At 66.0% G+C, this 55,518-nt stretch carries 56 protein-coding genes (2 of these 56 only partly in view); 28 read left to right on the forward strand and 28 right to left on the reverse strand.

The window, feature by feature from the left end; all coding sequences use genetic code 11:
• Positions 1-220, reverse strand: partial view of an AMP-binding enzyme gene (locus IFT60_RS05645; protein WP_192050368.1) — the beginning only. Its footprint begins 1,001 nt before the window's first position; the window shows 220 of its 1,221 coding nt (coding positions 1-220); it begins with the start codon at positions 218-220; its stop codon lies beyond the left edge, outside the window.
• A gap of 175 nt (positions 221-395) precedes the next feature.
• Between IFT60_RS05645 and IFT60_RS05650 the strand changes: the two genes are divergently transcribed.
• From IFT60_RS05650 to IFT60_RS05675, 6 genes are all read left to right on the forward strand, one after another.
• Complete coding sequence (locus IFT60_RS05650) at positions 396-782, forward strand: phosphonate transporter (RefSeq protein ID WP_192050370.1); 387 nt, start codon at positions 396-398, stop codon at positions 780-782.
• Positions 779-2,146: a sensor domain-containing diguanylate cyclase gene (locus tag IFT60_RS05655; protein WP_374000546.1), complete on the forward strand. Its 1,368-nt coding sequence runs from the start codon at positions 779-781 to the stop codon at positions 2,144-2,146. The genes IFT60_RS05650 and IFT60_RS05655 overlap by 4 nt, the downstream gene beginning before the upstream one ends.
• Complete coding sequence (locus IFT60_RS05660) at positions 2,109-3,920, forward strand: putative bifunctional diguanylate cyclase/phosphodiesterase (protein ID WP_229510705.1); 1,812 nt, start codon at positions 2,109-2,111, stop codon at positions 3,918-3,920. Before IFT60_RS05655 ends, IFT60_RS05660 begins: the two co-directional genes overlap by 38 nt.
• A 571-nt stretch (positions 3,921-4,491) precedes the next feature.
• Entirely contained in the window at positions 4,492-4,749 is a 258-nt protein-coding gene (locus IFT60_RS05665) for a hypothetical protein (protein WP_192050372.1), read from the forward strand.
• 135 nt (positions 4,750-4,884) lie between these two features.
• Positions 4,885-5,187 carry a hypothetical protein gene (locus tag IFT60_RS05670; protein WP_192050374.1) on the forward strand — a complete coding sequence of 101 codons (303 nt, stop codon included), beginning with the start codon at positions 4,885-4,887 and terminating at the stop codon, positions 5,185-5,187.
• 127 nt (positions 5,188-5,314) lie between these two features.
• Positions 5,315-6,331 carry an HDOD domain-containing protein gene (locus IFT60_RS05675; protein ID WP_192050376.1) on the forward strand — a complete coding sequence of 339 codons (1,017 nt, stop codon included), beginning with the start codon at positions 5,315-5,317 and terminating at the stop codon, positions 6,329-6,331.
• Positions 6,332-6,353: 22 nt separating this feature from the next.
• Here IFT60_RS05675 and IFT60_RS05680 read toward each other — a convergent pair whose 3' ends face one another.
• Positions 6,354-6,740 carry a hypothetical protein gene (locus IFT60_RS05680; protein ID WP_192050378.1) on the reverse strand — a complete coding sequence of 129 codons (387 nt, stop codon included), beginning with the start codon at positions 6,738-6,740 and terminating at the stop codon, positions 6,354-6,356.
• Positions 6,741-6,964: 224 nt separating this feature from the next.
• On the opposite strand from IFT60_RS05680, the gene IFT60_RS05685 reads away from it, so the two are divergent.
• On the forward strand, positions 6,965-8,374 hold the full coding sequence (locus IFT60_RS05685) for a PQQ-dependent sugar dehydrogenase (protein WP_192050380.1): 1,410 nt from the start codon (positions 6,965-6,967) through the stop codon (positions 8,372-8,374).
• Positions 8,375-8,377: 3 nt separating this feature from the next.
• Here the strand turns inward: IFT60_RS05685 and IFT60_RS05690 are convergent, their stop codons facing one another.
• Entirely contained in the window at positions 8,378-9,334 is a 957-nt protein-coding gene (locus IFT60_RS05690) for a GGDEF domain-containing protein (RefSeq protein ID WP_192050382.1), read from the reverse strand.
• Between the two features lie 175 nt (positions 9,335-9,509).
• Here IFT60_RS05690 and IFT60_RS05695 point away from each other — a divergent pair, with 175 nt between their 5' ends.
• Positions 9,510-10,241 carry a DNA-binding protein gene (locus IFT60_RS05695; RefSeq protein WP_192050384.1) on the forward strand — a complete coding sequence of 244 codons (732 nt, stop codon included), beginning with the start codon at positions 9,510-9,512 and terminating at the stop codon, positions 10,239-10,241.
• A 329-nt stretch (positions 10,242-10,570) separates the two neighbouring features.
• Here IFT60_RS05695 and IFT60_RS05700 read toward each other — a convergent pair whose 3' ends face one another.
• On the reverse strand, positions 10,571-11,038 hold the full coding sequence (locus IFT60_RS05700; RefSeq protein ID WP_192050386.1) for an Lrp/AsnC family transcriptional regulator: 468 nt from the start codon (positions 11,036-11,038) through the stop codon (positions 10,571-10,573).
• A 299-nt stretch (positions 11,039-11,337) separates the two neighbouring features.
• On the opposite strand from IFT60_RS05700, the gene IFT60_RS05705 reads away from it, so the two are divergent.
• From IFT60_RS05705 to IFT60_RS05760, 12 genes are all read left to right on the forward strand, one after another.
• Entirely contained in the window at positions 11,338-12,204 is an 867-nt protein-coding gene (locus tag IFT60_RS05705) for a DMT family transporter (RefSeq protein ID WP_192050388.1), read from the forward strand.
• Between the two features lie 85 nt (positions 12,205-12,289).
• The gene (mfd, locus tag IFT60_RS05710; protein WP_192050390.1) at positions 12,290-15,748 is read left to right on the forward strand and encodes a transcription-repair coupling factor; all 3,459 of its coding nucleotides are present in this window, start codon (positions 12,290-12,292) and stop codon (positions 15,746-15,748) included.
• A 10-nt stretch (positions 15,749-15,758) separates the two neighbouring features.
• A complete protein-coding gene (gene serB, locus IFT60_RS05715; protein ID WP_192050537.1) occupies positions 15,759-16,607 on the forward strand; it encodes a phosphoserine phosphatase SerB in 849 nt (282 codons plus the stop codon).
• A gap of 345 nt (positions 16,608-16,952) precedes the next feature.
• Positions 16,953-18,251, forward strand: a complete 1,299-nt coding sequence (locus IFT60_RS05720) for an SGNH/GDSL hydrolase family protein (RefSeq protein ID WP_229510706.1) — start codon at positions 16,953-16,955, stop codon at positions 18,249-18,251.
• Between the two features lie 107 nt (positions 18,252-18,358).
• Positions 18,359-18,781, forward strand: coding sequence for a hypothetical protein (locus IFT60_RS05725; RefSeq protein WP_192050394.1), 423 nt, complete (start codon positions 18,359-18,361; stop codon positions 18,779-18,781).
• Positions 18,782-19,050: 269 nt separating this feature from the next.
• On the forward strand, positions 19,051-20,208 hold the full coding sequence (locus IFT60_RS05730; RefSeq protein ID WP_192050396.1) for an ABC transporter substrate-binding protein: 1,158 nt from the start codon (positions 19,051-19,053) through the stop codon (positions 20,206-20,208).
• 119 nt (positions 20,209-20,327) lie between these two features.
• Positions 20,328-21,218 (forward strand): branched-chain amino acid ABC transporter permease, encoded by an 891-nt coding sequence (locus IFT60_RS05735; RefSeq protein ID WP_192050398.1) that lies wholly within the window; start codon positions 20,328-20,330, stop codon positions 21,216-21,218.
• A gap of 2 nt (positions 21,219-21,220) precedes the next feature.
• On the forward strand, positions 21,221-23,167 hold the full coding sequence (locus IFT60_RS05740; RefSeq protein ID WP_192050400.1) for a branched-chain amino acid ABC transporter ATP-binding protein/permease: 1,947 nt from the start codon (positions 21,221-21,223) through the stop codon (positions 23,165-23,167).
• 9 nt (positions 23,168-23,176) lie between these two features.
• A complete protein-coding gene (locus IFT60_RS05745; RefSeq protein ID WP_192050402.1) occupies positions 23,177-23,905 on the forward strand; it encodes an ABC transporter ATP-binding protein in 729 nt (242 codons plus the stop codon).
• A gap of 1 nt (position 23,906) precedes the next feature.
• Entirely contained in the window at positions 23,907-24,818 is a 912-nt protein-coding gene (locus IFT60_RS05750; RefSeq protein ID WP_192050404.1) for an EamA family transporter, read from the forward strand.
• Positions 24,819-24,843: 25 nt separating this feature from the next.
• Positions 24,844-25,164, forward strand: a complete 321-nt coding sequence (locus tag IFT60_RS05755; RefSeq protein ID WP_192050406.1) for a hypothetical protein — start codon at positions 24,844-24,846, stop codon at positions 25,162-25,164.
• Positions 25,165-25,425: 261 nt separating this feature from the next.
• On the forward strand, positions 25,426-26,409 hold the full coding sequence (locus IFT60_RS05760; RefSeq protein ID WP_192050408.1) for a PEP-CTERM sorting domain-containing protein: 984 nt from the start codon (positions 25,426-25,428) through the stop codon (positions 26,407-26,409).
• A 142-nt stretch (positions 26,410-26,551) separates the two neighbouring features.
• On the opposite strand, the gene IFT60_RS05765 is transcribed toward IFT60_RS05760, so the two are convergent.
• Genes IFT60_RS05765 through IFT60_RS05775 form a run of 3 tightly spaced genes read right to left on the reverse strand, consistent with a single transcriptional unit; the run spans position 26,552 to position 28,465 of the window.
• A complete protein-coding gene (locus tag IFT60_RS05765) occupies positions 26,552-26,965 on the reverse strand; it encodes a hypothetical protein (protein WP_374000556.1) in 414 nt (137 codons plus the stop codon).
• A complete protein-coding gene (locus IFT60_RS05770; RefSeq protein WP_192050411.1) occupies positions 26,962-27,702 on the reverse strand; it encodes a Mut7-C RNAse domain-containing protein in 741 nt (246 codons plus the stop codon). Before IFT60_RS05770 ends, IFT60_RS05765 begins: the two co-directional genes overlap by 4 nt.
• 10 nt (positions 27,703-27,712) lie before the next feature.
• Complete coding sequence (locus IFT60_RS05775; protein WP_192050413.1) at positions 27,713-28,465, reverse strand: DUF72 domain-containing protein; 753 nt, start codon at positions 28,463-28,465, stop codon at positions 27,713-27,715.
• Positions 28,466-28,612: 147 nt separating this feature from the next.
• Here IFT60_RS05775 and trxC point away from each other — a divergent pair, with 147 nt between their 5' ends.
• The 3 genes from trxC (at position 28,613) to IFT60_RS05790 (ending at position 30,545) form a co-directional block, all read left to right on the forward strand.
• The gene (gene trxC, locus IFT60_RS05780) at positions 28,613-29,047 is read left to right on the forward strand and encodes a thioredoxin TrxC (RefSeq protein ID WP_192050415.1); all 435 of its coding nucleotides are present in this window, start codon (positions 28,613-28,615) and stop codon (positions 29,045-29,047) included.
• Between the two features lie 87 nt (positions 29,048-29,134).
• Positions 29,135-29,497 (forward strand): DUF4870 family protein, encoded by a 363-nt coding sequence (locus IFT60_RS05785; RefSeq protein ID WP_192050417.1) that lies wholly within the window; start codon positions 29,135-29,137, stop codon positions 29,495-29,497.
• Between the two features lie 88 nt (positions 29,498-29,585).
• Complete coding sequence (locus IFT60_RS05790) at positions 29,586-30,545, forward strand: chemotaxis protein (RefSeq protein ID WP_192050419.1); 960 nt, start codon at positions 29,586-29,588, stop codon at positions 30,543-30,545.
• A 215-nt stretch (positions 30,546-30,760) separates the two neighbouring features.
• On the opposite strand, the gene IFT60_RS05795 is transcribed toward IFT60_RS05790, so the two are convergent.
• The 5 genes from IFT60_RS05795 to phaC form a co-directional block, all read right to left on the reverse strand.
• Positions 30,761-31,924: a cystathionine beta-lyase gene (locus tag IFT60_RS05795; RefSeq protein WP_192050420.1), complete on the reverse strand. Its 1,164-nt coding sequence runs from the start codon at positions 31,922-31,924 to the stop codon at positions 30,761-30,763.
• A gap of 76 nt (positions 31,925-32,000) precedes the next feature.
• Positions 32,001-33,416: a 30S ribosomal protein S12 methylthiotransferase RimO gene (gene rimO, locus IFT60_RS05800; protein ID WP_229510707.1), complete on the reverse strand. Its 1,416-nt coding sequence runs from the start codon at positions 33,414-33,416 to the stop codon at positions 32,001-32,003.
• A gap of 381 nt (positions 33,417-33,797) precedes the next feature.
• The gene (gene phaR / locus IFT60_RS05805; RefSeq protein ID WP_192050422.1) at positions 33,798-34,358 is read right to left on the reverse strand and encodes a polyhydroxyalkanoate synthesis repressor PhaR; all 561 of its coding nucleotides are present in this window, start codon (positions 34,356-34,358) and stop codon (positions 33,798-33,800) included.
• Between the two features lies 1 nt (position 34,359).
• The gene (locus tag IFT60_RS05810) at positions 34,360-34,515 is read right to left on the reverse strand and encodes a hypothetical protein (protein ID WP_192050424.1); all 156 of its coding nucleotides are present in this window, start codon (positions 34,513-34,515) and stop codon (positions 34,360-34,362) included.
• 83 nt (positions 34,516-34,598) lie between these two features.
• Positions 34,599-36,356: a class I poly(R)-hydroxyalkanoic acid synthase gene (gene phaC, locus IFT60_RS05815; RefSeq protein WP_192050426.1), complete on the reverse strand. Its 1,758-nt coding sequence runs from the start codon at positions 36,354-36,356 to the stop codon at positions 34,599-34,601.
• A gap of 56 nt (positions 36,357-36,412) precedes the next feature.
• Here phaC and IFT60_RS05820 point away from each other — a divergent pair, with 56 nt between their 5' ends.
• A complete protein-coding gene (locus IFT60_RS05820; RefSeq protein WP_192050428.1) occupies positions 36,413-36,691 on the forward strand; it encodes a hypothetical protein in 279 nt (92 codons plus the stop codon).
• A gap of 15 nt (positions 36,692-36,706) precedes the next feature.
• Here IFT60_RS05820 and pgeF read toward each other — a convergent pair whose 3' ends face one another.
• Both pgeF and IFT60_RS05830 read right to left on the reverse strand, forming a co-directional pair.
• Positions 36,707-37,483: a peptidoglycan editing factor PgeF gene (gene pgeF / locus IFT60_RS05825; protein WP_192050430.1), complete on the reverse strand. Its 777-nt coding sequence runs from the start codon at positions 37,481-37,483 to the stop codon at positions 36,707-36,709.
• Positions 37,483-38,526: an RluA family pseudouridine synthase gene (locus IFT60_RS05830; protein ID WP_192050432.1), complete on the reverse strand. Its 1,044-nt coding sequence runs from the start codon at positions 38,524-38,526 to the stop codon at positions 37,483-37,485. The genes pgeF and IFT60_RS05830 overlap by 1 nt, the downstream gene beginning before the upstream one ends.
• A 64-nt stretch (positions 38,527-38,590) precedes the next feature.
• On the opposite strand from IFT60_RS05830, the gene bamD reads away from it, so the two are divergent.
• Entirely contained in the window at positions 38,591-39,427 is an 837-nt protein-coding gene (bamD, locus tag IFT60_RS05835; RefSeq protein WP_192050434.1) for an outer membrane protein assembly factor BamD, read from the forward strand.
• 119 nt (positions 39,428-39,546) lie between these two features.
• Here the strand turns inward: bamD and yaaA are convergent, their stop codons facing one another.
• Entirely contained in the window at positions 39,547-40,317 is a 771-nt protein-coding gene (gene yaaA, locus IFT60_RS05840) for a peroxide stress protein YaaA (RefSeq protein WP_192050436.1), read from the reverse strand.
• A 29-nt stretch (positions 40,318-40,346) separates the two neighbouring features.
• Here yaaA and IFT60_RS05845 point away from each other — a divergent pair, with 29 nt between their 5' ends.
• Together IFT60_RS05845 and IFT60_RS05850 are read left to right on the forward strand one after the other, a co-directional pair.
• Positions 40,347-40,802, forward strand: coding sequence for a putative toxin-antitoxin system toxin component, PIN family (locus IFT60_RS05845; RefSeq protein WP_192050437.1), 456 nt, complete (start codon positions 40,347-40,349; stop codon positions 40,800-40,802).
• Positions 40,803-40,827: 25 nt separating this feature from the next.
• Positions 40,828-41,985, forward strand: a complete 1,158-nt coding sequence (locus IFT60_RS05850) for a pyridoxal phosphate-dependent aminotransferase (RefSeq protein ID WP_192050439.1) — start codon at positions 40,828-40,830, stop codon at positions 41,983-41,985.
• A gap of 334 nt (positions 41,986-42,319) precedes the next feature.
• On the opposite strand, the gene IFT60_RS05855 is transcribed toward IFT60_RS05850, so the two are convergent.
• Complete coding sequence (locus tag IFT60_RS05855; RefSeq protein WP_192050441.1) at positions 42,320-42,637, reverse strand: H-NS histone family protein; 318 nt, start codon at positions 42,635-42,637, stop codon at positions 42,320-42,322.
• A 245-nt stretch (positions 42,638-42,882) separates the two neighbouring features.
• Between IFT60_RS05855 and IFT60_RS05860 the strand changes: the two genes are divergently transcribed.
• A complete protein-coding gene (locus IFT60_RS05860; RefSeq protein WP_192050443.1) occupies positions 42,883-43,083 on the forward strand; it encodes a hypothetical protein in 201 nt (66 codons plus the stop codon).
• 7 nt (positions 43,084-43,090) lie between these two features.
• On the opposite strand, the gene IFT60_RS05865 is transcribed toward IFT60_RS05860, so the two are convergent.
• The 12 genes from IFT60_RS05865 to IFT60_RS05920 all read right to left on the reverse strand — a co-directional run.
• Positions 43,091-44,431, reverse strand: coding sequence for a tetratricopeptide repeat protein (locus IFT60_RS05865; protein ID WP_192050445.1), 1,341 nt, complete (start codon positions 44,429-44,431; stop codon positions 43,091-43,093).
• Positions 44,428-45,318, reverse strand: a complete 891-nt coding sequence (locus tag IFT60_RS05870; protein ID WP_192050447.1) for an ExeA family protein — start codon at positions 45,316-45,318, stop codon at positions 44,428-44,430. The genes IFT60_RS05865 and IFT60_RS05870 overlap by 4 nt, the downstream gene beginning before the upstream one ends.
• A complete protein-coding gene (mshL, locus tag IFT60_RS05875; RefSeq protein ID WP_192050449.1) occupies positions 45,318-47,108 on the reverse strand; it encodes a pilus (MSHA type) biogenesis protein MshL in 1,791 nt (596 codons plus the stop codon). Before mshL ends, IFT60_RS05870 begins: the two co-directional genes overlap by 1 nt.
• A gap of 14 nt (positions 47,109-47,122) precedes the next feature.
• Positions 47,123-47,512: a hypothetical protein gene (locus IFT60_RS05880; RefSeq protein ID WP_192050451.1), complete on the reverse strand. Its 390-nt coding sequence runs from the start codon at positions 47,510-47,512 to the stop codon at positions 47,123-47,125.
• Positions 47,497-48,192: a hypothetical protein gene (locus tag IFT60_RS05885; protein WP_192050453.1), complete on the reverse strand. Its 696-nt coding sequence runs from the start codon at positions 48,190-48,192 to the stop codon at positions 47,497-47,499. The genes IFT60_RS05880 and IFT60_RS05885 overlap by 16 nt, the downstream gene beginning before the upstream one ends.
• Complete coding sequence (locus IFT60_RS05890) at positions 48,189-48,836, reverse strand: PilN domain-containing protein (protein WP_192050455.1); 648 nt, start codon at positions 48,834-48,836, stop codon at positions 48,189-48,191. The genes IFT60_RS05885 and IFT60_RS05890 overlap by 4 nt, the downstream gene beginning before the upstream one ends.
• Positions 48,833-49,774, reverse strand: a complete 942-nt coding sequence (locus tag IFT60_RS05895) for a type IV pilus biogenesis protein PilM (protein ID WP_192050457.1) — start codon at positions 49,772-49,774, stop codon at positions 48,833-48,835. The genes IFT60_RS05890 and IFT60_RS05895 overlap by 4 nt, the downstream gene beginning before the upstream one ends.
• 137 nt (positions 49,775-49,911) lie before the next feature.
• Complete coding sequence (locus IFT60_RS05900) at positions 49,912-53,013, reverse strand: DUF6701 domain-containing protein (RefSeq protein ID WP_192050459.1); 3,102 nt, start codon at positions 53,011-53,013, stop codon at positions 49,912-49,914.
• Positions 53,010-53,477: an agglutinin biogenesis protein MshP gene (locus tag IFT60_RS05905; protein WP_192050461.1), complete on the reverse strand. Its 468-nt coding sequence runs from the start codon at positions 53,475-53,477 to the stop codon at positions 53,010-53,012. The genes IFT60_RS05900 and IFT60_RS05905 overlap by 4 nt, the downstream gene beginning before the upstream one ends.
• Positions 53,474-54,373, reverse strand: coding sequence for a prepilin-type N-terminal cleavage/methylation domain-containing protein (locus IFT60_RS05910; protein WP_192050463.1), 900 nt, complete (start codon positions 54,371-54,373; stop codon positions 53,474-53,476). The genes IFT60_RS05905 and IFT60_RS05910 overlap by 4 nt, the downstream gene beginning before the upstream one ends.
• On the reverse strand, positions 54,370-54,960 hold the full coding sequence (locus IFT60_RS05915; RefSeq protein WP_192050465.1) for a type II secretion system protein: 591 nt from the start codon (positions 54,958-54,960) through the stop codon (positions 54,370-54,372). Before IFT60_RS05915 ends, IFT60_RS05910 begins: the two co-directional genes overlap by 4 nt.
• Positions 54,950-55,518, reverse strand: the 3' portion of a protein-coding gene (locus IFT60_RS05920; protein ID WP_374011014.1) for a prepilin-type N-terminal cleavage/methylation domain-containing protein. It continues 10 nt past the right edge of the window; the window shows 569 of its 579 coding nt (coding positions 11-579); its start codon lies beyond the right edge, outside the window; it ends in the stop codon at positions 54,950-54,952. The genes IFT60_RS05915 and IFT60_RS05920 overlap by 11 nt, the downstream gene beginning before the upstream one ends.

Consider the following 55,518-nt stretch of genomic DNA (forward strand, 5'->3'; position numbering starts at 1 on the left):
GGTCGAAGCCGAGCAGGTCGGCCAGGCTGGTGGCGGCGCCCATCAGGTCGAGCGAGTCGGCGCCGAGGTCGGCGGCGAGGTCGATGCCGGGGGCCCAGGGGGCCGCCGGCAGTTGGCGGCCGGGGCGCGCCGCCGCCAGTTCGGCGGCCACCAGGTCGCGCACCACGCGTTCCAGGGCCGGGGCATGTTGCCACCACTGCACAGGCTTGAGCTGGTCCATTGTTTTCATTTCGCTAAATAAAGGCTGGCGATGGTGCAGCCGGCGCTTTATTCTGTCAACAATGTGCGTATTTGTGACCATCGGTCATCTACACGATTGACACTTGCGCTGGCTCATGCCAACATTTGTTTCCGTAAACCAATCATCTGACGACCGACAAGGCGGAGAACCCCGAATGACCAACGACACCATGACTTTCGACACCCGTGGCCTGGGCGATATCCTCGACGCCAGCGACCAGGAGCAGCTCGACAGGCTCGACTTCGGCGTGATCGGCTTCGATGCCGATTCCAACGTGCAGCGCTACAACGTCTTCGAATCGCAGGCCGCCGGCCTGTCGCCGCAGCGCGTGATCGGCGAGCCGCTGTTCACCAACGTGGCGCCTTGCCTGAACAACTTCCTGGTAGCCCAGCGTTTCGAAGACGCGGCGGAAGACGGCAGCGAACTCGACGACACGATCGACTACGTGCTGACCCTGCGCATGCGTCCGATCAAGGTCAAGCTGCGCCTGCTGGCGAGCGCCAACAGCGCTACCCGCTACGTGCTGGTGCAACGCCGGTGAATCCAGTCGACGACAGCGTGGAAAGCCTGCGCGCCGAGCACGAAGCCCTGATGCAGTTCCTGTACCTGGCGCCGGTTGGCCTGGTGCAGGCGGGTATCGATGGCGAGATCGTGATGATCAACCCGATTTCGGCCCAGCTCCTGATGCCCCTGTCGCCGGACGGCTGCCTGACGAACCTGTTTACCGCACTGGAAAGCGTGGCGCCCGACCTGCGCCTCCAGTGCGAGCAATACCCACGCAGTAACGGCATGGTCTTCGAAGGCCTGCACATCCACCTGCGCGCCGAGGGCCGCACCCGCGGCACGCCGCAGATCCTCTCGCTCACCCTCCTGAAACTCGACGGCGCGCGCGTGATGGCCGTGATCCAGGACGTGACGGCCGAAGTGCGGCGCGAACGCCAGCTGCGCCAGAGCGACGCCTGGCTCAACGCCATCCTCACGCGCATCAGCGATTACGCGCTGGTCGCGATCGACCGCGACGGGCGCCTGTGCGACTGGAACGAGAGCATCGCGCGCGTGACCGGTTTCGGCGAACACATCGTCGGTTCGCCCTATTCGATTTTCTATCCGCCCGATGCGATGACCGCCGAGCACCTGCTCGACCGCCTGCGCGAAGCCGAGCATAACGGCTGGAGCATGGACGAAGGCTTGCGCCTGCGCGCCGACGGCAGCCAGTTCTGGGGCAGCGCCCTGATCGCGCCGCTGCCGGACCGCGAAGCCTTCGGCGACGAACCGGACGCGCCGGCCTACTGCCTGATCCTGCGCGACATCAGCGACAAGCGCGCCGCCACCGAGAAGCGGCGCCAGGCGGCGTTCTGCGACCACCTGACGGCGCTGTCCAACCGGCGCGCGTTCTTCGAGGCCGCCGAACTCGAAATCGAGCGCGCCACCCACACGCCGCGCCAGCTGGCCTTGATCGTGTTCGACGCCGATAATTTCAAACTCGTCAACGACCGCCATGGCCACCCGGCCGGCGACCGCGTGCTGTGCGACCTGGCCAATGCGCTGCGCGACACCTTCCGCGCGGTCGACACGGTGGCGCGCCTGGGCGGCGAGGAATTCGCGGTGCTGCTGCCCTCGACCGGTATCGAACAGGCGCTGCTTGTGGCCGAGCGCCTGCGCGCGCAGGTGGCAACGCGCCTGGTGGCGGCCGATGGGGCAGAAATCGCCTACACGGTCAGCGCCGGCGTTGCCGTCCTCGACGCCCAGTCGGACGGCAAGATCGTCAGCATCGACGCGCTGATCAAGCGCGCCGACCAGGCGTTGTACACCGCCAAGGCGCAAGGACGCAACCGCGTCTTCCCATGGACCCCGGAGCTTTCCACGCATGAAAACACTCCACAGCGAAGCCGCGATGCAGGTTGAGCAAATCGACGCCTACGAGGCCCTGGTCCAGTTCCTGTACCGGGCCCCGATCGGCCTCGTGCAAACGAGCCTGGACGGTGCGGTCGAGATGCTCAATCCGATGGCGTCGAACCTGCTGATGCCGCTCGCGCGCGACGGCGGGCTGGATAACCTGTTCACGGTGCTGGAAGACGTCGCACCCCAGGTCAGGACGCTGGCGGATGCGTTCACGGAACCGACCGGCGTGGTCTGCGACGCGCTGCGCGTGCCGCTCGGCGCCGGCCGCGGCGCGCCGGCTTCGCCGCAAGTGCTGTCGATCAGCCTGATGAAGCTCGACGCCGAGCGCTGGATGGCGGCCATCAGCGATGCCACGCTCGACATCCAGCGCGAGCAGGACAACCTGCGCCGGCGCCTGCGCAGCGCGGCGCGCACCGACACCCTCACCCGCCTGCCGAACCGCTCGGCGGCGGTCGAGCAGCTGCAAATCCTGCTCGACCGCCGCGTGGCGCACCAGGCCGGTGATGCACGCTTCACGCTGCTGGTGCTCAATTGCGACCGCTTCCGCCAGATCAACGACACCATCGGCCAGAGCGCCGGCGACCGCCTGCTGGTCGCGGTCGGCGACAGCCTGCTGGCGGCGCTGGCCGACCGCATGCGCGCCGGCGGCTTGCCGGCCAACAGCCGGGTCGACCCGGCCGCCGGCGGCGCCGGCCTGGTGGCGCGCATCGGCGGCGACGAATTCGCGGTGCTGCTCGATGGCCTGCAGCATCCAGACGAAGCCGAGCGCCTGGCCTTGCGCCTGCTCGACACGCTGGCGCGGCCGCACCACATCGACGGCCATGAAGTGGCGTGCCGCGCCAGCATCGGCGTGTTCTGGGACGACGGCCAGGGGGGCGACGCCGACGCCGCCATGCGCGACGCCAGCATCGCCATGGTCGAGGCCAAGCGCGCCGGCGGCGCGCGCCACGTCGTGTTCGAGCCGGCCATGCGCGAACGCGCCGCGCACCGCGCCGACATCGAAGCCCAGTTGCGCACGGCGCTGCTGGAAGAACAGCTGTTCGTGGTCTACCAGCCGGTGGTCGGCCTCGTCCCCGATGGCGGCATCGACCATGCAGCCGGCGTCGAGGCGCTGGTGCGCTGGCAGCACCCGACGCGCGGCCTGGTGCCGCCCTTCGACTTCATCGGCATCGCCGAGGAATGCGGCCTGATCGACCAGATCGGCGACTTCGTGCTCGAGCGTTCCTGCCGCGACTTCATGCGCTGGCGCGCCGAACTCGGCGACGGCGCGCCGCGCCTGATCGCGGTCAACCTGTCGCGCGCCCAGCTGGCCCAGCCCGACTGGGCGGCCAAGGTGGCGGACATCCTCACGCGCACCGGCATGCCGGCCCGCAGCCTGCAGCTGGAAGTGACGGAAAGCCTGGCGGCCCAGGACGAACAGATCCAGGTGCGCCTGCACGAACTCAAGGCGCTCGGCATCAAGCTGGCGCTGGACGATTTCGGCACCGGCTATTCCTCGCTGTCGAGCCTGCACCTGCTGCCGGTCGACACGGTGAAGATCGACCGCAGTTTCGTGTGCAAGGCCGACACCAGCCATCACCACCGCGTGCTGATCGAAGCCACCGTGAAGGTGGCGCAAAGCCTGGGCATGAACACGGTCGCCGAAGGCATCGAAACCCCCGCCCAGCTCGACGCCGTGCGCGCCCAGTCCTGCGCCAAGGGCCAGGGCTACCTGTTCAGCCGCCCACTGGTGTCGAGCGCGCTGGTCGACTGGGTGCGTACGCAGCAGGCCGTTTAACGTCGGGCGGGCATGCCCGCCTTGCGGGCGCCTCCGACATACGCGAGGCCGGTGAAAGCATACGCACGTCGGCGGGCATGCCCGCCCTACGTTACGCCGCCGCTGGTCGACTGGGTACGCACGCGGAAGGCCGTTCAAACGTAGGGCGGGCATGCCCGCGTTACGGGCGTCTCCGACATACGCGAGGCCGATGAAAGGATACGCACGTCGGCGGGCATGCCCGCCCTACGTTACGCCGCCGCTGGTTGAGTGGGTGCGCACGCAACGAGCCGTTCAAACGTAGGGCGGGCATGCCCGCGTTACGGGCGTTTGCGACATGCGTGACGCCGACAAATGGATACGCAACTACGCGGGCATGCCCGCCCTACGCTACGCCACCGCTGGTGGAGTGGGTACGTACCCAGCAGGCCGTTTAACGTAAGGCGGGCAGCAGGGGAAAATCTTGCCGGCAAATCGGACCGACGTGCAGATCTGTCCGGCCTGTCCTACACGCAGCGCAGTGCGTTTCCTATGGCGCACCCCCTTCTCACGCCGCATCATGGACACCTGCACTCATCACAGGAGAACAACCATGAAGCACCTCACCACCGCCATGCTGTTCGCCGCCGGCTTGGCCCTGGCCGGCTGCAGCAGCACCGGCACTTCCAATGCGATGGATTCCAGCGTTTCGGGCGGCAGCAGCGGCTCGATGACCTCCGGCAGCACCGGCACCGCGGGCGCGACCAGCACCTCGGGTACGACCGGCGGCGTAGATGCGGCGAATGCCGACGTCAAGGGTTCGACCAGCGCCACCGGCGCCACGCCGGCCAATACCCCTGAACGGCGCTGAACGCTATTGAGCGGCGGTCGGCGTCCGTCATCGACTGTCTGGCATCTCCTACATGCGCTGGCGCTCTCTTCCTATAGCGCTTGGGAAGAAGCGCTCGCATGATGAAGTTCTCAAACATACACGGAGGATAAGAATATGAAACGAACCACCTTGAGTATGATCTTCGCCGCCACCATGGGCCTTGGCCTGGCTGGCTGCCAGTCGACCAGCAGTACCGGCAGCATGGACAGCACGTCGGGCACGAGCACCTCTGGCTCCTCGATGAGCGGTTCCGGCATGACCGAACGCGGCACCCCGACCACGGGCGTCACCGGTAGCACGCCAACCACGACGACGTCCGGCACCGCCGCGGGCACCGCGGACATGAACGGCACCACCGGCACGAGCGGCACCACCAGCACCGGCACGGCCACCGCACCGCCGCCCATCAGCCGCTAGGCGTTTCACACGGCATGTCGTCCCTGCATGCCGTAGGGCCGGCCACACGGCCGGCCCGCCCTCTTCGCTCTTCCGCAAAGCTTGTCAGGTAGAATCGAACTTTTTCCAAGGCCGAGGCTCCCCGACAATGAAAAACTGGTTCGCGCGCTGGTTCGGCGCCGCCGCACGGCCTGACACGCTTGTCCAACCCGCGCCGCCTGCCGAGATAGCATCTGCCGCTCCGGCTGTCCTGTCCGCTTCTCCCAACGCTGCTTCCGGCGCCAACGCCGAGCTCGATGCTGCCTTTTACGGCTGGCTGGCGGACAGCGCCGCCGGCGATGCACCAGAAGCAACCGAACGCCTGATCCTCGACGAACTGGGCCGCCTGGCCAACGACCCGGCGCGCGCCGCCGAACTGGTGCCGCGCGTGCCGGCCGTGATTCCCGCATTGCTGCGCAGCCTGCGCGACGACAGCGTGTCGAACGCCGACCTGTCGCGCATGGTGGCGCAGGACGTGGTGCTGGTGGCCGAAGTCGTGCGCGAAGCGAACAGCCCCTATTACCGGCCGCCGACGCCGGTGAAGAACATCGAGGGCGCCGTCATGCTGCTGGGCCAGAATGGTTTACGCATGCTGCTGGCGCGGGTCGCGTTCCGGCCCGTGATCGGCATGGGGAACGGACGCTTCGCGAAGCACGTCGCACCGCGCATCTGGATGCAGTCCGAACGCTGCGCACTCGCCGCCGCCACGCTGGCGCCCCATGCCGGCGCCGATCCGTTCGAGGCCTACCTGGCCGGGCTGGTCCAGAACGTCGGCCTGGTGGTCGCCTTCCGCCTGATCGACCAGGTGTATAGCGACGACGTGCTGCCGCGTTCGGACGCGTTCCGCGTCGCCCTGTTGAAGGAGGCGCGGCGCCTGGCGCACGGCATCGCGCTCGAGTGGGCCTTTCCGGCCGCGGTCGCGGGCGCTATCGCCGACGCCGGCATGCCGGATGCGGGCGCGTCCGGCGCCGCGCTTGGCAACGTCTTGGCGACGGCCGACGCCCTCGCCAAACTGCGCCTGCTGGTGGACGCCGGCGCGCTGGCGCCCGACGCGCCACTGGTGGACGCGATCGTCACGCCGCGCCTGCGCCCCTGCTTCGATCGCCTGCTGCCACAGGAAACCTGAAGGCACGTCCGGATCGACGGCGTCAGGGCTGGGCGTCCACCAGCAGCTCGGGCCGCAAGGCGCGGATGCGCCATTCCGTGAAGTAGCCGCCCGCTTCGTTGTAGAGCAGGTAATGGCGCCCGCACAGGATGCAGCGCGCTACGGTGCAGCGGTTGTATGGATAGAAGCGCGGGGCGATGGGTGCGTCGGGGCTGTCGTAACGCGTGCCGGCCGGATGGCATTCCGCGAAGGTCGGCTCTTCGTACGGATCGTCGATGAGGGTGCCGATCTCCTCCAGACTGCGCCGCTCCAGGCTCAACGGCAGTGCCGTCCAGGCCGCCAGGGGCACAAGCGTGCAGGCGCATGGCGCGCCGGTCGCCGCCGAGGCCTGCGCCAGGCGCATCAAGCCGGCAAAATCGATTTTCTGCATCGTTACACCAAGAATTTTTTCCCATTCTAGCGCGGGGTGGACGAACTGGTGCGGGGCGCCAGGCGCTCGTTTCGCTACGCCTATTTCCTCGCCCGGCGCAGGCATCGCATCTCTGATACAGATCAATTCCAGCACCGGCAGGCGCAGAACCTCGCCGAAGCTGACGCGCCTAACCAAAAGTCCCCTTTTCCCTTCACTGGCCGTCCGGCCTCAGAAAGCACATCATGAAGATGCGCACGACCACCCGCATGCTCGTCCATGCGCTGTCCGCTCTTGCAGCGGCTAGCGCCTGTTCCACGGCAGGCGCGCAACAACATGTTCCGCTGACCGACCCGATTCCTGGTGCGATTACGCCAAGCCGCGCCGCGGTTGCCCTCGAGACGGTTGCCTCCGGCCTCGTCTCGCCGGTGGCGGCCTCGGCCCCGCCGGGCGACCGGCGCCACCTGTACGTGGCGGACCAGCCCGGGCAAATCTGGCGTCTCCACCTCGGTACCAATCCGCAGCCGCGCGAACTGTTTCTCGACGTGAGCGCCCTGCTGGTCTCGCCGCTCGGTGTCGGCGACAACCGCTTCGACGAGCGCGGCCTGGTGGGACTCGCCTTCCACCCGAATTTCGACACCAACGGCCTGTTCTACACCTTCACGGCGCAGCCGGTGCGCGCCAACCCCGACTTCAGCACCATGCCGCCGGGCGTGGCGCCGAACTGCCAGAGCGTCGTCACCGAGTGGCGCGTCAAGCGCCCCGGCCGGCGCCACAGCGCGGTCGACCTGGCCAGTGCGCGCGAACTGCTGCGCATCGACAAGCCGACGCCGCTCCACAACGGCGGCGCGCTTGCCTTCGGCCCCGACCACATGCTGTACGTCTCCCTCGGCGACGGCAATACCGCCGACGACGAAGGCGCGGGCCAGGCGCCCGAGGGCAATGCCCAAAGCCTGGCGCCGGGCAACCTGCTCGGCAAGGTCCTGCGCATCGATCCGCTCGGACGCAATGCCGCCAACGGCAGGTACGGCATCCCGCCCGACAATCCCTTCGTCGGCAAGGAAGGCGCCGACGAAATCTTCGCCTATGGCTTTCGCAACCCGTTCCGGATGTCGATCGCCCGCGACGGCCGCGTGTTCGTGGGCGACGTCGGCCAGAATGCGGTCGAGGAAGTCAACCTCGTGACCGCCGGCGGCAACTACGGCTGGCGCATTAAGGAAGGCAGTTTCCTGTTCGACGCCGCCGGCCCCGATGGTTCGGGCTTCGCGTATGCCGACAGCCCGGGCCTGCCGGCGTCGCTGGTCGACCCGATTGCCCAGTACGACCGCGCCGACAGCGCCGGCGGGCCGGTCACCCGCGTCGCCGTCATCGGCGGCTACGTCTACGAAGGCGACACGCTGCGCCATCTGCGCGGGCGCTATGTGTTCGGCGACTACGCGGGCCGCGGCCAGCCGTCCCCGCAAGGCCAGCTGTTCGTGCTGGGCAGGTACAACCGCATCGAGCGACTCGTTCCCACCAACCGCAATCCGTTCGACCTGGCCCTGCTCGGCTTCGGCCAGGATGCGCGCGGCGAGCTGTACGTACTGGCGAACGACACCGGCACGCTGCTCGGCAATACGGGGGTGGTGCTGAAGCTGGTGCCGGGGCGGCGTTAGCGCCTAGTCCGCCGCGATGATCCGGTTGCGCCCGCCCGTCTTGGCGCGGTACAGGCGCGCGTCGGCGAGGTCGGCCAGGACGCCGGGCTGGTCCTGCGCCCGCGGCACGATGGTGGCGACCCCAATGCTGACGGTCACCACATCGGCCACCTTCGAATTGCGATGGGGGATGGCAGCACGCGCCAGCAGGCGCATGAAACGCAGCGCGATGCCGTGCGCGGCCGCTTCATGCGTCGCGGGCAGCAGCATGACGAATTCCTCGCCGCCCAGCCGTGCGCACAGGTCGCGCGTGCGGGCGGCGGTGTCGCCGAGCAGGCCGGCAACCTCTTTCAGGCACAGGTCGCCCTGCGGATGCCCGTAGCTGTCGTTGTACTGCTTGAAAAAATCGATGTCGAGCGAGACCAGCGACAAGGGCTCGCCTGTCGCGCGCGCCTTGCTCCACTCGACGTCGAGGATACGGTCGAACATGCGCCGGTTGGCAATGCCGGTCAGCGGGTCCGTGTACGACAGCGTCTCGAGTTCCTTTTGCAGCTGCAGGATCTTGTCTTCCGCATGCTTGCGCTCGGTGATGTCGAACATGAAGCCGACCAGGCAATCGACGCTCCCGTCGGCGCGCCGCTTGACGTGCACGACGTCGCGAATCCACGCGTAATCGCCGTCGGCGGTCAATGCACGGTAGTCGGCTTCGTGGTCGACGCCCTGCTGCGACTGCGCTACACAAAAATCCACCGTGCGCTGCCGGTCTTCCTCGTGGATACGGTCGGCCCAGTCGCCCACCGTCTGCCAGCTGGCCTGGCTCCAGCCGAGCACGCCCTCGATTTGCGGACCGATATAGGCGAAGCGCATGCTGTCCCAGTCGATTTTCCAGGGGATGGCCCTGGTGGATTCGAGCAGGGTGCGGTAGACGCCGGGATCGTCTTGTGTCGGGCCGGCAAGCGCGGGAGTAGCGTCGATGTGCATTAGTCACGAAAGGACAAATCACAATGTTATAGCATGATTACGCCTTGCCCTTACATTGAGGCAATAACGCCACAGTCCGGCGCTGTCGGCGATGCCTGTCTGGCCATGCAGGCCGGGTTCTACAGCGGCGCTCGCGTATCATGACGGCACCTCATCACGCACGCTCCTTTGCCCCATGACCACCGATTCACCAAGCCACGAAATTTCCTTTGACGATGTCGCCGCAGCCGCGGGCGGTTTGCAGGATGCCGGCACGCCGGTTACTTTCGACGCGCTGCGTGCAGCGTTACCAAGCGGTTCGCCCAGCGCACTGGCACGCCAGTTGCGCGCCTGGCGCGCCGAGCACGAACGCCTGCCCGCGCCGGCGCCGGCCACCCTGCCGGCTGCGCTGGCCGCCGACCTGGCGGCCTGGGCGCAGCAGCATGCCGAACAGGCCGGCGCCGGTCCGCGCGCGGCCATGGCGCGGCTGCAGGACGACCTCGACGCGGCGCTGGCCGAGGCCGGGCGCCTGGAAGAAGAGGCCGACAGCGCAGCGCGTGCGCGCGACGCCGCCCAGGCACTGGCCGACGAACGCAGCGAAGAAATCGAACGCCTGATGGCCGAACTGCGCAACGCGCGCCAGGTCGCGATGGACGCTTTGGTCGGCAAGGCCAAGGACCAGCTGGCGATCGACGGCAAGGATGCCCAGCTGCTTGAGCTGCGCGGCCAGCTCGAACGCAGCGTCGTCGCCTCGTCGACGCAATCGGATGCCCGCCTGGCGGCCGAAATGGAACTGGTCGGCGCCACCACCGCACGCGACAGCCTGGCGCAGGAAGTCAAGGAGCTGCAGGCACAGCTGGCGGCGGCGAAGAGCGACCGCGGGGCGCTGCGGATGGAGGTCGATGCGCTGCGCAAGAAGGCGAAGTAGGCGCTATTGGGTGCACGTTTCGTAGGGTGGTCGGCTCCACCCTGACGCGTGATCAGCACGCGGCTTGAACGCCGCCCACGCGTAACGCATGCATGGTGCCTGCAGGGCCGCGGGCCCTTCATACGTAACGCGTGGGCGGCGTTCAAGCTGCGGGTCAATCATCAGGGCGGGTGGAGCCGACCACCCTACCGCGTGATCGACACGCGGCGCGTACGCCGCCCACGCGTAACGCATGCATGGTGCCTGCAGGGCTGCGGGCCGTTCATACGTAACGCGTGGGCGGCGTTGCAGCCGCATGTCAATCACGCGGCCGGGTGTAGCCGGCCACCCTACGGCGTCACCGATACCGTGCGCTTCAGGCAGCGCAAGGTAAACGTCGAGCGCGTGTGCTTCACGCCCGGCAGTTTATAGAGCTTCTGGCGCAGGAAACGCTCGTAGCCCTCGGTGCCCGCCACCGCCACCTTGATCAGGTAATCGTATTCGCCCGAGAGCAGGTAGGCCTCCATCACTTCCGGCAGGTCGGCCAGCGCGTCCGAGAACGCCTGCAGGATCTCGTCGTCGTGGCGGTCGACCGTCACTTCGATGATCACCGTGTCCGGCACGCCGAGCGCGCGCTGGTCGAGCACGGCGGCGTAGCCGCTGATGTGGCCAGCCTCTTCGAGTGCGCGCACGCGGTGCCAGCAGGGCGTGGGCGACAGGTTCACCGTTTCAGCCAGCTTCTGGTTGCTGATGCGCCCGTCGCGGCTGAGCGTGCGCAGGATATTCCTGTCGATCTCGTCGAGTATCCCCTCCTTCACATGCACGCTCCTGTCTATACGATTTGAAATGGATACTTCTTCTACATTTTAGCCGATTCATAGAAGGATTATCCGAACAAATCCTAAATTCGCCCTGCATACGAAAGAATATTTTTTGTGCGCTGCAGTAAAATTTCGGCTCGCCATTCCAATAGGGACATCGGCCGGATCCGCATCATGGAACCACCGTCTTACCCGCATTGCAGCATTCGAATTTCGGAGTTTTCGTGTCAGAAGCAGTCTCGCGCGCAGGAGCAGGAAATTTAGCCGTTGGGTCGGCCAACGCGGAATTGCCGCTCATGTTCGTCACCCCGGCGCTGTTCGCCGCCAACCTGCTGGTCGCGCGCTGGGCCGAGAGCGCCGGCTTGCCGCCGCTGTTCCTCGCCTTTGGGCGCTGGGCGCTGGCCTTTGCCATCCTGCTGCCGATCGCCGGCCCGCGCCTGTGGGCGCTGCGCCACGTCATCATGGCCAACTTCCCGCGCCTGATCCTGCTGGCGGGCCTGGGCATGGGCATGGCCGTCGGTCCGCAGTACATCGGCGCGCGCCAGACCAGCGCGGCCAACATCGCCATCATCTTCGCCGCCTGCCCGGCGCTGGTGATGCTGCTCGAAACCCTGGTCTGGAAGGCGCCGCTGGCGCGCCGCCAGGCCGGCGGCATGCTGCTCGCCGTACTCGGCGTGCTGGTGGTGCTGACCCGCGGCGATCTCGCCGCGCTGGGCGGCTTCGCCTTCGGCACCGGCGACCTGTGGGTGGTGGTGGCGGCTTGCGGCTGGGCGCTGTACACGGTGCTGGGCAAGCGCCTGCCGCTGCCGAAGCTGCCGAACACGGTCAAGCTGGCCGCCCTGATCGGCGGCGGTGCGCTGGTGCTGGCGCCGTTCGCGGTGCTCGAAGCCTCGCTCGGCAACGTCGCCAATTTCAACGACCCGCGCCTGTACGTCGCGCTGGCTTTCCTGGCCATCGTGCCGAGCCTGGGCGCCTACTTCTGCTTCGATCGCCTGGTCGCGATCGCCGGTCCGGCGCGCGCCAGCCTGTCGGTCTACCTGATCCCGCTGTTCGCCACGCTGGCCGCCTGGCCGCTGCTGGGCGAAGCGCCGCGCCTGTACCATGCGGCCGGCTTCGGCATCATCCTCGGCGGCGTGCTGGTGGCCGCCGGCAAGGGAAGGTAAGGTCGGCGTCGCGTGCGGGGCATGGCGTGGTGGGTTCGTCTATAATCGAGGACCCATCGGCCAGATCCAAAAAGCGCACGTCTGCATGCCTTTCGACCTCAAAAAGCACCTCCCGAAACCCGGACAACGTTTCGTCCTGCCCGCCCTGGCCGGTTCGTCCGATGCCTATGCGCTGGCCGTCGCCGGCCTCGCCTTCAAAGCTGAAAAACGGATCCTGACCGTCATCGTCGCGAATGCCAGCGATGGCCAGCGCCTGCTCGACGAAATCGCCTGGTTCGCCGACGGCCAACTGTCCTGCCACCTGCTGCCGGACTGGGAAACGTTGCCTTACGACGCCTTTTCGCCGCACCAGGACCTGGTGTCCGAACGCCTGGCGACGCTGCACGAAATCCGCAATGGCCAGTGCGACGTGCTGGTGGTCCCGGCCACCACCGCGCTGGTGCGCCTGGCGCCGCCATCGTTCTTGGCCGCCTACACCTTCTTCTTCCGCCAGGGCGAAAAGCTCGACGAGGCGAAGCTGAAGGCCCAGTTGACCCTGGCCGGCTATTCGCACGTGTCGCAGGTGATGTCGCCCGGCGAATACTCCGTGCGCGGCGGCCTGATCGACCTGTTCCCGATGGGGTCCGCCCTGCCCTACCGTTTGGACCTGTTCGGCGACGAGATCGAGACCATCCGCACCTTCGATGCCGACACCCAGCGCTCGCTGTATCCGGTGCGCGAAGTGCGCTTGCTGCCGGGCCGCGAATTCCCGATGGACGAAGCCGCGCGCACCGCCTTCCGCAGCCGCTGGCGCGAAAGATTCGAGGGCGATCCTTCACGCTCGCCCGTCTACAAGGACATCGGCAGCGGCATCGCCTCGGCCGGCATCGAATACTACCTGCCGCTGTTCTTCGACGAGACGGCGACCCTGTTCGACTACCTGCCGGAAGACGGCCCGCTGGCCCTGGTGGGCGACATCGACGCGGCGATCGCGCGCTTCTGGACGGACACCGAATCGCGCTACCGCTTCCTGAAAAGCGACCGCGAACGGCCGCTGCTCGAGCCGCGCGAACTGTTCCTGTCGAGCGAGCAGTTCTTCACCTGCGCCAAGCCGCACGGGCGCTGGAACATCGCGCGCCCGGCAGGTAATGAACCCAACGCGCCGGCGTCGGAGCTGTCCGCGCCGATCCCCGACGTCGCGGTCAACCGTAGACTGGAAGACCCGCTCGCGAATTTGCGTGCCTTTATCGCGCGTACCGGCTGCCGCGTGATGATCTGTGCCGAGTCGAACGGCCGCCGCGAGACGCTGCAGCAGTACTTCAACGAATACCACTTCGACGTGACGCCGGTCGAGGGCTTCGAAGGCATGCGTGCCAGCGACGCCAAACTGGCGCTGGGCGTGGCGCCGCTGCAGGCCGGCTTCGAACTGCTGGAAGAATCGAGCGGCTGCATCGCCTTCGTCACCGAAACCGAGCTGTATGCGGGTTCGGGCCGGCGCGTCGGCAAGAAGAAGCAGGAAGCGACCAGCCAGGTCGAATCGATGGTGCGCGACCTGTCGGAGCTGAAGATCGGCGACCCGGTGGTGCACATCAACCACGGCATCGGCCGCTACATGGGCCTGATCTCGATGGACCTGGGCGAAGGCGAGACCGAGTTCCTGCACCTCGAATACGCGAAAGACACCAAGCTGTACGTTCCCGTGTCTCAGCTGCATGTCATTTCGCGCTATTCCGGCACCTCGCCCGAGGACGCGCCGTTGCATTCGCTCGGTTCCGGCCAGTGGGACAAGGCCAAGCGAAAAGCGGCCGAGCAGGTGCGCGACACCGCGGCCGAGCTGCTCAACCTGTACGCACGCCGCGCGGCCCGTACCGGCCACTCCTTCGAATACTCGAGCATCGATTACGAAAACTTCGCCCAGAGCTTCGGCTTCGACGAAACGCCGGACCAAGCCGAGGCGATTTCCAACGTCATCAAGGACATGACCTCGGGCCGGCCGATGGACCGCCTGGTGTGCGGCGACGTCGGCTTCGGCAAGACCGAGGTCGCGCTGCGCGCGGCGTTCATTGCCGTCATGGGCGGCAAGCAGGTCGCCATCCTGGCCCCGACCACGCTGCTGGCCGAGCAGCACGCGCAAACCTTCGCCGACCGCTTCGCCGACTGGCCGGTCAAGATTGCCGAGCTGTCGCGCTTCCGGACCGGCAAGGAAATCAACAACGCGATCAAGGGCATGGCCGACGGCACGCTCGACATCGTGATCGGCACCCACAAGCTCTTGTCGCCGGACGTGAAGTTCACGCGCCTGGGCCTGGTCATCATCGACGAGGAACACCGCTTCGGCGTGCGCCAGAAGGAAGCGCTGAAAGCCCTGCGCGCGGAAGTCGACGTGCTGACGCTGACGGCGACGCCGATCCCGCGCACGCTGGGCATGGCGCTGGAAGGCTTGCGCGATTTTTCCATCATCGCCACCGCGCCGCAAAAGCGCCTGGCGATCAAGACCTTTGTCCGCAGCGAAGACGGTTCCATCATCAGGGAAGCCTGCCTGCGCGAACTGAAGCGCGGTGGCCAGATCTACTTCCTGCACAACGAAGTCGAGACCATCGAGAACCGCTATTCGATGCTGCGCGAACTGCTGCCGGAAGCGCGCATCGCGGTGGCGCACGGCCAGATGCACGAGCGCGACCTGGAAAAGGTGATGCGCGATTTCGTCGCGCAGCGCTTCAACATCCTGCTGTGCACGACCATCATCGAGACCGGCATCGACGTGCCGACCGCGAATACGATCATCATGCACCGCGCGGACAAATTCGGCCTGGCCCAGCTGCACCAGCTGCGCGGGCGCGTCGGCCGTTCGCACCACCAGGCCTATGCGTATCTGCTGGTGAACGACGTGCAGAACCTGACCAAGCAGGCGCAGCGCCGGCTCGATGCGATCCAGGCGATGGAAGAACTGGGCAGCGGCTTTTATCTCGCCATGCACGACCTCGAGATCCGCGGCGCCGGCGAAGTGCTGGGCGAGAACCAGTCCGGCGAGATGCTGGAGATCGGGTTCCAGCTGTATTCGGACATGCTCAACGAAGCCGTGCGCGCACTGAAAGCCGGCAAGGAGCCGGACCTGGCGGCGCCGCTGTCGACCACCACCGAGATCAACCTGCACGTGCCGGCCCTGCTGCCGGCCGACTTCTGCGGCGACGTGCACGAGCGCCTGTCGATCTACAAGCGCCTGGCCAACTGCGAAAGCCAGGGCAAGATCGACGACATGCAGGAAGAACTGATCGACCGCTTCGGCAAGCTGCCCGAGCAGGTAAAAGCGCTGATCGAGACGCACCGCCTGCGCATCGCGGCGAAGACCGTCGGCATCGTCAAGATCGATGCGCACAGCGAAGCGGCCAACCTGCAATTCATGGAGAAGCCGCCGATCGACCCGGTCAAGATCATCACGCTGATCCAGAAGAACCGCCACATCAAGCTGGCCGGCCAGGACAAGCTGCGCATCACGGCGGCGATGCCGGACCTGGCGGCGCGGGTGCTGCAGGTGAAGCAAACGATCAAACAATTACTGGCATGAGAAGGCAACAATCGTGACGAATCTGGTTTTGCAAGGCCCGCACGCGGCGGCGAATCAATTACGGGCAATCGCCGTCCTCGCCGCCCCGGTGCGCGTGACGGTACTCTCGGCAACGGCGCTGCGCTGCGAGGATGTCGCCGCCACCCCGGAAGTCGTCGCGGCCGTGCAGGCGGCGGCGCTGGCGGCGCAGGTCGACGCCACCGTCATCGAGGCCGGGCGCACCCTCGCCGATTTTTCCCTGGTGGCGATGGACATGGACTCGACCCTGATCACGATCGAATGCATCGACGAGATCGCGGACATGCAGGGCCTCAAAGCCCAGGTCTCGGAAATCACCGAAGCGGCGATGCGCGGCGAACTCGATTTCGCGGCCAGCCTGACGCGGCGCGTGGCCCTGCTCGCAGGCCTCGACGCGGCTGCGCTCGAGCGCGTGTACGAGGAGCGCCTGCGCCTGTCGCCGGGAGCCGAGACCATGCTCGCCGCGGTGCGGGCGGCGGGCCTCAAGACCCTGCTGGTGTCGGGCGGTTTTACCTTCTTCACCGACCGTCTCAAGGCGCGCCTGGGCCTGGACTACACGCATGCCAACGTGCTCGAGATCGAGGACGGCCGCCTGACCGGGCGCGTGGTGGGCGGCATCGTCGACGCCGAGGAAAAGATGCGCACCGTGCAGCGCGTGTGCGACGAGCTGGGCGTGCCGACGTCGCGCGCGATCGTGATGGGCGATGGGGCCAACGACCTCAAGATGATGGGCATCGGCGGGCTGTCGGTGGCGTTTCGGGCCAAGCCGGTGGTACGCGCGCAGGCGGACGTGGCGCTCAATTTCAGTGGGTTGGATGGGGTGCTGGCGGTGTTGGGCTGAGGTCGAGCGCCAACACGGCGCGGCGTTCCCGGCGGGCATGCCCGCCCTACGTTACGCCACGGTCTCATGAACTTGCAACGAACGGTAGTGCACCGTAGGGCGGGCATGCCCGCCGAAACGGCCGCAATACGCCCGCATCACGCCTGCTCCAATTCTTCCCCAAAGCATTGAATCAAACAAACAATTGCTAAACCCCAAGGCAATTCTCTTCTGTTTCTGCGCTCGCGCAAAAACCCTGTCGTGCATCCCTTGAACCGCAAACCTTCCCGGCGCTAGATTGGTCCCTGCGCCATCCCACATGTATGGCGCTGCCGGTTTCGCCAACTTGCCTGTCGGAGCATGATCATGAACAACGTTTCGCCCCCCGCGTCCATCGACACCGGCGCGAGCCGGCGCTCCTTTCTGGCAACCGGCCCCTTGCTGGCGGCCTCGCTTGCCGTGCCGGCCTTGCCGGCGCACGCGCAGAGCGGCAGCGGTGTGCGCTGGTGTGGCACCTGGGGCGCGGCGCCGACCGGGCCGCCGCCCTCCGGCAGCATCCAGACCTATTCGAACCAGACACTGCGCCTGATCGTGCGCGCCAGCATCGGCGGCAGCCGGGTGCGCATCCGCGTGTCAAATGAAATGGGGTCGGCGCCGCTGCGCATCGGCGCCGCCAGCATCGCCCTGCGCAGCAGCGGCGCGGCGGTGACCCAGGGGACCCTGCGCGAGCTGCGCTTCGGCGGCGCGACTTCGGTCACGATTCCGGCGCGGGCGCCCGCCATCTCCGACGCGCTCGACCTGGTGGTGCCGGCCCAGGCCGACCTCGCCATCAGCCTGTACCTGTCCGGCAGCGCGCAGGGCACCACGCTGCATAACGTCGCGCTCCAGAGCAGCTATGTCTCGACCGGCGGCGACTATACCTCCGCGGTATCGATGCCGGTGTCGCGCACGCTCTCGTCCTGGCCTTTTCTCAGCGCGGTCGACGTCAACGTGGCCGCCCCCTGCCTGGTGGCGCTGGGCGACTCGATCACCGACGGCCAGGGCAGCACCGGCAACGCCAACCGCCGCTGGCCCGATTATCTGGCGCGGCGCCTGCAGGCCTCGCTGGGTGCGGCGGGACGCATTGGCGTCGTCAACCGCGGGATCAGCGGCAATTCGCTGTTGACGGACTACCCGAACGCCCTGCTCGCCGGCTACGCCGCGCTCGAGCGCTTCGATCGCGACGTGCTCGCCACCAGCGGCGCGCGCTTCCTGGTCGCCTTTATCGGCATCAACGACATCTGCTACAGCCCGGGTTCGAACCCGATCCCGGCGGGCGACCTGATCGCCGGCTACCGCCAGCTGATCTCGCGCGCCGGCGCGCGCGACATCACCATCATCGGCGCCACCCTGCCGCCTTTCGAAGGCTTCGTCTACTACACGGCTGCGCGAGAACGGGTGCGCCGCGCGGTCAACGACTGGATGCGCGCCAGTGGCGAATTCGACGCCCTGCTCGACGTCGAGGCGGCCCTGCGCGATCCGGCGCGGCCGACGCGCGTCCTGCCCGCCTACGACAGCGGCGACCACCTGCATCCGAGCGACGCCGGCTACCAGGCGATTGCGAATGCGATGCCGCTAGCGCCCTTTATCGCGGGCGGTAACGTCACCGCCGAGCGGCTCAGTTAGTGTCAATGAGCGCCCATCGTATCGAAACGAGCGCAGGTGTAACAAACAGTAATTCCGCGCCAAAATAGACGCGGTAAAACTATCATGGCGTTATCAGGAGGACCGTCATGAAAAAACTCATTCTTGCTTTTGCTTCGCTGGCCGCCCTGGCCGGCTGCGCCACGCCGGGTCCGGGCCCGGCCAACTACGGCACCCGCGCCGCCGTCCAGCCAAACGATCCGAATGGCTGGCAAGTCGTCTCCGTCACGCCGGTGCCGCTCGGTACCGGTGAACGCGCGGGCGACGCCGGGGTCGTCACCAGCTCGACCGTCGTCACCAACCCGGCCCCGGTCGTCGCCGGCCGTCCGGTGTATGGCACGCCCGTGTATGGCGCCCCGGTGTACGGCGCTCCCGTCTATGGTGCGCCGGTGTACGAGCCCTACTATTATCCGCCGGTCTCGATCGGCCTCGGTTTCAGCTTCGGCCAGAGCTGGGGTCATCATCACCGCGGTGGTGGCAGGCACTATGGCGGCGGTTACCGCCGTCGTTGAAGCAACTGCAGCTGCGGCAGCCGCCGCGCTGCCGCAAACCTGCATCACGACAGAAAGGCCGCACAGATTGTGCGGCCTTTTTTTTGCGGCTTTATACGCTGTTTTTCTTACTGATTTCTTACGTAGTCTTATGTTTGTAGCATTGTGCAATGCGTCATAGCAATCGATTGCTGATGGCCAATTGCTAACCTACAATGAGTTGGTCGATGGCACCTGAATGGGCGATTTCCGGTCCCGGCACGATCAAAAAACATACTACGGAGACAGCAATGAATTTCAAGTTGAAGGCATTGGTTGCAGGAGTAGCACTGGGTTTTTCGATGTCCGGCATGGCGCAGGAGCCGATCAAGATCGGCGTGTCCGGCCCCTTCACCGGCGGCTCGGCGCCGATGGGCGTGTCGATGCGTGACGGCGTCAAGCTGGCCGTGAACGAGATCAATGCCGCCGGCGGCGTCCTCGGCCGCAAGATCCAGCTGATCGAACGCGACGACGAAGCGAAGAACGAACGCGGCGTGCAGATCGCCCAGGAGCTGATCAACAAGGAACGCGTCGTCGCCACCGTCGGCTACATCAACACCGGCGTCGCCCAGGCCTCGCAGCGCTTTTACCAGCAGGCGCAGATCCCGGTGATGAACAACGTCGCCACCGGCTCGATCATCACCCAGCAATTCGCCACCCAGCCGATGAACTTCGTGTTCCGCAATTCGGCCAGCGACCAGATCCAGTCGCAGATGATCGTCGACGAGGCCATCACCCGCCGCGGCTTCAAGAAGGTCGCGATCCTGGCCGACTCGACCAACTACGGCCAGCTGGGGCGCGCCGACCTGGAAAAGGCGCTCGAGAAGAAAGGCGTCAAGCCGGTCGCCGTCGAAAAATACAACCTGCAGGACGTCGACATGACCTCGCAGCTGTTGAAAGCCAAGCAGGCCGGCGCCGAAGCGGTGCTCACCTACGGCATCGGCCCCGAGTTGGCGCAGATCGCCAACGGCATGGAAAAGCTGGGCTGGAAAGTGCCGATGGTCGGCAGCTGGACGCTGTCGATGGCGAACTTCGTCGACAACGCCGGCAAGAACGGCGAAGGCACGCGCATGCCGCAAACCTTCATCCAGGAGCCGAACACGCCGAAGCGCAAGGCCTTCATCGACGCCTACGTCAAAGCCTACAACCCGCCGGGCGGGCGCATGCCGTCGGCCGTCTCCGCCGCCCAGGGCTATGACTCGATCTACCTGCTGGCCGCGGCCATGAAGCAGGCCAATTCCACAGAAGGACCGAAGATCGTCGCCGCACTGGAAAATTTGAATACCAAGGTTGAAGGCGTCGTCACCACCTACGACAAGCCGTACACCAAGACCGACCACGAAGCGATCAACTTCAACAACACCGTGTTCGGCGAAGTGCGCGGCGGCCGCGTGGTCCACGCCAAGTAAGGCAGCGCGACAGCACGCTGTTCGTGGCCAGTCGGGTTGATCCGGGCTGGCCATTTTCTTGTTGACCGGGGGCGCCCGCCGTCATCGCCGACGGCCGCCGCTTCCTCGAGGTGAAAAACATGGATATCCTTCTGCAGCTCGTCTTCAGCGGTATCGCGCTCGGCATGATCTATGCCGTCGTCGCGTTCGGCTATCAACTTACCTTCGCCACGTCCGGCACCCTCAATTTCGGCCAGGGCGAAGCGCTCATGCTGGGCGCCCTGGTCGGCCTGTCGTTCGTCGGCGGCGTCCACGGCGGCCCCTACATGAGCTACTGGATGATGATCCCGCTGGTGATCATGTTCGGCGCGCTGCAGGGCATGTTCGTCGAATGGATCGGCGTGCGCCCGGCCATCAAGATCAAGTCCGAATTCGGCTGGATCATGTCGACCATCGCGCTGGCCATCATCTTCAAGAACGTGGCCGAGAACATCTGGGGCAAGGACGTGCTGCCCTTCCCGTCGCCGCTGTCCTCGACGCCGTTCCAGTTCATGGGCGCCAACGTGCAGCCGATGCAGGTGGCGGTCATCGTCGGCGCGCTCGCCATCATGCTGGCGGTCGAAGTCTTCAACCGCAAGTCGATCTACGGCAAGGCGGTGGTGGCCACTTCGAACGACCGCGACGCCGCCGGCCTGATGGGCATTAACACGGGCCGCGTGATCACCTTCTCATATGCGCTTTCCTCGGCCACGGCCGCCTTTGCCGGCGCCCTGATCGCGCCGCTGACGCTCACCAGCGCCACCATGGGCGCTTCGCTCGGCCTGAAAGCCTTTGCGGTCGCCATCATCGGCGGACTGACCTCGGGCCTGGGCGCGATCGTCGGCGGCCTGATCCTGGGCATTGCCGAAGTCGCCACCGGCTACTACATCTCGACCGGCTACAAGGAAGTGCCGGGCCTGATCCTGCTGTTGCTGGTATTGGCGATCAAGCCGTCGGGCCTGTTCGGCAAGGCCGCGATCAAGAAGGTATGACCATGACCAGATCGAAACCGCTCCTGATCGCCAGCGTGCTGGGCCTGGTCGTGCTGGCCGCGTTCCCGCACGTGTTCACCAACCCGTACTACATCCACCTGGCCGAAACCATCCTGATCTACGCGATCCTGCTGTTCGGCCTCGACATCGTGGTCGGCTACACCGGCCAGGTCTCGCTCGGCCACGCCGGCCTGTTCGGCGTCGGCTCCTACGTCACCGGCGTGCTGGTGATGAAGCTGGGCGCGCCCTGGTTCCTCGCCATCCCGGCCAGCATCGGCATCACCGCCCTGTTCGGCGCGGTGCTGGCGCTGCCGGCGCTGCGCGTGACCGGCCCCTACCTGGCCATGGTCACGCTGGCCTTCGGCACCATCGTGCAAATCCTGATCAACGAGATGACCTTCCTCACCGAAGGCCCGATGGGCATCACGGTGCCCAAGCCCCACCTGCTGGGCAAGGAGCTGAGCGAGACCGAGTACTACTACATGGTCGCCGTGTTCATGGTGCTGTCGCTGGTGCTCGTGCACCGCCTGCTGAAATCGAACATCGGACGCGCCTTCGAAGCGCTGCGCGACAGCCCGATCGCGTCGGACTGCATGGGCGTGTCGGTGTACCGCTACAAGGTGTACGCGTTCGTCATCAGCGCCGGTTTCGCCGGCCTGGCGGGCAGCCTGTATGCGTATTCGGAGCAGTACATCTCGCCGAATACCTACAACTTCGAACTGACGATCCTGTTCCTGCTGGCCGTGATCATGGGCGGGCGCAAGACCCGTACCGGCGTCATCCTCGGTGCGATCATCGTCGTCATGCTCCCCAGCCTGTTGTCCGACATCGCGCTGTTCCGCCGGATCGCGGTGGCCGCGGCCGTGCTGGGCGTGATCGGCGCGGCGCTGGCGCTGGCAAAAGCCCGCTCGACGCCGCGCAAGGTGCTGGTGCCGGTGGTCGCCACCATCGGCCTGGCGTTCTGGTCGTACCGGATCGAGAACATGGTCGACTGGCGCCTGACCATCTTCGGCCTGATGACGCTGTTCGTCGTCTACTACCTGCAGGATGGGATCGTCGGCTTCTTCCGCCAGCTGCTGGGCCGGCGCAAGGAACACGTGCGCGCGGTCGGACGCGACGCCGCCACCGATGCCTTCGAAGGCGTCGCCAAGGGCACGGCGGGCGGCGACCTGCTGCGCGCCGAGCAGATCCTGATGCAGTTCGGCGGCCTGAAAGCCCTGAACCAGGTCGACCTGCACGTGGCGCGCGGTTCGGTGCACGGCCTGATCGGACCGAACGGCTCGGGCAAGAGCACGATGATGAACGTCCTGACCGGCATCTACAAGCCGACCGCGGGCGGCGTCGTCTTCGCCGGCCAGCCGATCGGCGGGCGCACGCCGTCGCAGATCGCGCTGGGCGGCATCGCGCGCACCTTCCAGAACGTGCAGCTGTTCGGCGAGATGACCGCCACCGAAAACGTGCTGGTCGGCCTGCACCACACCTTCCGCTCGACCGTGTTCGACGCCATGGTGGCGACCCCGCGCCAGCGCCGCGAGGAAGCGGCGGCGCGAAGGCGCGCAGCCGCCATCCTGGAATTCGTGGGCCTGTCCGACCTGGCCGACGAGGAAGCGCGCAACCTCCCCTATGGCAAGCAGCGACTGCTGGAGATCGGCCGCGCGCTCGGCCTGAACCCGCAACTGCTGCTGCTCGACGAACCGGCCGCCGGCCTGACCGCGCCCGACATCCGCGAGCTGATGGCGATCATCCGCAAGATCCGCGACCACGGCATCACGATCATCCTGATCGAGCACCACATGGACGTCGTGATGTCGATCTCGGACACGGTCACCGTGCTCGACTTCGGCCAGAAGATCGCCGAGGGGCTGCCTGCCGCCGTGCAGGCCGACCCGAAGGTGATCGAAGCCTACCTGGGCGGCGCCAGCGAAGCGCCTGCAACCGCTACCCATTAAGGAGACAGCATGTTAAAGATCCAGAACCTGGAAGCGGCCTACGGCAAGGTGCAGGTCCTGCACGGCATCTCGCTGGAAGTCCCGCAAGGCAAGCTGGTCACCCTGATCGGCTCGAACGGCGCCGGCAAGACCACCACCATGCGCGCCATCTCGGGCATGATCAAGCCGAAAGCCGGCAGCATCACGCTCGCCGACAAGGACATCACCGGCCTCGACTCGCACCGCATCGCGCGCGCGGGTCTGGCCCACTCGCCGGAAGGCCGGCGCGTGTTCGCCACCATGAGCGTGACCGACAATTTGCTGCTGGGCGCCTTTCCGCGCTTCACCCGCGCGCGCCCGAAAGGCGACGTCCAGCGCGACCTCGACAAGGCGATGGACCTGTTCCCGCGCCTGAAGGAACGGCGCAACCAGCTGGCGGGGACGCTGTCCGGCGGCGAGCAGCAGATGCTGGCGATGGCGCGCGCGGTGATGCTCAATCCGGACGTGGTGCTGCTCGACGAACCGTCGATGGGCCTGGCGCCGATCCTGGTCGAAGAGGTGTTCCGCATCATCACGCGTTTGAAATCCGAAGGCGTGACCATGCTGCTGGTCGAGCAGTTCGCGGCCGCCGCCCTGAACGTGGCCGACTACGGCTACGTGCTGGAAAATGGCCGGATTTCGGTGCATGGCGCGGCCGAGAGCCTCAAGAACGATCCGAAGGTGGTGGCGGCTTACCTGGGCGGCGGGCACGCACATTGATATGGCCGACTCCGGCGCCCTGCAAGGCCGCGACTACGCCGCCGCCCTGTGCGTCGTCGTGGTTTGGGGCACCAACTTCGTCGCCATGAAGCTGGGCCTGCGCGAGGTGACGCCTTTCCAGCTCGGCGCCGGGCGCTACCTGTTCGCGCTGGTGCCCCTGCTGCTATTCGTGCGCCCGCCGAAGTTAAGCATTCGCTGGGTCATCCTGTACGGCCTGTTCCAGGGCGTCGGCCAGTTCGGTTTATTGTTCCTGGCGCTGCGCGAAGGGATGTCGGCCTCGCTGGCCCCGGTGATGCTGCAGATGCAGGTGTTTTTCACGGCGCTGTTCGCGTGGGCGATCTTGAAGGAGCCGGTTGGCGCCAGGCTGCAGGCGGCCATGGGCATCGCCGCCCTCGGCCTGGCCTGCCTGTGCGTCGACGCGCTCGGCCGCGGCTCGGCGGTGACACTCACGGGTTTCCTGCTGAGCGTGGCGTCCGCCGCGATGTGGGCCGCTTCGAACATCGTCGTGCGCATCGCCCAGCGCGACACCCCGCAGTTCGACGTCTTGCCGTTCATGGTGTGGAGCAGCATGGTGCCGATCCTGCCCTTCCTGCTGCTCTCGCTCGCCTTCGATCCGCCGGCCACGGGCTGGGACTGGCGCGCCGTTTCCGCTACCGCCTGGGCCTCGATGGCCTACCTCGGCTGGTTCGCGACCATCCTCGGGTATGCGATGTGGACGGGCCTGTTGAAACGCCATCCGGCGAACCGGGTCGCGCCGTTCAGTCTCGCGGTGCCGCCGGTGGGCATCGCCGCCGGCATGCTGGGGCTGGGCGAGGTCGTCACAGGTTGGCAGTGGGCGGGCATCGTGCTGGTGGTGGCGTCGCTGGCGCTGGTCATCCTGAAACCGCGAGTCCCCGCCGCTGCGCGGCTATAATGCGTCTTTCACCGCAGCCCATCTTATGGACACTTCCAAATTCTCGCGTTACCCCGGCTCCCGCATCTTCTGGTTCCTGTTCGGGACCATCCTCGGCAGCGCGGGTGTCTGGAGCGGGCTGAAACAGGGCCTGGTTGGCGAGACCCTGATCGGCCTCGGCCTGATCACGCTCGGCATCCAGGGCCTGCTGCGTCCGGTCGTCCTGACGCGCGTGGCCAAGATCAGCAAGGCCGAGATGACGCGCGAGGTGTCGGTCGGCTCGGATGCCTTGCACGGCGCGCTGTCGCTGGCAATGGCGGGACTGTTGATCGCCGGTTTCGTGCTGAAGTATTTGATGAAGATTTGATGATGCCCAGGTGCGTTCTGCTGGTGCAGCCGCGCTCTCCACACAATATTTTTCCATAGCATCCCTAATTTCTCTTCGTCAATATTAATCACTCTTTCGTCGCGTTTTCCCCACAATTTCCATAGCGAAACAACAAGAATTGCCGATTTTAACGATTGGTGATGGATTAACTGTTTCCCCTGCCTTACCCTGTAGGACCTCTCCTACGCCGCACCATCCATGCAACGTTCTTACCCGTCTGCCGTCCGTATCCAGCAACGTATGCGCTTCCGCCGACGTTTGGTCGCCGGTGCATTCGCCGCCATCGCGGCATGTGCGGCGGCGTATGCCGTCTCCCTGGCAATGGTCCCGGAAAGCACACCTGTCGCCGCCGCGCCGGCCGCGCAGGAAAAGCTTGTGGCAACGGGTTCGGACGTGGTGCCGGCGCGTCGCGTGTACCGCTATTCGGTGGTGCCCGGCGGTGCGGCGAACGGGGCCGAACTGGCGCAGGCCATCCGTAACGACCGAGTCGTCGCCGCCCACTATGCCGGGTTCGACGTGCAGCGTGCGCGCGCGGTCACGGTGGCGGCGCCGCGCGCGGTCCACGTTTCCTACCGCAAGGGCGACACCGTGTACTGGACGGCCAAAAAGACGATGCTGAAAGCCGGCGAAACCCTGCTCACGGATGGCCACAACGACATGCGCGCCCGCTGCGCGAACCGCATTTCGGACGTGCCGCGCTTTCCGGTCGAAGCGCATGGCCCCAGTCCGGAGTCGCTCGACAAGGTGGTCGACGGCCATGGCATCGAAACGGAAGGCGAGATCAGCTATGTCGATGCGCCGGTACCGGTGAGGGACCAGCCGGACCTGCCGGGCCAGGCGTTCCGGCCGGTCTGGCCCGACAGCGACGATCCGGTTCCCGCCGACCCGCGCCGCGCCAACCCGCCGCTCGCCCTGGAGCGTCCGCCGGGCCTGCCCTGGCCCGCGTTCGGCTGGCCGGGCGTGCCGCCGCAAAGCGACGAGACGCCGCAGCCGCCGCTGCTTACCTTCGCCGCGCCGCCACCGCTGTCGGGCTGGGTGAACGTCCCGCCCGATCCGGCCCCGCTCGTTCCGCAACCCGATCCGGGCCAGCCGGCGCCGCCGCCGAATCCGCCACTGGACTTGCCGCCGCCTCCGGCCGACGTGCCCGAGCCGGGCACGCTGTGGCTGGCGGCGATCGCGCTGGCGGCGATGCTGGGGTTGCGTAGAGGACGCCTAGTACGCTGACTGTGCGATTACCTGTGGCGTACTGTAGGGTGGGCACTTTGTGCCCACGCGGTGCAGCGTATGCTGGTCGAAAATGCGTTTCGATCGATAATCCGGTAGACCGCGTGGGCACGAGTGCCCACCCTACGATGTTCGGGCAAACCTAGACACCGAACAGGTTGCCGGCGTCGAGGATCGCATATGCAATCTCCGGCTTGGCCTCCAGGCGCTTGCGCACCGCCGCGGGCACCGACTGGCGCACCTTCTTGCACAGGCCCGGCTTTTCCTCGAGCACGATGATGATGCCGCGCAGCGTGCGCACTTCCTTCGGTCCTGGTTCGATGCGCAGCTCGGCGCCGATGTTCTTGCGGATCAGTTCCTGCACGTGGCGCAGGTCGGCGTAGCTGTCGATTCGTTCGATGCGTTCGATCAGCCGCTGCTCCTGCTTGCGGTCGATCGCCAGCGGCCGCACGTCGCCGTCCGGATCGAGGATCAGGCGCTCGCGCCCGCAAACGCAGGCGCCGGGCGGACACTCGGCACGGACCGGAAACGACAGCAGGGGCAAGGAAGCGGTCACGCGTTGTCGCTCGCAAGGGAAGATAGCGACGATTCTAGCCCAATCGCGCCGCCCAGCATCGCCAGCATCCGCGTGTGGTGCGAGCCTTTCCAGAACACGCGGGCGCAGGCGTCGCAGGTAGTGAATGCGTCGTGGGTCAGGCGCACGGATTCCGGCAGGCGCGCGAGCACCTCGGCCTTGGCGACGGGCCGCAGCGGCAGGTTGCAGTGCAGGCAGCGCGTGAACGGGCGCGCCAGCGGCGCCAGCACGAGCCGCCCGGACAGTTCGCGCAACTGCGCCTGCGGTGCGATCGCGTGCAGGTAGCAGCCATGTTCGAGCTCGCGCCGCTTGAGCAGTTCGCGGTCGCGCGTGAGGACGGTGCGCCCTTCGCGGCCGGCGATGGCGACGATCTCTTCGTCCTGATAGGCGTTGTCGTAGAGCGTGTCGAAGCCGGCCATGCGCAGCAGGCGCGCCAGGGCGCCGAGATGGGCGTCGGCCACGAAACGGTGCGGCGCGCCGTGATCCGCGCGCTGCGGATAGGCCGCCACCGTGTCGCCCTCTTCCAGTAGCCGGTCAAAACTCCCTGGTTCGCCATTCACCAGCAGGTGACCGACTTCGGTATGCGGCACGCCCAGCGCCTCGATCATGTGCTTGGCCGTGGCGGCGCGCGCGCAATCTGTCGCAAAGGCCCGCTCGCGCCGTTCGCGCGACAGGAAGTCGTTCAGCTCTTCGTGAAAACGGAAGGTGGCCGTGACCATGGCGGACCACTCACGCGGTCACGCCGCCGCAGGCAAGCAACACGTCGAGCGCATTCGGCACCGCTTCGCCAGCCGCCGTGTTATCGAAGATGCACCAGACCTGGCGCCCGGCCGCGCTGTGCACGCCCAGGTCGCGCACCAGCGCGTCCAGGTATTCCTGCGTATAGGACGAGTAATAGATGCGCGGTGCGCCGTGCAGGCGCAGGTAGATGTCGCTTGTGGTCGGCACGTGCGGCCCCGGCTGGCCGGCGGCCGGGTCGGCGATCACGCGCGTCACCTTGCGTTCGCGCAGCACCTCGGTGGCGATGTCGCTGAACCAGCTCGGATGGCGCCCTTCGCAGGCGATCATGCAGCCGAAGGTGTCCTCCAGCTTCATGAAGAATTCGCGCGCGGTCTCGTCATGAAAGCCGAGCTTGGGCGGGTACTGCACCAGCAGGCAGCCCAGCTTCTCCTTCAGTTCGCCGACCTCGCCGGCGAAGCGCGCCAACAACTCGTCGATGTCGCGCATCGCCGCATCGTGCGTGATCGCGCGCGGCACCTTCACCGAAAAGCGAAAGCCTTCTGGCACGCTCTCGGCCCAGCGCGCGTAGGTCTGGGGCCGGTGCGGCTTGTAGAAAGACGAATTGATTTCCACCACCGGAAACACGGCCGCGTAGCGCTCGAGGTGGCTGCCCGCTTCAGGGAAGGCTGCGGCCGCTTCTTTGGGAATGTTCCAGCCGGCGCAACCGATCAGCGGGGCGGCGGCGTTGCTCTGTTTTTTCATTGACTGTATTGCAAGTAAAGTTCTCCGATTGTACGCCTGCGCCGGGCGGCGGGGCGCATGGTTGAGCTTTTGGCGAGCGAAGCGCGCGCCGCGCACACGGCGCGTCCGTCTTACAATATCGATATCGTTTACTTGAAGGGACTTTCCATGACCGACTCGCTCCACATCGTCTGCCCCGCCTGCGACGCCGTCAACCGCCTGGAGCAGGCCCGCCTCGCCGACAAGCCGGTTTGCGGCAAATGCGCCGCCCCGCTTTTCAATGGCCGCCCGCTCGACGTCGATACGGCACGCTTCAACAAGCACATCGGCCGCAACGACATCCCGGTACTCATCGACTTCTGGGCCGAGTGGTGCGGTCCGTGCAAGATGATGGCGCCGGCCTACCTGCAGGCCGCAGCCCGGCTCGAGCCGCGCGTGCGCCTGCTGAAGGTCGATACCGAGCGTGCGCAGGAGCTGTCGGCGCAGTTCGGCATCCGCAGCATTCCGACGCTGGCGCTGTTCCGCGGCGGGCGCGAAGTGGCGCGCCAGGCGGGGGCGATGGATGCGGGTAACATCGTCGCCTGGGTGCAGTCGAAGCTGTGAGCAGACACGTCAGGCAACGTTAGCGAAAATACCACGCACCGCTGCTACAATGCTAGCCAGGCGGGGTCGTCCCGTAAGGAGCCATGTATGTCGCAACAACTTGTTTTGGATAGCGCAACCGAGGACGCGAAACAATTCGTTCGCATTCTGTACCTGGTCCATGGCGCTACCCTGCTGCTTTCGCTTGGAACGCTCTCATTCTTGCCGCTGATCGTTAATTACCTCAAGCGCAACGATACTGACAGCGTGCTGATCCGTAGCCACCATAGCTGGATGATCCGGTCCTTCTGGTACTACGTGCTATGGTGCGCAGTCGGCTGGTTCCTGGTCTTTACCATTATTGGCCTGCTGGTGGCATGGCTGGTGTTCTTCCTCGCCGTGCTGTGGAAAGCTTATCGTCTAATTCGTGGTTTTTTGGATCTGAACAGCAATAAACCGATGCCTGGCTAACGATTGTTTGGCGCTTTCCGGCATGTTCAAGGCTAGAATACTTTCCTGACGGCACCATCACTGGCGCTCCAACTATTCAGGACAAGATATGAAATCGGTACAGCAGGAAGTCGACGAGCGCAGCAACCTGACGGGCAGCAACAAGTTCGAATTGCTGCTGTTCCGTCTTGGCGGGGACGAGCACGGCGAGCGCAGCGAACTGTTTGGCATCAACGTCTTCAAGATCCGCGAGATCGTGGCGATGCCCCAGATCACGGCGGTGGCCGGTTCGCCGCCGCACGTGCTGGGCGTCGTCAACCTGCGCGGCCAGATCATCCAGGTACTGGACTTGCCGGCGATCGCCGGCGTCATTCCCAAGACCGGCCTGAACATCATGCTGGTGACCGAATTTGCGCGCACCACGCAAGCCTTCGCGGTCGAGAGCGTCGAAGAGATCGTGCGCCTGGACTGGAGCCAGGTGATGTCGGCCGAGAAGAGCGCTGGCAGCGGCATGGTGACCAGCATCGCCCGCCTCGAGGGCGAGAACGGTGCGCCGGGCCGCCTGGCCCAGGTGCTCGACGTCGAAACCATCCTGCGCAACATGAATCCGGATGCCGCGCCCGAGATCAGCCAGCAGACGGTGGGCGCCCGCATCCAGATCAAGCCAGGGTCGGTGATCCTGGCGGCCGACGATTCGGTGGTCGCGCGCGCCCTGATCGAACAGGGGCTCGACGCGATGGGCCTGCCCTTCATCATGACCAAGAGCGGCAAGGAATGCTGGGACCAGTTGAACACGATCGCCAACGCGGCCGAGACCGAGGGCAAGAGCGTCTACGACCGCGTGGCGCTGGTGCTGACCGACCTCGAGATGCCGGAGATGGATGGATTTACGCTGACCCGCAACGTCAAGAAGCATCCACGGTTTGCGAATTTGCCGGTGGTGATTCATTCGTCTCTGTCGGGGACGACGAACGAAGAACACGTCAAGAATGTCGGGGCGGATGCGTATGTGGCGAAGTTTTCGGCGGAGGATTTGTCGGGGACTTTGCGGCGGGTGTTGAAGCAGTAAGGTTCTTGAAAGCGAATGTCAAAACGCCGCGATGATTCGCGGCGTTTTTGTTTGTGCGATAGGTTCGTGTGGAGAATCTGGAGAGGCACGTACGCGTGGGCACGGGTGCCCGCCCTACGGTGCACCACCGTCGTTGGCCGTCGCGTAACGTAGGGTGGGCTCCCGAGCCCACGCGTTACGCACGTGTGCGAGTCGAAAAGCCTCGCGCAGTCAGATTACAACTTGCCCAATCCCTGCTCAATATCCGCAATCAGGTCGACCGTATCTTCCAGCCCGATATTGAAACGCACCAGCAGCCCCTTGCCCTGCCAGTCGCGCCGAATGGTCGACATCCGGTAAGGCATCACCAGGCTGTTGGCGCCGCCCCAGCTGTAACCGAGGCCGAACAGCGCCAGCGAATCGACGAAGCGGTCGACCTGCTCTTCCGTATAGCGCTCGTCGAAGATCACCGAGAACAGGCCACCAGCGCCGGAGAAATCGCGCTTCCAGGTGGCGTGGCCCGGGCAGTCGGCGAACGCCGGGTGCAGCACGCGCGTGATTTCGGGACGCGTTTTCAGCCAGGCAGCGACGGTGCGCGCACCTGCGTCATGTGCTTCGAAGCGCAGCTTCATGCTGGGCAGGCCGCGCATCACGAGATAGGCGTCGTCGGCGCTGACGCCCTGCCCCAGGCGCATGTGCGCCATGGCCAGCTTGTCGTGCACGGCGCGCTCGCGCGTGATGACGGCGCCCATCAGCACGTCCGAGCCGCCGGACTGGTACTTGGTCAGTGCCTGCATGATGATGTCGACGCCGAGGTCGAAGCCGCGCAGCGCCAGGCCGGCCGACCAGGTATTGTCCAGCGCGACCAGCACGCCGCGCGCCCTGGCGGCGGCGCAGATGGCCGGCAGGTCGGGCACTTCCATCGATACCGATCCCGGCGCCTCGGTCCAGATCAATTTCGTGTTCGGCTGGATCAGGTCCGCAATGCCGGCGCCGACCAGCGGATCGTAATAGCGCGCCGTGATGCCGAAGTCGTTCGACAGCCAGCGCCCCAGTTCGCGGTTCGGGTTGTAGACGTTATCCGGCAGCAGGACGTCGTCGCCGCTTTTCAGCAGTGCGAAGTCGACCATCGCGATCGCCGCCAGGCCCGAGGGCGCCAGCAGGCAGTGCGCGCCGCCTTCGATTTCGGCCAGGCGCGCTTCCAGTGTGAAGGTGGTGGGCGTGCCGTGCAGGCCGTAGGTGTAGGCGTTCTTCTCTTTCCACTCGCCCGAGCGCATTGCCGCGGCGTTCTTGAACAGCACGGTCGAGGCGTGGTGGATGGCGGGTGGAAAGGCGTCGAAGCCTTCCGGCGCGACGTAATCCGTGTGGATGAGCTGTGTCTGGAGGGACTTCTTCGTCATGGTGCCATTTCCAACATCATTGGATTTCAAACGTGCTAGACCGCGTGGGCACAAGTGCCCACCCTACAAAAGCAGATTATGCCAAGGTGGCCCACAGGTCGTGAGCGTCGGCTTTCGTGACCACCACGTCGACGAACTGGCCGACAGCCAGCTTCGACTTGGCGCCCATCAGCGGACGCTTGATGTGGACGACGCCGTCGATTTCCGGCGCATCCGCGCTCGAGCGGCCGATGGCTTCGCGCGGACCGGCTTCGTCGATCAGCACGCGGATGGTCTTGCCGACTTTCGCCTGCAGGCGCTTCATCGAGATTTCTTCCTGCAGCAGCATGACGCGCGCGCGGCGTTCTTCGCGTACTTCTTGCGGGACCGGGTTGGCCAGTTCGTTGGCGGTGGCGCCTTCGACCGGCGAGTAGGCGAAGCAGCCCAGGCGGTCGATCTGCGCTTCGCGCAGGAAGTCGAGCAGGTATTCGAACTCGGCTTCGGTCTCGCCCGGGAAGCCGGCGATGAAGGTCGAGCGGATCGTCAGGTCCGGGTTCATCTTGCGCCAGGCCAGGATGCGGTCCAGGTTCTTTTCGCCGCTGGCAGGGCGCTTCATGCGCTTCAACACGTCCGGGTGGGCGTGCTGCATCGGGATGTCGAGGTAAGGCAGCACGTGGCCGTCGCCCATCAGCGGGATGACCTGGTCAACGTGCGGGTACGGGTAGACGTAGTGCAGGCGCACCCAGGCGTCGTACTGGCGCGCCAGCTGGCCGAGGGCTTCGGTCAGTTGCGTCATGTGGGTCTTGATCGGGCGGCCGTTCCAGAAACCGGTACGGAATTTCACGTCGACGCCATAGGCACTCGTATCCTGCGAGATCACCAGCAGTTCCTTGACGCCGGCCTTGAACAGGTTCTCGGCTTCGATCAGCACTTCGTGGATCGGGCGCGAGACCAGGTCGCCGCGCATCGACGGAATGATGCAGAAGCTGCAGCGGTGGTTGCAGCCCTCGGAAATCTTCAGGTAGGCGTAATGCTTCGGCGTGAGTTTCACGCCGTGGTCCGGCATCAGGTCGATGAACGGGTCGTGCGGCTTCGGCAGGTGCAGGTGCACCGATTCCATGACTTCGGCCATCGCGTGCGGACCGGTCACGGCCAGCACCTTCGGGTGGACTTTGGTGATGATGTCGTCGCCCGACGCATCCTTCTTCGCACCCAGGCAGCCGGTGACGATCACTTTGCCGTTTTCGGCCAGCGCTTCGCCGATGGCGTCGAGCGATTCCTGTACCGCGGCGTCGATGAAGCCGCAAGTGTTGACGATCACCAGGTCCGCGCCGGCGTACGACTTGGCGGTCTGGTAGCCCTCGGCGCGCAGCTGGGTCAGGATCTGTTCCGAGTCGACCAGCGCTTTGGGGCAGCCGAGCGAGACGAAACCGACCTTGGGTGCGGCGGCTGGGGCAGCGCCGGGAACTTCAAGGTTGGCGGCGGGGACGGGATTGCGGCGGAGTTCGAGCATGGGCAGGAGGCTGGGGAAAGTTCTGGGCAATCCGCGATTGTACAGGAAGCGCGGTTTCAGGAGAACCGCGGGGGTGGTTTTGGGAGGTCGTGCGGGCGGTTGTGCAACGGCGTTGGCAGCTTGAAAACGCGGGGATTTGTCGGGTTGGCAATTCCGTGGTCACCAGCACGCGCGGCGGTCAGGCGCAGGTTGCCTATCGACGCGTGTGCGGGGGACCCGCCCACCTTACGTCCATGATCATCGGTATCGACAGGATTTGGGAACGCGGAGCAGACCAGTAAGGTGGGCGGGTCCCCCCGCCCACGCGTTCAACGCACGTATGCACAGCCCAAAAACAAATGCCCGGCACACGGCCGGGCATTCGTCGAACGACAACCAGGATTACTTCTTGTCCGTCGGCGTCGTCGGCGGAAACGGAAACGCGCTGAACAGCACCTTGCTCTGGTTCTGCATCTGCTCCTGCATCTGCATGAACAGGTTCTTGCTCTGGTCGATGTAGTTGTTCATCATGCCCTGCATCATCGGGCCCTGGACGTTCATGAACTGGGTCCACATTTCCGGGCTGAAGGGCTTGCCTTCGAGGGCGCCGGCGGCGTTGCTGGTGAACTTGTTCTGAATGTCGGTAAACGCCTGGACGTTCTTTTCCAGGTAGGAACCCATCATGCCCTGCATCGCATGGCCGTAGTAGCGGATGATCTGGGACAGCACCGCGCTCGAAAACATCGGCGCGCCGTTCGCTTCCTCCTCCAGGATGATCTGCAACAGGATCGCCCGGGTCAGGTCTTCGTTCGTCTTGGCGTCGACCACCGTGAACTCGTCGGCGTCGAGGACCAGTTGCTTCACGTCCGTCAGGGTGATGTAGGAACTGGTCTGGGTGTCGTAGAGACGACGGTTCGGGTATTTCTTGATCAGGCGTTCAGTACTGTTTTTTGCACTACTCATCTCAAGTTCCATTGATGCGCCCGCCTTGTGGGCAGCGCGCTGCAAAGATTGTAGAAAAATTCTCCGGATCGCCGGCGGCGAGTTCCTGTCCCGCCCAGATGTTGCCGGACGGGACAAACCGAATAAAAATACCACGTTCGATGCGCAGGTGCAGCAATTATCGCTTTTGCTACTGAATTTATTTCAAAGCAAGATGCATAAAGCAAGGCTCCACAAGCGGACCCTGCCCTCCTGCCATTGCTACGCACGCGCCTTCACGTAACGGCCGGGCGCCGGTTCGGTCGGCTGGTATTGCGCGTTGCCGGCCTGGGTTGGCGCCGGCACCTCGTCGCCGCCATGTTCTTTCAGGAAGCGCGCCCATTCCGGCCACCAGCTGCCTTTGTTTTCAGTCGCGCCGGCAAACCATTCGTCGGGCGTCAACGCCGCCTTGCGGCCTTTTTTCTCGCTGGCGCCATCGTTCACCCAATAGCTGCGCTTGCCCTTCGAGGCCGGGTTGATGACGCCGGCGATGTGGCCGGAAGCGCCCAGTACGAAGCGGTTCGCTTGCGGCTTCTTCGGGTTCAGCAGCCCGTTTGATGCGAACGCGGCCGGCCATGGCACGATGTGGTCTTCCTTCGAGCCGTAGATGAAGACCGGGGCATCGATGCTGCCGAGGTCGACCTTGACGCCGCAGACCGTCAGCGCGCCCGGTACTTTCAGCTTGTCTTCGAGATAGGTATTGCGCAGGTACCAGCAGAACATCGGTCCCGGCAGGTTGGTGCTGTCGGCATTCCAGTACAGCAAGTCGAACGCCGGCGGCACCTTGCCCTTCAGGTAGTTTTGCTGGACGTAGTTCCATACCAGGTCGTTCGGACGCAGCGCCGAGAACGTGGTTGCCAGGTCGCCACCGGGCAGGATGCCGCCCTTGCCCAGCTTGGCCTCGTGCTTCGCCACCTGGGTGTCGTCGATGAAGACTTCGAGCACGCCGGTGTCGGAAAAATCGAGCAAGGTCGTCAGCAGCGACAGGCTGGCGGCCGGCTGCTGCCCGCGCGCGGCCAGCACCGCCAGTGCGGTGGCCGCGATCGTGCCGCCGACGCAGAAACCGAACACGTGCACCTTGTCCTGGCCGGTGATGGCGCGCGTCACTTTCAGCGCCTCGATGGCGCCGCGTTCGACGTAGTCGTCCCAGGTCAGGTTGGCCATCGACTGGTCTGGATTGCGCCACGACACCATGAACACGGTATTGCCCTGCTCGACGGTATACCGCACCACCGAGTTTTCCGGCTGCAGGTCGAGGATGTAGAACTTGTTGATGCAGGGCGGGATCATCAAGAGCGGCACGGCGCGCACCGTCGGCGTCGTCGGGCTGTACTGGATCAGCTGGAACAGCTCGTTCTCGTAGACCACCTCGCCCGGCGTGGTGCCGACGTTCTTGCCGACTTCGAAGGCCGACTCGTCGGTCTGGGAAATGCGGCCCTTGCGCATGTCTTCCAGCATGTTCTGCAAGCCCTTGGTCAGGCTTTCGCCCTTGGTCTCGATGAGCTTGGCCTGCGCTTCCGGATTCGTGGCCAGGAAATTGGCCGGCGACATGGCGTCGACCATTTGCTGCACCGCGAAGCGGATCTTCTGGCGCTCGCGCGCGCCGCCTTCGACGGCCTCGGCCAGCGCCATCATGAATTCACCGTTGAGCAGGTAGGACGCGGCGGTGAATGCCGCGAACGGCGTCGCGCTCCACTCGGAACCGGAAAAACGCTTGTCGTGCAGGGCCGGCGTCTTGCCTGACATGAAGTCCTGCCACAACTGCCCGGCTTTCTGCAGGTAATCCTGGCGCAGCGCGTCCATGCGCGCGGGGGCAATGGTGACGTTGAAATCCTTGAACACGCCGGCCAGCGGATTGGACGGCATGGCCGTGCCGAGGCCGCCCATGGCGGGTAATTTTGTCCACTCCTGCCAGGCTGACGGGTTGGCCAGCTGGTTCATCCAGGTGGCGGCGAAAGCTTGAGGGTCGGGCATATTCATATCGGCGTCCGTTAAGATTGGGCTTTAAGATGAAGCTTTGGATTTGGAGAGACAGCATGTGGATCGTTGCAATCGGCTGGAGCTATGTCGTCATCCTGATGGCAGCGACCGAAACGTCGTTCATCGCGGGACTGATGACGTTTCTTCTGTACTGCATGATACCCCTGTCTATACTTTTTTACATCACCGGAGGAAAGCGGCGTCAGGCGCACCGCGCGCTGCGCGCCGCGACCGTGGCCCGGCAGGCGGCAGAGGCGAGCGCCGCGGATGGAGCGGCTGTTGCAGAAAATGCACAGGCCACCACCGACGACGCCACGAAAGCTAAAAAGTATTGATGAAGCCGGAATCTGCTACTTGAGCCAGATCAAACTCGCCTGACGTCCCGTGACCCCATCACGACGGTAGGAATAGAAACGGTCGGCTTCGGTATGGGTGCAGTGCGCACCGCCCGCAACGCTGGCGACGCCATCCCGCGCCAGCATCAGGCGCGCCAGCGCGAACATGTCGGCGAGGTACTTGCCCTGGTGCCCAGAGCGCGGCACGAAGGCGAAGCCGACGTCGACGCCCGGCAATGCGGCGGCAAAACTGTCGAACACGTCCTGCCCCACCTCGAAGGCTTGCGGGCCGATCGCCGGCCCCATCCATGCCGTGATCTCGGCGGCGCCGGCCGCGCGCATGGCGGCAACCGTCTGCCCCAGCACGCCGCCGGCCAGCCCGCGCCAGCCGGCGTGGGCAGCGCCCACCACCCTGCCCGCGCGGTCGGCGAACAGCACCGGCAGGCAGTCGGCGGTGAGGATGGCGCATACCACGCCAGGCGTGGTGGCGATGCTGGCGTCCCCGACCCGCACCGGCTGGTCGAGGCCGACCGTGGCGGCGTCGACCACGTCGGCGCCATGCACCTGCGCGATCCAGGCTGGACGGCCAGGCAGCAATGCCTGCAGGCGGGCGCGGTTGGCGGCGACGGCGGCCGGGTCGTCGTTCACGTGCAGGCCGAGGTTCAGCCCGCCGCCCCCGCGGCCATCGTCGTAAGGTCCGGTGGAGACGCCGCCACGGCGCGTCGTCGCCAGCGCGCCGATGCTGGCCGGCGCATCCGGCCAGTCGGGAACGACGAGATCGCCCGGCAACATCAGGCCGCTTCAGGCTCGGGAATGCCGGCCTTGGCGATCAGCTCGGCGAAGTCGGCCGCCAGCGGCACGACCCATTCGCATTGCTCGCCCGTATGCGGATGCACCAGGCCGAGGCGGCGCGCCTGCAGCGCCTGGCGGTGAAACACCGGGCTCAGGTGCGTCTTGCCGTAGACCGAGTCGCCCACCAGGCCGAAGCCGATCGAGAGCATGTGCACGCGGATCTGGTGCGTGCGGCCGGTTTCCAGGCGGCACTGCACCAGGCTGACCGGACGGCGGTCGAGCATGCCTTCGGCCACGCGGGTGTAGTGGGTGATCGCCGGCTTGGCGCCCAGGCTGGTCGAGACCGCCATCTTGACGCGGTCTTTCGGGTGGCGCCCCATCGGCGCGTCGATCGTGCCCGACAGTTGCGGCGTGCCCCAGACCAGGGCGAAGTATTCGCGCTTGACGGTGCGCGCCTGCAGTTGGCGCACCAGGTCGGTCTGCGCCGCCAGCGTCTTGCCGACCACCATCAGGCCGCTGGTGTCCTTGTCGAGGCGGTGGACGATGCCGGCGCGCGGCACCGAGCCCAGCTGCGGCGCATGGTGCAATAAACCGTTGAGCAGCGTGCCCGACCAGTTGCCGGCGCCGGGATGCACGACCAGGCCGGCCGGCTTGTTGATGACGAGGATGTGCTCGTCCTCGAAGACGATGTTCAGCGCGATCTCTTCCGGTGCGAAGGCGGTGTCTTCAGGCGCCGGCTGCGGCAGCACTTCGATGGTTTCGTCGCCGTAGGCCGTGCCCTTGCCCTTGGCCGGCTTGCCGTCGACCAGCACGTGGCCGCCGTCGAACCACAGCTGCAGGCGGCTGCGCGAGAATTGGGGCACGAGGCCGGCCACCACCTTGTCGAGACGCTGGCCGCAGGCGGACTCGTCGAGATGCAGGGTGATCGGAGAGAGGTCGATGCCGCTCGGGGGAACGAAGGCAACTTCGTCAAGTTCGATCTCGTCGTCGAAATCCGAGTCGGGGGGCAAATCGGCCGAAATCGGCGCAGGAGTTAATATCACGTTAGTTCCATCGGCTATAATCAGCCGTCTGTTGAATCTCGGTAAAACTTTTCTGCAAAAAGCTATGCAAAAAAAACTGTTGGTGGTAGTTGCTACTAGTGTCCTGCTAGGTCTGTCGGGCTGCGGGCTCTTGCCTGAAAAGTCCGACGAGACCGCAAAATGGTCAGCGGAGAAATTATACGCTGAGGCACGCGAAGAGATGGCCGGCGCCCATTATGAGGCCGCGATCAAGTTGTTCCAGCGCCTCGAAGCGAATTATCCGTTCGGCACCTACGCCACCCAGGCGCAGATGGAAATCGCCTATGCGCAGTACAAGGCGCAGGACCAGGCCGAAGCCCTGGCCTCGGTGGAGCGCTTCATCAAGCTGCACCCGAACCACCCGCAAGTCGACTACATGTACTACCTGCGCGGCCTGATCAACTTCAACGACCAGATCGGCTTCCTGAGCGTGATCTATTCGCAGGATCCGACCGAGCGCGATCCGAAAGCGACGCGCGAAGCCTTTGCCGCCTTCAAGGCCCTGGTCGACCGCTTCCCGAACAGTAAATATGCGCCGGATGCGATCGCGCGCATGAACTACCTGATCAACGCGATGGCCTCGTACGAAGTGCACGTGGCGAATTACTACTATCGCCGCGGCGCCTACATCGCCGCCGTCAACCGCGCCCAGAACGCCGTCGCCGAATACGGCGGCGCCCCGGCGCGCGAGGAAGCGCTGTTCATCATGGTGCGCAGCTACGACAAGCTCGGCATGCTGCCGCTGCGCGACGACGCCCAGCGCGTGCTCACCCTGAACTATCCGAACAGCCGTTTCCTGAACCCGAACGCCAAGGGCGATGCGGCCTGGTGGCAGTTCTGGGCGAAGTCGGGGCCGAAGCCGGCGCCGAAGGATGCGATGTAATAATTGCGCGCCGGGTGACCGTAGGGTGGACGGGGCAATTTCGGCCAGTGGCCGGAATTGCGTCCACGCGGGATGATGCGCGTCGTTGCGGTCACGCGTGGACGGGGGACCCGTCCACCCTACAGTGCGACTTTTCGACGAAACAGCCAGCTCTTGTCGGTCGATTCGCCCGGCACGAACGCATAGCCATCGACATCGAACGCCTTCAACTCCTCCGCGTCCGTGATCCCCCGCTCGATCGCAAACCGCGCCATCATCCCGCGCGCGCGTTTGGCGTAGAACGAAATAATCTTGTACTTGCCGTTCTTCCAGTCCTCGAACACCGGCGTGATCACCGGCGCCGCCAGCAGCTTCGGCTTGACCGACTTGAAGTATTCCTCGGACGCCAGGTTGACCAGCGCCGACGATTGCGTGGCGGCCAGTTGCGCGTTCAGGGCAGTGGTAATCGTCTCGCCCCAGAAGGTGTAGAGGTCCTTGCCGGCGGGCGTGGCCAGCTTCGTGCCCATTTCCAGGCGATACGGATGCATCAGGTCGAGCGGGCGCAGCAAGCCATACAGCCCGGACAGGATGCGCAGGTGGCGCTGGGCAAATTGCAGCGATGCCGCGTCCAGGCTGCGCGCGTCGAGGCCGGTGTACACGTCGCCATTAAAAGCCATCATCGCCTGGTAGCCGTCGGTATGGTCCGGTGTCCAGGTGGCGTAGCGCGCGACGTTCAGCGTCGCCAACTGGTCCGAAATGTGCATCAGGTCGCCGACCTGGCCAGGAGAAAGGTCGCGCAAGACGCCGATGAGCCGGGCGGCCTGCTGGGTGAATTCGGGGAGCGTGTGTTGCCGGGTCGGGCTGGGGGTGTCGAGGTCGAGCGATTTGGCGGGCGATAATACAATCAGCATAAAAACTCAAAGCTAAAAAAATTTCCCACATGATACTCGCTTCCACGCAACCCATCGTCCTCGACACCAATGTCTGCCTCGACCTGTTCGTCTTCCACGACCCGCGCTGGGCGCCGTTGCTCGCCGCCCTGGAAAGCGGCGCGCTGACCGCGGTGACGCGCGCCGATTGCCGCGACGAATACCGGATCGTGCTGCACTACCCGCACCTGCCGCTCGACGACGACACGCGCGCCGCCGCCGCCGCCCGCTTCGACCAGCTGGTCACCCTGGTCGCGCCCGACAGCAAGCCGGTGCGCCTGCCCGTCTGCAGCGACCGCGACGACCAGAAATTCCTCGAACTCGCGCGCGACGCCGGCGCCGCCATCCTGGTCACCAAGGACAAGGCCCTGCTCAAGCTGAACCGCAAGACCACGCAGGCCGGCATGTTCCGGATCATGCTGCCCGAAGCCTGGGTCAAACTGCAAAGCGCGGCCACGCTAGAATAAGCCACCGCAACCCTATCTGATCCTCATGACCACCCCTGCCCTGCAATCGCGCCTGCCCAGCGTCGGCACTACCGTGTTTTCCACCATGTCGGCGCTGGCCAGCCAGCATGGCGCCGTCAACCTGGGCCAGGGCTTCCCCGACTTCGGCTGCGACCCGCGCCTGCTCGACGCGGTGACCGAGGCCATGCGCGCCGGCCACAACCAGTACCCATTGATGACCGGCGTGCCGGCGCTGCGCGAAGCGATCGCCGCCAAGATCGGCGCCCTGTACGGCCGCGGCTACGACGCCGCCAGCGAGATCACGATTACCGCCGGCGCCACCCAGGCGCTCACCACCGCGATCCTGTGCTGCGTGCATCCGGGCGATGAAGCCATCGTCGTCGAGCCGGCCTACGACAGCTATGCGCCGGCGATCACGCTGGCCGGCGGCGTGCCGGTGCCGGTCGAAATGGAGATCGGCGAGCATGGCTACGCGGTGCCGTGGCAGCGCGTCGCCGCCGCCGTCACGACGCGCACGCGCCTGATCGTGATCAACTCGCCGCACAACCCGACCGGTTCCATCCTGCGCCGCGCCGACCTCGACCAGCTGGCGGCAATCGTCGCCGGCCCCGGCATCCTGATCCTGTCGGACGAAGTGTACGAACACATGGTCTATGACGGCGAGCGCCACGCCTCGGTGGCCAGCCACCCGCAATTGGCCGCACGCGCCTTCGTCGTCTCCAGCTTCGGCAAGACCTACCACGTGACCGGCTGGAAGGTCGGCTACGTGGCCGCGCCGGCGGCCCTGACGGCGGAATTCCGCAAGGTCCACCAGTACAACGTGTTCACCGTGAACACGCCGATGCAGCACGGCCTGGCCGCCTACATGGCCGATCCGCAACCGTATGTGGGCTTGCCCGACTTCTACCAGCGCAAGCGCGACCTGTTCCGCGCCGGCCTGGCGCAGACCCGCCTGCGCCTGCTCCCGGCCGACGGCACCTATTTCCAGTGCGTCGATTACCGCGCCGTATCAGGCATGCAGGAGGCGCAGTTCGCGCAATGGCTGACGACCGAATTGAAAGTCGCGGCGATTCCGGTGTCGGCGTTTTATACTAGCCAGAAGGAATCGGGGATCGTGCGGTTTTGTTTTGCCAAGCAGGACGCAACCTTGCAATTGGCGCTGGAACGCTTGGGGGCACTGTAGCGCGCCTGGCAATACCGTTCGACATAACGGCCCGTTCTGCGATCAGTGCGCGGAACTGTTTTAGCGTCGCCTTGCCAGATGCGCGTCGTTCGGGAGTAAGGAGATTATCCGGTAAAAGAACATTGCTATCGGGAGACTGCTGAAGCGCTGATTCCACTGCGCCTCTTTGGCAGACATCCCTTGCTGAAGTTCAGTCTCCTATCTGGTAAATGAGAAAAATAATTCTTTTCATGGCTTACCAGCTGATTCATCAATCTGGTCGATCAAGATGTGAGGTCCGCTCTGGCCGATAGCAGACCTGGCTCGACTACCTGCGATCGGTCAGAAAATTCACTTACGCTTTTGCGTCTTCAAGTGACTTTCCGGATTCAATCCAGGTTTTTACCCATGCCGGCTGACGGCCTCGGCCAGTCCATTGCTGGGCAGGGTCGTCTGGATTACGGTACTTGGCCGCGACGGTGCCTCCCTTGGGCGTCTTGGGAGTCTTGAGAGCAAGCAGCTCTTTTTCGGACATTCCGGCGCTGCGGGCAATGTGCAAGATTTGTTCGCGCGCTTTACTGATGCTGAGGAAATGCTGGGTTTTCAGTTCCTCGATGACCTGTACCTCGAGCGCCCGGAGTTGTGCGATGGAATATTTAGATAGATCGTGCATGTTGACCTTCGCGTTTGCTGTGAGAGAAAGCGACACCCTATCATGTCCGCAGAGACGAAGGCCGTTCACCAGCAAAAATACCGGGGATTAACGGTCACCTTCCAGCACTGTCCCATTTCCTCACCAGGATTAAGCTGTCATGTGCACGTCGATAATCGTTTGAATGTATCGGCAAGATAAGCCGGATTCACAGCGAGACGAATGTCGAATTAGATAAAGCAGCGGAATCATCACCGGGCGGTGATGTGCGATTCAATGCAAAATTGCCGGGCTGCTGCCTTGTACGCCGCACCGTTCCCGCATTTGACGTTCACACGGAAATCGAAAAGAAGAATGCACAGCTCAATGCCGACAAGGGCGCTGCTGCTACGACGATAACGAAGGAATGCCGCGACAGCATTGTCGGCGAAACCGCGGACTTGAATGGCCCCTACGGTGCTCAGTGATCGCGGGCTAGCGCCCCAGCTGCTGCAACCTGCGCTCCACGAAAGCCTGCAGGTCCGGCGACAGCGTCCCCAGCGACTTCGCCTGGCGGAAGGCGTCGGCGGCTTCGCCGGTGCGCTTCTCGCCCTGCAGGGCGATGCCCAGGCCCATCCACCAGACGGCGTTGTTGGGCGCGGTGCGCAAGGCGGTTTCGTACTGCTCGGCCGCTTCGCTCAGGCGGCCCTGGCGCTGCAGCGCGCCGCCGAGGAAGGCGTGGTATTCGCCGTTGCCAGTCGCGTAAGGCAGGGTGCGCTGCAGCGTCTCGATGCCGCCCTTGCCGCGCTCGATCTGCAGGCGCGCCAGCAGCATGGCCAGCGCCGGCTGGCGCGGGTCGAGCGTCAGGGCTTGCTGGAGCTGGGTCATGGCTTCGTCGCCACGGTTGTTTTCGATCAGCAGGCTGACCAGGGTCTGGCGCGCGGCCTCGTGGCGCGGGTTGGCGCGCAGGGTCTGCTGCAGACCGGCGATGGCTTCGCCGACGCGCCCGTCCTGCAGGCTGGCGAGCGCGCGCCGGTAGGCGTTTTCGGCGCCCTGGCTGCTGGTTTCGACCCGGCCCTGCCCGCGCGCGGCCGGCGTGGCGGCGACGGCGGCAGGCTCGGCGGCCCTGGTTGCAGTAGGCGCGGCGGGTATGTCGGCGCCGCCCGCTTCGCGGCGCGCGAGCGATGCCAGCCAGGCCGTTTCGATCTTCGCCCGTTCCGCGGCGCGTGCCTGTTCCTCGCGCAGCTTGACTTCGCCCGCGCGCCGCTGGTCCGGCGGCAGCGCCGCCAGGCGCTCGCGTTCGGCTTGCCAGCGTGCGTTCAGGCGGGCCCGCTCGGCGCGCGCGCGTTCGCTGGCAACCGCCCACGAGGTGGTCGAGCCGGCAGGCTGCGGCGCGGCGGCCACTGGCGCAGGCTGGCGCGGGCGTTCTGCCGGAGCGTTGCGCACCGGCTCGGCGACATCTTTCTTGACGGGAGGCGGCGGCACTTCCACGGTGTCGGCGGCAAGCGGCGGCGCCGTGTCGGCAACCGGTGCCTGCAGCGGCGCCTCGGCGACCGGCGCAGGCGCCACTTCGGCCACGGTCGCCGGCGGCGCCGCCGGTGCCGGTGCAACCGGCTGCGGCTGCACCGGCCGATACGTATCCCCCTCCAGCGGCAGCACGAACCAGGCGACCGCGCCGCCGGCCAGTACCAGCACGGCGGCGGCGATCGCGGCGATCCGCAGCGGCGCCGGACGGCGCGTGCCGGTCGCGACCGTCTTGATTTCCGGCGGTACCCCGTCGGCGCGGGTGGTGCCGCGCGCGTCGAGGTCTTGCAGCATTTTGTTAATCAGGCTCATCGTGCGAAAGTCCAGGCAAGTCCGGCGAGCGTGGCGGCGAGCGCGCCAGCGCCCGCAACGTATGGCCAAAGCGGCCGCTTCACAGCCACCGTATCGCGCGCGGCGCCGTCGACGTGGGACGCCGCCACCGTCTGCTTGCCCTCGCCGTAGCACAGCATCAGCGCCTTGTGCGCCATGATGTTGACCAGGCGCGGGATGCCGCCGCTGGCGCGGTAGAGGCGATTCACCGCGGCGGGCGAGAACAGGCGCGCCCCAGTGTAGCCCGCCACGCGCAGGCGGTGCGCCACGTAAAAATCGAGGTCGTCGCGCGACAGCGGCCCGAGGTGGTAATGGAAGGTGATGCGCTGGGCCAGCTGGCGGATCGATTCGAGTTCGAGCTTGCGGTTCAGTTCCGGCTGGCCGAACAGGACGATCTGCAGCAGCTTGCGCTTTTCCGTTTCCAGGTTGGTCAGCAAGCGCAGCGCTTCCAGGGTTTCGAGCGGAATCGCCTGCGCTTCGTCGAGGCACAGCAGCACGCGCTTGCCCTGGCGCGCCAGGTCCAGCAGGCGCTGCATGATCGACTTGAGCATGCGGTGCTGGTCGATGTCGCGCTCGTACGGCACTTCCAGTTCGTCGGCCAGCGCCAGCATCAGCGTGCGCGGCTCCAGGAAGGGATTCGGGATGTAGGCGGTGACGAAATCATCGCCCAGCGTGGCCATGAACTTGCGGCACAGGAGCGTCTTGCCGGTGCCGACCTCGCCGGTGATCTTGATGAAGCCCTCGCCGCTCTTGGCGGCCACCAGCAGGGTGTTGAGCGCTTCCTGCGAGCGCGGACTGCCGAAAAAGAAGCTCGTGTCCGGGGTGATCCCGAACGGCAGTTCGCGCAAGCCGAAATACGCTGCGTACATTACTTGCGCTCCAGGGTGCGCGGATCGAGCCCCTCGATGCGGCGCGTGGTGTCGAGCAGGTCCTGGCTCCAGTTGCTGGCGCTGTCGACGATGGTCGGCTTGATCAGCACCACCAGCTCGCGCTTTTGCGCCACCTTGTTCTTGTTGCGGAACAGCGCGCCCAGCACCGGCACGCGGCCGGCGCCCGGCAGCCCGCTGGTGTCGTCGGTCGCCGCCTGGCGCATCAGGCCGCCCACGGCCACCACCTGCCCGTCCTGGCCGCGGACAATACTGTCCAGTTCCGAGGTCGAGGATGCGGCCAGCGGCAGCGTCAGCGAACCGGCCGAACCGAGGTCGATGCCCTTGGTGATGGTGGTCACCTGGCTCACCGACGGGTGCACGTGCAGCAGGATGTTGCCCTTTTCGTCGATCTGCGGCGTCACGTCGAGCACCACGCCCGAGAAGAACGGCTGCAGGGTCACGCTCGGCGTTACCGTGTTACCGGTGGTGCTGGTGTTGGTGGTGGTGGTCACGCCGGTGACGAAGAATTCGTCGGTGCCGATCTTCAGCACCGCCTTCTGGTTGTTGACCGCCGCCACGCGCGGGCTGGAGAGCACGTGCACCGTACCCTGCTGCTCGAGCAGCGAGATCAGCGCCGCGAAGCTGTTGGTCTGGAAGGCGAAGCCGAACAGCGAGCCGGCGGCATTGGCCGCATTCGACAGCGAGAACCCGGTGCTCGCGGCCAGGCCCTGGCCATTGGCGATGATGGGCGGCTGGCCGCCGTTGAACGGCAGCGGCGCCAGGCCGGCGCCCGGCGCGATGATGCCGGTGGCGGCGCGGTTGCTGCGCGAATTGCCGATCGAGGAGAAGCTGGCCCAGTTGACGCCGCTCTGGAACTGTTCGTTGAGTTCGACTTCGAGGATCTTCGCTTCCAGGATCACCTGGCGGTCGACCGACAATTGGGTCGCTTTCAGGTACATGTCGACGTTGCGCAGTTCTTCCGGCATGGCGCGGATCACTAGCACGCCCGACTGCGGGCTGACGACGACGCTGCGCCCGCCCTCGCGCGAACCGACGATGGCTTCGATGGACGATTTCAGGTCGCCCCAGAAGTCGCTGTCGGAGAGCATGTTGACATCGGTGCTGGCGACCTGGGTCGCGTTGCCGCCGAAGCCGTTCTGGTTGTTGCCGTTCTGATTCTGGTTGCCCTGCTGGCCCTGTTGCCCCTGCTGGCCCTGGTTACCGTTGCCATTATTATTGGCCACGTTCGACACCGAGGTCGAGGTCACGCGCAGGTTCGACGAGCCGCGCCGGCTGCCGACCAGGTAGTTCACGTGGAACATCCGGGTCTGCATCGTCAGCGGGCGGATCGTGATGCGGGTGCCGTCGATCTTGTAGTCGTAGCCGTACATCTCGCGCACGGCTTCCAGCGTTTCGGCCAGCGTCACGTCCTTCAGGTTGGCGCTGATGTTGCCGGCCACCTCGGGGTGAACGAGCATGTTGTAGCGGGTGCCGGCCACGATCGAACGGAAGAACTGCTGGGCCGGCACGTTGTTGAAGGCGACGTTAAAGCGCTCCTCCAGCGCCGGACGCGCCTTGGGCAGCTCGCGCGCCAGGGCGGCGGCCGGCGGCAGCAAGGCGTTGGCGACGGCATCCTCGCCGGCGGCTGCCCGCGCACCGGGCGCGGAGGCGCTGGCGGCGCTGGCGATGTCGCGCTTGATCGCGTCGTAGGTCTGGTGCGGCGGCGTGGCCGCGCAGCCGGCCAGCAGCGTGCCGGCGACGGCGAGCGCCAGGAGGGAGGTATGTCGCATGGGTGTCCTGTCCTTCATTGATCTCGTATCCGCTCGATGGCGCCGGCATGGGGTGCTGCGGCCGCGTGTAGTTTCAGGACCTGGCGGGCGTTCCCGCGCCGCAGTTCCACTTTGTTCTGTTCGATGCGCACCACGCGCGCGCCCTTGTAGGTGTCGCCCAGACGCAGCGTCTCGCCATCGATGACGGCGACGTGGCGGCCGCCCGGCTGGCGCCCGATCAGCACCGACTGCAGTTGCGGCGCGCGCGGCGCGGCCGGCGCCGGCGCCGCCCCCGCACCTGCGCCACCCTGGCCCGCCATCAGCGCGGCCGGCGGGCGGGTCGGGTCCTGCAGCGCCTGGGCCCCGGCGCCGCCCGCGCAGGCAAGCAGCAAGACCGTCAACACGCGCTTCACAACTTCATCCATTTCGCATCCAGGCTCAGGGTGTACAGGGTCAGCGTCAGGCGCGAGCTGGGCCAGGTTTCGGCCTCGAGCTGGGCGCGGCCCCAGAACAGCTGGGTCGGCATCGATTCGAGCGCGGCCATGTAGCCGATCATGTCGAGGTAATTGCCGCGCACGGTCACTTCGACCCCGTGACGATAGAGCAAGGGCGTGGCGGCTGGGGTGGGGCCGCTTGCGGCCGCCGGCTGGGGCGCCGCGCTTGCAGCGGTACCCGCCCCCATCAGCGGCTCGGTCGCCAGCGTGCGCATCGACACCATCTGCAGGCGGCCATTGGCGCGCAGGATCGAGTCGACCAGCGGCGCCATGCGCTCGGGCGGCACCAGGCCGTTCTGCATGGCGCGCAGGCTGGCGGCCATGCTGTCGATCTCGCCGCGCTCGGCAAGCGTGCGCGCGCGTGTCGGCGCATCGGGATCGACCTGGGCGGCCAGCACCTTGTCGCGGATCTCGTTGTCGATGCCTTCGAGGTTGTTCTGCTGCTGGACGATCTGGGTGCGCAGCAAGTCCTGCTTCGCGTACATCGGCCCCAGGCCGAAGAAATGCATCAGGAAGACGAAAGCGGCGGCCACCGCGGCGAACAGCATGACGCGCTCGCGCAGGGTCAGCGCGTCGATGCGCAGGGCCAGCCGGGTCAGTTGTTCCTTCATGGCTTGGCTCCTTCCGGCGTCGTCTGCAAGCTGAACTCAACAAAAGGCGCAGCGACCGGTGCGGCCGCCGCGGCGTTCAGCGCGACATTCGACGCGGCCCCCTGGCTGATCTGCAGGCTGCCGAAGGCCTTGCCGCGCATGACCGGTTCCAGGGTCAGGCGGTTCAGGTAGCCGGGCACGCGCTGCGGGTCGAGCGCGCGGCCGCGCACGGCGATGTCGAGGCCAGCGCCGGTGATGCTCACGCCGGTGAGCCAGAGGCCGTCGGCGTGCTGGCGCGCCAGCGCGCGGAAGTATTCGGCATAGCCTTGGGTGTTGCCCAGTTCGCCGCGCGCGAGCACGCCGGAAACGTCGCGCAGCGCGGCCAGCTGGCGCTCGGCTTCGGCCAGTTCGGCGTCCGCCGCGGCGCTCTTCTGGCGCGGCGCGAATTCAAGCGCCACGCTGGCCAGGCGCGCCTGCTTCTGCGCCAGCTGGGCGGCGCCGGCATCGGCCTGCGCCTGCAGGCTTTTCAAGCGCATGTCGCCATACAGCTTGATCGCAACGACACCGGCGAACAGCACCAACAGCGCGACGGCCATCGTGCGCGCGGAAAAAATCTTCTTTTGCTGCAGGAAGACCGGGTTGAACAGGTTGATCTGCTGGCTCACAGCACCGTCTCCTCGTGGCGCAGGGCGGCGCCGAGCGGCACCATGAAACGCTGCTGCAACAGGGTGTCGGCCAGGTCCGGCGCGCGTTCGATGTCGAACAGCGCCGCCAGGTCGAGCGTATCGACCGGCATGTAAAGGTTGCTTGCGAGGTAATCCTCGAGTCCGCGCACGTTCGAGGGCGCCAGCACCAGCTTGGCCACGCTGATGAAGGAATACTGGCGCTCGAAATTGTCGAGCGAGCGCTGCAGCTCGAGGGTGACGCGGTCGAAGCTGGCGTTGCGGCGTTCGATGTCGTCGTCGAGCAGCTGTTCCAGCGGCAGGTCGATGCGCCGCGTCAGGTACAGTTCGCCCCGGTAAGACACGGTCAGCAGGCCGCCTTCGCTGCCGAAGGACAGCATCGCCACGCCGCGCCCGACCGGTTCGACCAGGGCCGAGATATTGCGTTGTGCCATCTCGGGAATGTCGATCACGGCCAGCTCGACCTTGGCCGAGGTAAACAGTTTCTGGCGCGCCTCGATCACGCTGTTGCGCGCGGCAATCGCGAACATCGAATGCTGGGCGCGCACGGCCGCGTTCGGGTCGAGCGGCAGGTCGAGCACGTCGATGGTGGCGTCGTCGACGTGGAAGTCGAGCATGTCCTTGAGGCGCCAGCGCACCGCCGTTTTCAGTTCGTCGGGCGCGACATTCGGCGCGTCGACCGAGAGGATCTGGTACTCGCCGTTCGCCAGCACGGTGATCGAACGGTAGGCGTGGGCATGCAGTTCACGTCCGGCTTTCTCGAGCAGCGCAGCGTGGTCCTTGCCTGGATAGAAGACCGCCTGGCGCACCTGGGGACGGATGTCGGGCGCGGTCTGCATGCTGACGGCGGCGAGGCCGTCGCGCTGCAAGGCAATGGCGAGCCACCCTTCTCTTTTCTTTGCTTTTCTAAAAAAACGCATGCGGACCATTGTCGAGGTGGAGCGAGGCCTGATCATCCGGCCATAGAGGCTTGATTATATTCAAGAACGTATGAAACACCGAAATATTTCGGCGGCCGGCGGGCCGGCTGCAACAGGCATTGCCCTGTGCGCCGGCATCAAAAATACATCTCGCGCACGTAGATCACCGGGCTGCGGTGGCTGCCGAAGCTGACCCGTCCGGTGGTGCTGGGCAGCCAGGACACGCTGTTGTAGCGCAGGCTGAAGGCGCCCCGGCGCGCGCCGCCGCCGCTCTTCTTGCCGGGCGCGCGCAGCCACAGCGGGCCGCGTCCGCCATTCAGCGCGACCGGCCTGGCCGGCGCCGGCAAGCCGAGCAAGCCACCGATGCAGCCGCCGGCGTCGACGAAATCGAAGCTGCAATCGCGGAACACCAGGTCGGCGGCGGCGACGGTGCGGCTTCCGGCCTGCGCCGTGTTGAGCAGCCAGCCGGCGCTGCCGGCCCAGTACTCGGCGCGCAGCGCCAGCGCGGTCGGCAGCAGGTCGCTGCCCAATGCGTTCGGGAGTTTCATGCGCCCGTTGAGCACCAGGATGTCGCCTTCGTCCGAGACCACCTTCTCGCGCAGCGAGGTGATGTCGATCGCCCCCGCCAGTGTCGTGTCGGGGGAAACGGCGCGCACGAAGATGCGCGTCGGCGCGTCGAGGTTGGTGGCGCGCGGCGTGGCGTCGTCGTAGCCCACCGCCAGCGCGTAGCTGGTCGTGGCGGCGATCTCGCCGCTGGCGCTCGTAATGGTGGTGCTGGCGCTGGCGCCGGGCGCCGTCAGCCGGGTCGGCAGCACCGTGCCGCCCAGCGTGCCGGCGGCGGACAAGGTAATGGTCTTGAACCAGTCGCCGCTGAAGTTGTTCACCGGTTCATTGGCGGCATTGTAGGCTTTCACCGTCGCGCCGAACGGCTGGCGCGAATGGACCGCGCCTTTTTCGTTCTGCTGGCAGGCATACATCGCGGGAAGGTTGGCCGGACAGTCGAAGGGACCGGTCGCCTCGGTGCGGAAATAGGCCGGATAAAAGCGGCCCACCGTGACCGTGCTTTTCAGGACCTTGATGCCGAAGTAGAGGTCGGGCGAACTCGCATCGTCGGCGAGTGCTTCGCGCTGTTCTTTCGACAGTTCCGGGTTTTCCAGACCGGCCACGAAATTGACGGCGCCCACCTCGCTCCAGGCGGCGCGCAGGGCGGCCGTACCCTTGCCCGGCGCCGTGCGATCGATGACGTCGAGCCGGCCCTGGTCGACCAGCTCGACCGCCTTGGCGCGGCGCAGCGCCACCACCAGCGTCGGACTGGTTTCATTGCCGAAGTTGGGCGCGAAGCTCTTGTCGTCGGCAAGCAGAGCGCCCATCTCGACCGCCAGGACGGTACCGGCCGGCGCGAAGCCGGCGCTCGCCGGCGTCTTGTTGCCGGGGTTGCCCACGCTGCCGTTGGCGATACGGCGGAAACCGATGCGGTAGGGCGCACTGATGAAGACCTCGGTATTCTCGATCGCGTTGCTTTCCTTGAGGTTGAGCCGGATCTTGCCGACGTCCTTGTAGACCAGGGGCTGGGCGATCGAGACGGTATTCGCGGGGAATTTCACGTTGACCGGGCCTGACCATTGGGCGACCTGCCCTTCGGGCGCGCAGACGGGGATGGTGGCACCCGCATAGGTAGCGCCCACGGTGCCCGCCGCCGGATTGACGCACTCGAGCATGAACTGCATCGAGGCCGTCGTTTCGCTCTTGGCATTCGGTACGGTCGGCACGCCCTTGCTGTTGGTCGCGGTCAGCCAGATCGTCGTGTCCTTGCCGCCGACGGTGGCGGCGGAATAGCGCTTGCATTGGCCGGAGGCGCCGACGGCGACGTCGGCCTTGCAGAGGCTATCGGTGAAGATGTACGACGGGGTGGCCGTCACCGGCGGCGTCGTGGTGCCGTCGACGCTAGTCGCGGTGCCGGTGTCCGAGGCCGAATTGTTGCCCTGGACGTCGTCGCTCGTCACACCCTGGACCTTGACCGTGTTGGTCTTCACGCCGGTAGTCGTCACGCGGGCGCGCACGGTCAGCACCGGCGCGCTGGCGCCCACGGCCAGGCCGCCACGATAGGTGCAGGTGCCGGCCGTGGTGCTGGCGGTGCAGGTCCAGCCGGTAGTCACGCCCGACACGTAGTACATCCCCGCCGGCAGCGTATTGGTCACCGTGATGGTGCCGGCTTCGGTATAGGGACCGTTGTTGGTGACGGTGACGGTATATTCGACGTCGGTGCCGATCTTGAGCGCGCCGGCGCGCGAAATCGCGATCGCCAGGTCCGACACCGGCATGGTCGGAATCGCCATCACCTGGGCATTCACGATCACCAGGTCGGAGCCGGAACGCAGCGTCGTGCTCACCTCGGCGTCGTACAGGCTCCAGAGGGTGACGAAGGTATCGAAGGCATCGAAATCGACGCCATACGAGGCGGTGTCGCCATTGATGTTGCTTTGCGAATTGAACAGGTTGTTCGCCGGATTGAGTCCGTCGGTCAGGTTCTCGCCATCGAAATCGAGGGTTTCGTCCTGGGACAGGGTCGGGTCGCCCTCCCAGGCGATATAGCCGACGCGCGCTTTTTCCTTGGTCGATACGCCGGTGCGGTTCCAGCGGAAATTGTTGGCGCTGAGCTGGAGGCTGTCTTTCTGCAGGTGGCGGAAGCCTTCGTAGACATTCAGCACGCGTTCGGGCAGGGTCGGATCCGAATACACGACGAGCAGCGAAAAACCGCCGAGCACGGCCTGCGAGGCGCACCACGGATTGCCCGTGGCCACGGTCAGTCCGGCGAAGGTATAGGTACCGCTGCCCTTGAGCTTGACGACGCTGGTGACGTCGGCGACGCCGCCGAAGTAATCGAAGCCGTTGCCGATGGTGTTCGACGTGTATTGTTTGGCCGCGGTGACGTCCTTGCCTTCGAAGGTGACGGTATTGTCGGGGGTGCCGGAACCGGCCCAGTACAGGCGTGCCGAGACGACGGTGACGCCGGTCGGCAGGGTCAGGCGCGCGCTGCGGCTGGTGGTCGCCGCATCGACCGAACAGGCGTTGACGCTGTTGGTCTTGTTGCGCAGCGTGACCTGGGTGCCGGTGAAGCTGAGGCGCCCATCGAAGGCTTTCCACAGTGCGACCGCCGTATCGGCGCGCGCGGCGCCGCCCAGCGCCAGCAGCAGGCAGGCCAGCAGCAGTTGGACCAGACGGCGCACAGGGCGGCTCATATCTGCACCTCGATCACGCGCCGCACATAGTCGGGATTGTTCCAGCTGTCCGGGCAGGCGCCGTCCCTGGCGGGGGCGCAGGCGGTGGCGCTGATCACCCAACGGTCGAGCGAGGGCGCGCCCTCTTCCACGTCCAGGCCGGCGATCCGGCGGCAGCTGACGCTGACGGTGAACTGGCCGAGCACGTCGCCGCCCAGCGCCACGGCGGTGCTGCTGCCGTCGGCGCAGCCACTGTTGCCCGGCCGCAGGCGCTGGAACAAGCCCCACTCGATGCCGGCGCGCGCCGCCTGGTGCGCGCGCACGCCCTGCTCGTCGAGCAGAATGGCCTGGCTCTGGCTCGTGAAAATGGTCACCAGGGCGACGCCCAGGCCGGCCAGCACCACCAGCAGGAAGATGGCGGTGACGATGCCGACGCCGCGGCTGCGGCGACGTTTACATGCGATGGCAGGATCGATGCGTTTCATGGCGTATTGTCGACGTGGACCTGGTGGACGAGGCGCACCCGGCCATCGGTGGCGCCGGCCGCGCCGGGCAGCTGCAGCTCGAGCGCCAGCAGCACCAGCGCACTGCGGCGCAGCTCGACGTCCTCGCCGATCCCGTAGTTGAACAGGCTGCCGCAGCTGGCCAGGCGGCGCGCCAGCACGGCCGCGCTCGGGGTGCCGCTCATGGGATCGCCGATGTTGGCGCGGATTTCATAGCCGGCGTAGCGCGTCAGCACCAGCCTGCCGCCCTTGGCCTCGCAGCGGAAGGTGACGGGCGTGCCGACCACGTGGAAGCGGCTTCCCGGCGAGGGCATCGCATCGTTGCGCGCGAACGGGTTGTCGACCAGCTTGAGTTCGGCGGCGCCGGCGGCGGCGGCTTCCAGCACGCGCGCGATGTTGCGGTCTGGCGTGTTGAAGCCGTAGGCGTCGGCCGGCGCCATGCCGGGGCCGAGGTTGTAGACCACGACGTAGTCGCCGGCCGCGACCGGCGCCTGCAAGCCGCCGACGATGGTGAAGTCGCGTTTTTTCGCGTCGACGAAGTCGAGCGGCTTGCCGCTTGTTGCGCCATCTTCGGTCGCCAGGTAGCGCCCGCCGGTCTTGGTGAGCAGGAATTCGATGGCGCTGCCGTCGCCGTTCACGCGCACGCTGTTCGGCAGCGCCAGGCGGATCTCGCGCGCCATGCGGCGCAGCGCCAGGTCGGCTTCGTCGCTCGCCTCGGCGCGCGCCACGCTGTCGGCATAACCCTGGACCGGCGCCTTGATGAAGACGGCGACGATGGCGCCGATGATGCCGAGGATGGCGATCGCGACGATTGCCTCGACCAGGGTGAAGCCGCGCCGGGCGCCGCGACGCTGAGGGCCGTGAAGATACCCGCTCATTGGACGCCCTGCAGCGGCGCGTAGCGCGCGCGGTAGCCGTCCAGCGTCACCGCCGGATCGGCGCCCTGATAGGTGACAACGATGCGGATGCGCAGCGCCTCGCTGTCGGCGCCCGCGCCGGCGGCGATGTCGCCCAGGCGGTCGGGCGTGATGGAGACGGTGGCCTTGTAGCCGGCCAGGTTCAGCGGGCGACCGAGGACGTCGACCAGTCCGGCCGTGCCGCCGTTGAAGGCAGCCGTGGCCGTGTTGGCGGCGCCGACGTAATCGTTGACGTTGTCGTAGGGCCGCGGCGACGGTGCTTCGTTGCCCCAGTTTTCCTTGATCGTGCAGTCGGCCGTCCTGGTGGCCTCGGCGGCGTTGGGCGAACCCGGATCGCAATAGGTGAATCCGGACTGGCGCACTTCTTCCAGCAGCGCCTCGGCGATCATCAGCGCCTGCTTGCGGCGCAGCGGATCGGCCGAGTTGGCGCTGGTGAAGCGCATGACTTGCAGGATGCCGGCCAGCGCGATCCCGACGATCACCATGAAGATGATCAGTTCGACGATGGTGAGGCCGGCCTGGCGCGTGCGCACAGCCTTAATCCACATAGCCGGACTCCGGATCGACGGCGATGACGGTGCTGATGCCGCCGCCCTGGATCGTGATCTTGCCGTCGAAGCCGCCTGTCGGCGTGGCGCGGCCGAGGCCATCGAAAGCGATGCCGCCGATCGGGGTGGCGATGCCCGGCCGTCCCATGACGACGCCCTCCGGACGCGCTTCGCACATCCAGTTGGTGCTGCCGCAGGCGCTGCGGGTGGCGCTCGAAGCACCCTTCACGCCGGCCGCGGCCGGCAGGCGCGCGTCGAGGCGCGCGCAGCCGGCGTCGGGGTCGAGGCAGACGGCGATGCGTTGCGTGGTGATGTGGACGTAGACGGGGTGGTTCTGGGCGATCGCCACCTTTTGCGCGTGGCGCAGCGTCGACCTGACCTGCTCGGTCCAGGCGGCGGTGTCGAAGGTGGAACTTTCCATGAAGCGGCCGACGGCGACGGTGCCGAGGATGCCGATGAGGATGATGACGACGATGAGTTCCACCATGGTGAAGCCATGCTGGAAACTGCCGCGGCCGGCTGCGGGGTGCAATGAAGGACGCAAAGGTCGGAGTTGCG

The sequence above is a fragment of the Massilia sp. CFBP 13721 genome, from assembly GCF_014842025.1.
GTDB lineage: Bacteria > Pseudomonadota > Gammaproteobacteria > Burkholderiales > Burkholderiaceae_D > Telluria.

Excerpts from the sequence above, each read along its gene's own strand:
- IFT60_RS05650 (WP_192050370.1), top strand. The coding sequence starts at position 396 with ATGACCAACGACACCATGACTTTCGACACCCGTGGCCTGGGCGATATC.
- IFT60_RS05660 (WP_229510705.1), top strand. The coding sequence starts at position 2,109 with ATGAAAACACTCCACAGCGAAGCCGCGATGCAGGTTGAGCAAATCGAC.
- IFT60_RS05665 (WP_192050372.1), top strand. The coding sequence starts at position 4,492 with ATGAAGCACCTCACCACCGCCATGCTGTTCGCCGCCGGCTTGGCCCTG.
- IFT60_RS05670 (WP_192050374.1), top strand. The coding sequence starts at position 4,885 with ATGAAACGAACCACCTTGAGTATGATCTTCGCCGCCACCATGGGCCTT.
- IFT60_RS05675 (WP_192050376.1), top strand. The coding sequence starts at position 5,315 with ATGAAAAACTGGTTCGCGCGCTGGTTCGGCGCCGCCGCACGGCCTGAC.
- IFT60_RS05680 (WP_192050378.1), bottom strand. The coding sequence starts at position 6,740 with ATGCAGAAAATCGATTTTGCCGGCTTGATGCGCCTGGCGCAGGCCTCG.
- IFT60_RS05685 (WP_192050380.1), top strand. The coding sequence starts at position 6,965 with ATGAAGATGCGCACGACCACCCGCATGCTCGTCCATGCGCTGTCCGCT.
- IFT60_RS05690 (WP_192050382.1), bottom strand. The coding sequence starts at position 9,334 with ATGCACATCGACGCTACTCCCGCGCTTGCCGGCCCGACACAAGACGAT.
- IFT60_RS05695 (WP_192050384.1), top strand. The coding sequence starts at position 9,510 with ATGACCACCGATTCACCAAGCCACGAAATTTCCTTTGACGATGTCGCC.
- IFT60_RS05705 (WP_192050388.1), top strand. The coding sequence starts at position 11,338 with ATGTTCGTCACCCCGGCGCTGTTCGCCGCCAACCTGCTGGTCGCGCGC.
- mfd (WP_192050390.1), top strand. The coding sequence starts at position 12,290 with ATGCCTTTCGACCTCAAAAAGCACCTCCCGAAACCCGGACAACGTTTC.
- IFT60_RS05720 (WP_229510706.1), top strand. The coding sequence starts at position 16,953 with ATGAACAACGTTTCGCCCCCCGCGTCCATCGACACCGGCGCGAGCCGG.
- IFT60_RS05725 (WP_192050394.1), top strand. The coding sequence starts at position 18,359 with ATGAAAAAACTCATTCTTGCTTTTGCTTCGCTGGCCGCCCTGGCCGGC.
- IFT60_RS05730 (WP_192050396.1), top strand. The coding sequence starts at position 19,051 with ATGAATTTCAAGTTGAAGGCATTGGTTGCAGGAGTAGCACTGGGTTTT.
- IFT60_RS05735 (WP_192050398.1), top strand. The coding sequence starts at position 20,328 with ATGGATATCCTTCTGCAGCTCGTCTTCAGCGGTATCGCGCTCGGCATG.
- IFT60_RS05740 (WP_192050400.1), top strand. The coding sequence starts at position 21,221 with ATGACCAGATCGAAACCGCTCCTGATCGCCAGCGTGCTGGGCCTGGTC.
- IFT60_RS05745 (WP_192050402.1), top strand. The coding sequence starts at position 23,177 with ATGTTAAAGATCCAGAACCTGGAAGCGGCCTACGGCAAGGTGCAGGTC.
- IFT60_RS05750 (WP_192050404.1), top strand. The coding sequence starts at position 23,907 with ATGGCCGACTCCGGCGCCCTGCAAGGCCGCGACTACGCCGCCGCCCTG.
- IFT60_RS05755 (WP_192050406.1), top strand. The coding sequence starts at position 24,844 with ATGGACACTTCCAAATTCTCGCGTTACCCCGGCTCCCGCATCTTCTGG.
- IFT60_RS05760 (WP_192050408.1), top strand. The coding sequence starts at position 25,426 with ATGCGCTTCCGCCGACGTTTGGTCGCCGGTGCATTCGCCGCCATCGCG.
- IFT60_RS05770 (WP_192050411.1), bottom strand. The coding sequence starts at position 27,702 with ATGGTCACGGCCACCTTCCGTTTTCACGAAGAGCTGAACGACTTCCTG.
- IFT60_RS05775 (WP_192050413.1), bottom strand. The coding sequence starts at position 28,465 with ATGAAAAAACAGAGCAACGCCGCCGCCCCGCTGATCGGTTGCGCCGGC.
- trxC (WP_192050415.1), top strand. The coding sequence starts at position 28,613 with ATGACCGACTCGCTCCACATCGTCTGCCCCGCCTGCGACGCCGTCAAC.
- IFT60_RS05785 (WP_192050417.1), top strand. The coding sequence starts at position 29,135 with ATGTCGCAACAACTTGTTTTGGATAGCGCAACCGAGGACGCGAAACAA.
- IFT60_RS05790 (WP_192050419.1), top strand. The coding sequence starts at position 29,586 with ATGAAATCGGTACAGCAGGAAGTCGACGAGCGCAGCAACCTGACGGGC.
- IFT60_RS05795 (WP_192050420.1), bottom strand. The coding sequence starts at position 31,924 with ATGACGAAGAAGTCCCTCCAGACACAGCTCATCCACACGGATTACGTC.
- rimO (WP_229510707.1), bottom strand. The coding sequence starts at position 33,416 with ATGCTCGAACTCCGCCGCAATCCCGTCCCCGCCGCCAACCTTGAAGTT.
- phaR (WP_192050422.1), bottom strand. The coding sequence starts at position 34,358 with ATGAGTAGTGCAAAAAACAGTACTGAACGCCTGATCAAGAAATACCCG.
- phaC (WP_192050426.1), bottom strand. The coding sequence starts at position 36,356 with ATGAATATGCCCGACCCTCAAGCTTTCGCCGCCACCTGGATGAACCAG.
- IFT60_RS05820 (WP_192050428.1), top strand. The coding sequence starts at position 36,413 with ATGTGGATCGTTGCAATCGGCTGGAGCTATGTCGTCATCCTGATGGCA.
- pgeF (WP_192050430.1), bottom strand. The coding sequence starts at position 37,483 with ATGTTGCCGGGCGATCTCGTCGTTCCCGACTGGCCGGATGCGCCGGCC.
- bamD (WP_192050434.1), top strand. The coding sequence starts at position 38,591 with ATGCAAAAAAAACTGTTGGTGGTAGTTGCTACTAGTGTCCTGCTAGGT.
- yaaA (WP_192050436.1), bottom strand. The coding sequence starts at position 40,317 with ATGCTGATTGTATTATCGCCCGCCAAATCGCTCGACCTCGACACCCCC.
- IFT60_RS05845 (WP_192050437.1), top strand. The coding sequence starts at position 40,347 with ATGATACTCGCTTCCACGCAACCCATCGTCCTCGACACCAATGTCTGC.
- IFT60_RS05850 (WP_192050439.1), top strand. The coding sequence starts at position 40,828 with ATGACCACCCCTGCCCTGCAATCGCGCCTGCCCAGCGTCGGCACTACC.
- IFT60_RS05855 (WP_192050441.1), bottom strand. The coding sequence starts at position 42,637 with ATGCACGATCTATCTAAATATTCCATCGCACAACTCCGGGCGCTCGAG.
- IFT60_RS05865 (WP_192050445.1), bottom strand. The coding sequence starts at position 44,431 with ATGAGCCTGATTAACAAAATGCTGCAAGACCTCGACGCGCGCGGCACC.
- IFT60_RS05870 (WP_192050447.1), bottom strand. The coding sequence starts at position 45,318 with ATGTACGCAGCGTATTTCGGCTTGCGCGAACTGCCGTTCGGGATCACC.
- mshL (WP_192050449.1), bottom strand. The coding sequence starts at position 47,108 with ATGCGACATACCTCCCTCCTGGCGCTCGCCGTCGCCGGCACGCTGCTG.
- IFT60_RS05880 (WP_192050451.1), bottom strand. The coding sequence starts at position 47,512 with ATGGATGAAGTTGTGAAGCGCGTGTTGACGGTCTTGCTGCTTGCCTGC.
- IFT60_RS05885 (WP_192050453.1), bottom strand. The coding sequence starts at position 48,192 with ATGAAGGAACAACTGACCCGGCTGGCCCTGCGCATCGACGCGCTGACC.
- IFT60_RS05895 (WP_192050457.1), bottom strand. The coding sequence starts at position 49,774 with ATGCGTTTTTTTAGAAAAGCAAAGAAAAGAGAAGGGTGGCTCGCCATT.
- IFT60_RS05900 (WP_192050459.1), bottom strand. The coding sequence starts at position 53,013 with ATGAGCCGCCCTGTGCGCCGTCTGGTCCAACTGCTGCTGGCCTGCCTG.
- IFT60_RS05905 (WP_192050461.1), bottom strand. The coding sequence starts at position 53,477 with ATGAAACGCATCGATCCTGCCATCGCATGTAAACGTCGCCGCAGCCGC.
- IFT60_RS05910 (WP_192050463.1), bottom strand. The coding sequence starts at position 54,373 with ATGAGCGGGTATCTTCACGGCCCTCAGCGTCGCGGCGCCCGGCGCGGC.
- IFT60_RS05915 (WP_192050465.1), bottom strand. The coding sequence starts at position 54,960 with ATGTGGATTAAGGCTGTGCGCACGCGCCAGGCCGGCCTCACCATCGTC.